We start from the raw sequence: 52056 nt of genomic DNA on the forward strand, positions 1-52056 counted from the left end.
AGCTTCTCTCTACCGCTCGACTTGCATGTGTTAGGCCTGCCGCCAGCGTTCAATCTGAGCCATGATCAAACTCTTCAGTTCAATACTGCTTGGGTTTTGAGAAAACCCTAAACTTAGCTCAGCAATCGTTGGTTACATCTTTGATTTCTCGCGGAGTAACTTGTGATGCTGATAATCTTGCGACTAGCAGTCTTACCTCACAAGCACCCACACGAATTGCTTGATTCAGTTGTTAAAGAGCGGGTGGCTGATCCTTTCGTCTCAACCGAGGCGCGCATTCTACAGCAGCCTCATTCTCCGTCAAGTGGTTTTTCTTACCGAGAGTGAAAATTTCTTTTCAATCTCAACCACTTGCGCTTTCGATCAACATCTAGCTTCTCGTCAGCGGGAGGCGAATTCTACAGCGTTTCAAACCGCTGTCAACCGCCTCTTTTACCGCTTTCGACCAACCTGACCGAACCCCTTCAGACCTAGCTACACCCCCCCTGAAGAGGAGGCGCATTCTACGCAGCTTTCGCTGCCTTGCAACCCCTCCTTTAAATCTAACTTCTTGTTTTATAAGAAGTTTAAGGAGCCGCATCCGCCTGAAGAGCTGCGCATTATAGGGACTACCCAACGAAGGTCAATCGATTGTTATGCTTTTGTTTCAATACCCGCGAATTCAAGGGCTACAGCCACACAGCTCCTACGCGCAGCCTGCAGAAACGACAAAACCGTTGAAGCTGACGCTTCAACGGTTTTGTCGCAACCATCACGCAAACGTGCCACCGATTACTCGGCCTTTAGCGTGATTCGCGCGAACGCTTTCTTGCCGGCCCGGCAGACGCGCACAGCACCTACCTTATATATATAGGAGCGATCCACCACCTCACCATCCACACGCACACCGCCGGAACCCAGAAGATCACGCGCCATCGCGGCGTTTTTCACCAAGCCGGCTTTATTAAGCAGCGCTGCAATCGGCATATTCTCAGACAGCTCGCCATCCCTCTGCCTTTGCCTCGATACGAGCCCACACCCTGAAGCACACCGTTGATCAAAGACCAAGGGATGCTGGAGTCACCGAGGAAAACAGAAAGGCCCTGCCAAGCCACAAGAACGACAGCATCACCAGCCACTAGCAAAACTTGGCAAGCTGATTGATGAAACCAACAAGATGTCGGCTACCGACTCACGTGGGCCGGGCTGACAAGACTGAGGAGGAAGGCAGGATGAAAGAAGTCCCGCAAAAGTCCCTGACACAAAAAAGCCTGTTCATCACTGACCAGGCTCTAATGCTTGAATTATATGGTCGGGACGGAGTGATTCGAACACTCGACCCCTAGCACCCCATGCTACAGCCTTTACAGCGCTAAGCTGTTGATAAATAACAAGAACAGCACCATCCAGCCGCCGCAAAAAACGAGACTATTTGTGCTTTTGCAAACCATGCCATGCTGGTTCCAGCGGTGGTTTTGCGCAGCCCCCCTAGCCTATCGCCAGAACAAGCTGCGACATTTTCTTTCAATTTCCTTGGGCGTCTAAGGGTGCCAGCGACAGCACGATTACTGGCGCTAACGGAGCTTTGACACCCTCCGACACCCTCACTTACCCTTCCAGTGGTACAGGAATTGGTACAACCTACGCCGGTGAGAGCCCCTAAAATCTGCCCCTAGGCGCCAAAATGAAATTCAGTGCGATTATTTTGTTAGCTGCAACTGCTGTATTGCTTGTCGGCTGCTCAGCCAAACCAATTCAGCTCAACGAGCATGTGGCCATTTATCAGCACGGCACAGCTCAGAGTCGTTATCTCGACGCACTGAACAAAGCGATCGTTCATTGTCAGAAATACAACAAGGTGGCGACGATGAGTTCGCAGACCTGCCCTGGACAGTGCATTTCTCAGTTTCGATGCGAATAGTCGAACTCCCCTAAACCGCCCTCACCGTCCACAGCTGATCCCACCTGGTGGTATAGCTCGGGCTCATCATCTCCCGCTTCATCCCCCAGTCAGGCGCTACCGGTACCCGGCCTGGCCTCAGCGTTCCGCGCCCCCACTTTGCGTTGATCTCATCGAGCACGCCCATCACCTGCTCTGCCACCACCGGCTGAGTCTCGGCAAACATATCGTCGGTGAACTCTCCGCGCTGGCGTAGATCAAGCAGCAGGATCTCGGCCTTGGCGTAGGCGAAACCTTTCCGGTACAGATGATCAAGGCCAGCAACGGCGGCCCGGGTGATCAGCCGCGTGTCGTCTGTCGGGTATGGCAGCTCGCAGATGATGCCCTTCGCATACTTCACCTCGTCCGGGTTGAACATGCCGGTTCTGATGCTGACCCTTACCCGCTTGGTCAGTGACTGCTGCGCACGCAGCTTCTCGCAGGCCCTGGCCGCGTAGGTGGCCACCGCCTCACGGATCGGCTCTATCTCGCGCAGGCGCTTACCAAAGGCACGGCTGCAGCATATCTCCTGCTTTGGCGGGGCCGCTTCTTCCAGAGCCAGGCATGAGGTGCCGCGCAACTCGCGGGCGGTCTTCTCGATCACCACACTGAACTGCTTACGCAGGGTCCAGGGGTCGGCCTGCGATAACTCCCAGGCCGTCTTGATGCTCATGCCCAGCAGGTGAGCTGTCATGCGTCGACCAACGCCCCACACCTCGCCAACCGGCGTTACCTTCAGCAGCTTGTCGCGCCGCTCAGGATCTCGGAGGTCCACCACCCCACCCGTCTGTCGCTGCCACTTCTTCGCCGCATAGTTCGCCAGCTTGGCCAGCGTCTTGGTATTGGCGATGCCCACTCCGGTGGGGATGCCAGTGCGCTGCAGCACCTGGCCGCGGATCTCCCGGCCAAGCGCTTCCATTGAGCCAGGTATACCGGTCAAATCGGCAAAAGCCTCATCGATGCTGTAAACCTCAAGCGCCGGCACCAGGCTTTCGATAACCGTCATCACGCGCTCGCTGATGTCGCCATACAGCGCGTAGTTGCTGGAGAACGGCATAATGCCCCAGCGGCGAACGTCGTTCTTGATCTCGAACCAGGGCGCGCCCATCTTCACATAGGGCTTGGCATCGGCCGATCGCGCTATAACGCAGCCGTCGTTGTTGCTCAGCACCACAATAGGAGTGCGCCGCAGGTCGGGCCTGAACACGCGCTCGCAGCTGGCGTAAAAGCTGTTGCAGTCGATCAGCGCAATGGTTGGCTCAAGCATGGGATCGGTGCCGGCGGATGTTGGCAGTTACCACCCCCCAGACCAACAGCTCATCCCCTTCCATGATGAAACGTGGCGGGTACTTGGGGTTCTCTGAGCACAACACGTACTGCAAACCCTGCCGCGTCAGGCGCTTCACGAAGGTTTCGCCGTTCAGCTCGGCAATGACGATATCGCCGTGCTGCGCAGGGATAGCCTTGCTCACCACCAGAATGTCGTCTTCATAGATGCCGGCGCCAATCATGCTGTCGCCGATCACCCGCACCAGGTAGGTGTGAGGCGCATCGATATCCAGCAGCTCATCCAGGGATAGCTTCTGATCGAGATGATCTTGCGCCGGGCTTGGAAACCCTGCAGGAATGCGGAAGGAAAAAAAGGGCAGCTCGGAAGTCGAGATGCCCAGAGGGCCGAGGATGGTTGCGTTGCCCATGTGATGTTGCCTAAATCAAATACTGTATATGAATACAGTATTCACCATTTGAGCAGCGGTCAAACGATAGCGACGGGAGGATGTATGTGCGGACGCTTTGTGCAGGCAGCGGCACCTGGTGCCTACGTGAAGCTACTCAGCCTGCAGGGCGAGCTTTTCGGAGTGGTCAGCGATATTCAAATCGAGCGATACAACGTGGCGCCGAGTACCGGCGTATGGGTGCTGACTAGCGAGGATGGCGGTGCCAGACCACAGACACTGCGCTGGGGATGGGAGCCACATTGGGCAAAAGGCGGAAAACCTCCGGCGATAAACGCCAGGGCGGAAACGCTATGGACCAGCAAGTTTTGGGCGGCGGCCAGGCATCACCGGCTGATAGTGCCTGCCGACGGCTGGTATGAATGGGTGGCAGCCGAGGGTAAGCAGCCCTACTTCCTCCATGCTGCCGACAAGGCACCGCTGTATTTTGCGGCTGTCGGCCTGTTCCCCACGCAGACCCGAGCTGAGCAGGATGATGACGGCTTTGCCATCGTGACCGGCGCGGCAGACGCTGGACTGCTGGACATCCACGACCGGCGCCCATTGGTTCTGCCACCAGCCGTTGCGGCTGAGTGGCTGGACAGCGCCACTCCAGCAGAGCGCATCGAAGAGATCGTGGCGCTCTGCGGCCTGGCAGCTGATGCCTTCGCCTGGCACCGCGTGGGCAAGCCCGTGGGGAATGTGAAGAACCAGGGCAAAGCCCTTATTGCAGCGATTGACTGACGCCCCAGCTACTTGCACGCCGCAAGATCTGGCCGCTGCTCGCACACATAGCCCTGCAGGTATGCCAGCTTGGCCCGGTCGCTGATCATTCCGCCCCGGATATTCCAAAAAGCTGATCCAGCTCGTTCACTGAGTTCGACGCTGGCTCCATTGCCCACGCTGCCGGCGCTGGCGGTATCGGACACGACGCGATCATTGGAGGCAACGATGACGTCGATGCGCAGCCGCTTGCGCTCAGCATCAGCGCCAGCATAAAGGCGCTGCAGGCGGTCATTCTCAGCTTGTGCATCGGTAAGCTCCTTGTGTTCTTTGGCATCGAGGGCGGCCAAGCGCAGCTCTAAGGCCTGCCGCTGTTCTTGTTGGGCCTGCAGCTGGCGGGCTGCTGCTCGAGCAATCTCACTCAGGGTCTGTTCATGGACTGCCGTCTGCTGCTCCTTGGCGGCAACAGCTTGAGCCGCATCAACTTGGGCGAGCGACACCCGCACCTGCTGCGCGCCGCCGACCAGCACCAGGGACAGAGCCCAGGCGCCGGCAAGCCACGCCCAGGACGGGACAAGCTTCAGCCAGGTCATGCCAGCACCTCGGTGGCCGTAGCCCACAGCTCAAGCCGATCGGGCTGGCCATTCAGGCCGCCATTGATGCGGCGGGTGATTTTCTCGAAGCGGCCGGCATCGGCCAGTTCATTCAAGCCGTGCTCTGCCCACCACCAGGCGGCAGCCATGGCGGCATGCTCGGGCTGCTCGAGCAGTTCGGGCTGTTGCTCCAGTGGCAGGCCGAGGCCGGCGCCGGCGGCGCGGTAGTTGGCGCGGCCAGTGATCTGGATCAGCGATCGACCGCGGTAACGCCAACCGTCGCCGGTATGCTCAGGGCCGTTTCCGTTGCGATCGGCATATGCATTGTTGGCGATGGCCTCGGGCTTGCGGGCGAGGCGCAGGGCCAAGGCGTTCGGCTTGCCATCCGGAGCGCGGTAACGACTTGGCCAAGTAGCGGCCAGGCCTTGAGCGCTGTAGTTCAGGTTCTCGACCAAGTGGCGCAGGTGGCCAGACTCATGCCCGACCTGGGCAATGAAGGCCGCGGCGCGCACCGGGCTATCAATCCGGAAGCGCGCCATCGACTGATTGAGTGCAGGAACAAAAACGCCCGCAACTGGGCGGGCGTTCGGCAGGATGCGCAGCAGCTGCGCCTCTGTGATGGGCATGCTTTTCTCCAGGCAACAAAAAGCCCGCACTAGGCGGGCTGGTTAAGGCGGCGGCGTGGTTACAGGGCTACGACTGGAGCAACCGCATCCGGGATACAGACGGGAAGCTCGATAATCTCAAACCCGAGAGGAACAGCGTTCACGCCATAGCTGTAGCCGATGTAACAACAAACGATGGCGAATATGGTGATGCACGGATAGAAGATAACGCGGGGGATGGTGAGTACCGAAGTCACAGGCAAGCTCCTTTTGCACAGGTGCCTAGCAGCTTAGCGCGGCCACCCGAATACTCCAGCGCTCAGTCATCCAGTTGCAAAACACGCCAGCCGTTGCCGGGTTGTAGATCGAAGGGCTTGGCAGGCTCAGCGCGCGGGCGCACCACTCTGAACAGAACGCCGCATGCTCGGTCGGGCGGTTACGGTTGAATACCTGGCTGGCAATCAGTGATGGCCAGCCGTAAACGTCGCTGTCAGTGGCCTCGAAGTAACGCACGATGGCATCGCCGTCTGCCCAGGGCAGCTTGATCAGATCCCAGTGATCCTCGCCCAGGCTGATTTCATCCTTGCCAGGCCCTACACGCTTACGGCGCACGCCCTTGTCCATCACTGAACTGGAATAGCACCAGCCATCCACCACCAGCTCGCAGTGGCTGTATTGGCTGCCCGTCCACCAGCGTATAGCGGCGTTGCCGAGCTGCCCTTTCCCTTTGTACAGCGCGAGTTGTACCGGCATCAGAAAAGCTCCTGCAGCTCTGCGGCATTGGTAGTCATGATTCGCAGGGCCTGCGCCTGCATCTCGGCGTAGAGGCTGCCCGGTATTGTGTAGTCCAGCACTGGATCGGCACCGGCTTTGATCTGGTTTTCATACTTCTGCCGAGTGCCGGTGAGGTATGAGCTGACCATCTCGAACTGCTGAGCCTTGGCCAAGGTGCGGCGCAGGTACTCAGCCCGATCAATGCCGCGCGTTAAGGCGGCCCGATCAATCCAGGGCGTGAGTGCATTATCGGGATCAGCCACCCAGGCCTTTGACTCTTTGTCCTGGGTCGGCCAGGTGTCCTTTTCCAGCTGCGGGTAGTCGGCCGTGATGGCGCGGGTGGCGGATTCGTAACGCTCGTTGTTAATTCTCAGCCTTTCGGCCTTATCAACAATACCCGGCAGGCGCCATTCCGAGCCATCCCAAGTCTCGCGCGCGTCTTCTGGCGCAGTCGCCACAGGAGTACCTCCTGCTGGAGGTGTGTGGACACCCAAATAGGTTGCAATCAGCTTACCGGCGTCATCGACATATGTAACAGCAGTCATGCGCGCCTCCAGAATGTAAACCGAACCTTCCAGGATGCCGGGGTTGTCCTGAAATTTGCTCCAGTACCAGGGCTGAGCAGTGAAACCCCGTAACTGCTACCGCACCGCACACGGATCTCGGCGGAGGTGTTTTTGGATACTTGAAAGCCAGCATTGGTGTAGCTGTCAGCACCCAGCAAGCAAGGCACCTCTTCGTCGACTGAGTATCCGCCCTGAGCCGTAAAGCACTTCAGCTCAGCATTCCAATCCTCAGCCTTTCCGCCCAGGGTGTTTGTGATGATTATTTCACCGCCCAGCGAAAACGACGCCCAGTCAGTGGTAAACGATACCCAGGCGCCGCTTAGTACATCGCCAGCCGGCAGCTGACGGGGCCGACCGCCTGCCATGACAACCGGCTTGCGGACGGTCATTACAGAACCACCGGCGCTTCTTCAACGGTAACCATCTCGGTAGCAGACTTTGCGATACCAAGGTACTGGCAAACCTTGTTGGCGTTGGCCACGTCAGCCGCATCCAGCGGAGTCGAGATCACGCCGCCTGCCGTGCCAAGCCAGTATTCAGCGCCCTCGGTCAAGCCGGTTTGATGCGAGTTGACGGTGTTGAGGCGCTTCACAGTGGCGTTCGCGGCGCTGCTAACAGCGGCCTCAACGTACCCAAAGGCAGCACGACCATTACTGTTGTCGGCTTTGCGGGCCTTCAGGGTGCCGGTGTCACTGAACAGGTTGACGTAATCGCCGGCGGACAAAGCCTCCGAGGTAACCGCCACCACCTGGTTGGCACCGATACCAGACGGCAACAGGCTTGTATCCAGCTTGCCGCTGCCATCCAGCGCAACGATCTTGCCGGCATCACCGGCGCCGGCCGAGGTCACGATTGCAGCGATTTGCTTCAGGCGGCCGCCTACGCGGGCCAGGAAAGATTGAGCCATGGTGTTTACTCCGGTAGTTCGATGGGTTGCTGCAGGTTGAGGGTGATGCGCGTGGCCGATACCGCCGCGCCGATTAGCACGTCGAAGCCGTCAGCCGGCGGGGTTTGAGTCAGCGCTCCGGCGGCGCCAAGCCATACAGGCCCAGGCGTCCAGCTCCAGCCGCTATCGTCGATAGGGCCAGAGCGCTGGATGTTGACTTGCTCGCCCGAGCTTGCAGCGGTCAGGGTCAGGCCGAGCAGCAGATCGATGTTGTCTTCGTCGCGGTAATCCAGGTAATGCACCTGGCCATCAAGCTCATATACCGCGCGCAGGGCGCTGAGCACTTCGCCGGCAGTGCGCTGGAAAGCTGAGCCGCCTGCCGGGCCGGGCTCACCTGCGCGCCCTGGCGGCCCCTGCTCCCCAGTAGCCACCAGCGTGACTGGCGCCAGCTCAGGCTCAACCACCAGCGCAAAGGCCTCCGCCGTTACCAGTACGCGGGGGCAGCTAGTCATAAGTGACCTCCCGGCTTACCACCACATCACCCTCGGCCCAGCGGGTCACGTCGCCATTGCTCATGGTCAGCTCAAGGTCATAGCGGCCTTGGGTCCAGGTGATGGCGGCGGTTTCTTCGGCGGTCAGTGTGATGATCAAGCGGCCTGGCGCGCCGATCACCAGCCGATCATTCTCGGTGGTCAACTCCAACAGCAGCGCGCCGCTGGCATCACGGATGAACATCCTGGCTGTACAGCCGGTGAGGTCGACGGCCGGCTGGTACACAAGCATGCCGCCTGTGGCGTTGCGGCCGGTGCCGTTAAAGGCGTTCAGCTCCAGGGTGTCCGCATCGACCACCTTTGCCAGGTGGAAGGGTTGGCGGGTCTTATCCCGGCTAAGTTCGCCCCAGCCGGTCACGCCTTCAATCCAAATGGGCCACTCGCCCGCCAGGTCATGGTTCTCAACGGTGAGAAGCAGTGGCGCGGTGGCCTGGATGGCGGTGATGGGCTTATAGCGGTACACCGGCTGCATCATGAGCAGCGGCTTTCGCAGGGTTGCACCCTGATTAATGCGCAGGTTTAGGCGGGCCGGCTGCATGGCTGGCTACTCCACTAAAAGGGGTGGTGCCGTCAGGCGGCGAAGGTGAACGTGATGGAGCGGCTTTGGCCGATAGAGGCGAACCAGTCGGTGGTTACGTCCTCCCAGGAGTAAAGGGTCACGGCGTCCTCGCCGGTACCGGAGTTGGTGGCAAACCCGTCAGCCACATCCAGCGTGCCAACGCCCTCCACGGTGATGCTAACGATGCTCTCAACAGGGAAGTGCCCGCTGAATATCAGCCCGAAGTAGGGCTCGCCAGGCGTGTCGAAGGTGGCGGCCTGCAACGTGAACACGCCCTCACCCGGAATGTTGAGCATGCCAGGCATCACGCTGCCGATGGCGCCTGACTGGTAGCCAGCAAGGTCGGTATCCCCGCCAACAGTCACAATCAGCTGCGCCGGTACCAGGGCCTCAAGTATCTCTAAGCGCTCAGTCAGCGCAGCAACCTGCACGGCCTGAGCTGTCTGCTGCGCAACCAGGGCGGCCAGCACGGCGGCCGTAATGCTGCAGTAAATCCAGCTGTCCTCGGGCCAATCTTGAGCGGAACTGCCCTCTTGCCCCCGCTGAAGCTCTGCAGAACCGCCGGTTACGGTGGCGCCGATGTACTCCCACTCCGTAGCGCTCGCGCCCAACCCGTCGCTCATGGTCAGCACGTACTGGCCATCTGGCAGATCCAGCGCCACCGAGGTAGCCGCCATCGCTAGCGCCATTTGCTGACGCCAGTTGTTAATGAAGTTCATGGATTTACCTCAGACGTAACTAATCAGTTGGCCGACTTCATCGGCGACGGAAACCGCATGGCTGATGGGGTCATATGCCACTGCGCGTGTTCGATCGAGCCCACGAGCGAGCAGCTCTGCATGGGGGAACACCAGCCCGATTTCGCGGACAACGGTGCCGCCATCGGCCAGCTCATCGAGTGTTGCCCGCTCTACGTCGAACTCAAATCGGTAGGCAACCGTAAAGGCAAAATCCAGCACGTCCGCATCACGCTCTGTGGTGCCGAGCGGGAAGCTGCTCAAGTAGGTCACCGCGCCATTGCCAAGCACATTGTCGGGAATGGTTGCGGTAGTCTCCGGCCAGGGCCCGCCCTTCTCGGCTGTTGCACCAGCGGGCGAGGTCGCGGCGGATGTGTCCACGCGCTCAGCGAACGCGAACATGCCAGCGCCCGCCCAGCGGCCAATGTAGCCAGCAGCCCAGCCCCACGCCCCTGCATAAGGCTCAAGCTCCGCTGTCAGCGAAGCGCTATAGCTGCGCCGGTTGGTCACATGAAAGGCCTCAACCCCACCGCGACGCACGGTGATCGTGCTTTCGACAGACTCACTCATGGTGCGCGAGACCTCTACGGATGGCGCATCGACCACCGTCCAGGGGTACTCATTAATGTGCACGTCATCGCCCGATGATGTAATCACGCCACCGGCCTCGCCAGACCACTCTGGCACCGACGCCGCGTAGTCATAGCGCGTATCGAAGGTCAGCGGCACCAGGGTGTCGGTGTCGTCGAATGCCATAGTGAGCACACGCCCGGTGCGACCGCAGCTGATGCTCACGTTCCCCTTTGCGTAGATATCAAGGCCAGCGCCTACCGGCGTCTCAACCAGCCCGGTAACCGTCACAGTTGCAGTGCCGCCACCATCCGGAAAGTAAGGGATATCCGGCCCCTCAGGGTAAACAGCCCCGGCCAGCTCAGCGGCCACCAGCAAGTTGTGGTAGGTGAAAAGGGATGCTGGGCTTGTGGTAGTAGGGTGCGTGGTATCCCACTCACCGCGCGCGCCTTCCTGGCTAAGCAGCACACTCAGGGCGGCGCTGGGCACACCTCCAACATCACTAATTGTGATCTCCAAAAAGCCGCTTGGCAGCGCATTGCCTGGGGTTGTCGGTACCAGCTGCAACACGCCACGCGTGCCCGTACTGTTTGCGGTTATCAACCGCACGAAGCGATTGCCGCCGGTCACTTGCGCGATGTCTGGGCACGTTAGCTCCAGCTCTACGGGCTCCATCGGCGCACCATCTAAGTAACCGAACGGCACCATGCGCAGCGTGAACGAGTAAGGGCTCCCCGATACAGCGTTCGGCAGCGACAGTGGCCGCGCCAGCCAGCGCTGGCCTAGGCTGTCGATGAATATCCAGCCATGCACCCGCTTGCCGAATATCGACAGCCAGCCTGCTCCCTCTTTTACCAGTGCGAAGTTCTGCCACACCCGCCCGGCAACGCGCTCAGCGGCCAGCACTTCCGGGCTCAGCGCAACGGGCCCAGCATCTGGGTGCCGTACGATCTGCAGGGTTCCCTCTGCAACTTCATAATCCGCTGGCAGCGGGAACTGAACGCCGTCTACTTCAACGAACGCCGAGACGATTGAGCCAGTCACTAGGCCGTGGATGGTGTGACCAAACAGCCCAAGTTCATCAAGCGGATGAAATTGATCTGAAATCACGGCTCCTCCGTTGGTGGCTGGGCGAAAAGCTGGACCACCTCAAACGTGTTCGCATCTGTCTGCACAATTTTCTTGATTGGTCGGCCACGGAATGAAAGCAGCCATTCAACACTCACCATTGGCTGCTCCGGCCAATACTCGCGCGCCGCGTAGTCCGTTTCGGTCAGTGGGCTGGCGATGCCTGTAGCCCCGCCTGGCTGAGTGCGTGGCGGCACGTAATTGCCGCGGCCCTTCTGCGGGCCTAAAGCACCGCGCGGCTCCAGGGTTGGCAATGTGCGGCGCTGCCGCTCAGGGCGAACCACGGCATTGATGTCGTCAACCTGCTGCTCACCGCGCCGGCGGGCAATCAGCCCCTGGCCGATGGCGCGGCGCTCGGCCTCGCCGGTGGGCTGGCGTGAGGCGTTAATGCCCGCGCCAGTGGCGCGGCGCTGCTCTTCTAGAGTCGGCATCACGTCAGCTCCAACAGATCATTAGGAATAACGACGCGGTACGTCGCTTCGATACTCGCCTGCTGCTCGTCGCGCTGGTCGGCCGGCACTTCGCCTGCGGTCACCTGGAAGCGCCGCGGGAATTGTTCGCTCATGCCATCGCCGACCGACCAGTTGCCAGAGAAGCCGTCGGCCTCGTCGTCGTAAACCTCACCACGGCCACCGATCTGCGTTGGCAGGCCACCAGGGGTTTCACCTGGCGGATCAGGCGGCGGGGTGATAATTCCGGGCGGCGGTGTCAGCGGGTCACTTACATCACCGCCGCCGCGCATCAATGCAATGCTTACACTGCAAATAGCAGCGCCGCCCTCATGGTCCAGCTTCCATTGCAACTGCTGGATCTTGCCCTGCGTCAAAACCCCCTGGTCTTCGGCGCGGGCTGTGTGCCGCAAGTCAATGCCATGCACCCAGCCGGCGGGCACATCCCAGGTCACTGTGGTGTCGCGATGCTCGCCAATGATGCTGGCGTTTGCCTGAGCCAGCAGCACCTGCAGGCCAAGCTCACGCCGGGCCTCATCGCGCAAATCCTCAAACCCATGAACGCCGTTATCTTCCGGGCGGCCAGGCACACCGCCACCGCCCTCCGAGCTCTGTACGGTATTGCCGATGCCGCCAACGGGATCAGCCGCGGTGCGTACGCCAAAAGGCGCAGACTCCCAGCGCTCAGCACGCTCACTCTCAACATCAATGGCTGCGCTATCACGCTGCACGGTTTCGCCGTAAGCGGCTATTGCCGCATCCGCGCGCACCTCAAGGGTGTACTTCTCCGTCACCGGCTGCACCCAGCGGCGCCCCACGTTCAGGGAAAAGCCCAGCAGCTGATCGGTAAAGCCATTCACCCAGCCAATAGGCGGATCGCACCAGATGCCACTTGGCAGGGTGTAGTAGAAGCTGCCGCCACCTAGCAGCTGCTGGCCGGCATTGGAGCAAGCGTCAACCACCATGCCAACGGTTGGCAGCTCAGTACTGTCAACGAACCAGGCGCAAAAGCCCCCCTCACCCGAAAGGCCGCCGGTCTCCGGGTGCATCCAGCCATAGCTCTGGTTCTGTTGCCATAGCCGGGAGAAGCGGTAGTCCGCCTCGATCACAACGCGGTTTGTCTGGCGCACGTCCTCACTGAAGCCGACCGTCACGCTGTCGTACACCGTAGTGTCGGCGCCGAACACATAATCAGCTGTGGCCTTGGTATACCAGCTGGTAATCCGTGGCACGCCGTAGGCATCGCACTCAAGAGAGGCCGTGCGGGTGCTCATGCGTTGTTGCGCATAATCCCAGTGGCTGATCCCCTCTAACGGGCCGAAAATATCCTCAGCCCACAACCCGCCGGTCAGTGCGGCCACTTGCGCGAGCGACATAGCCTCCACCACGTCCTGCAACTGATCGCTACAGGTGCACGCCAGCGTGCGGTCAGTTCGGTTCCATACCGGGTCTACAATGCGCCCGGTGAACAAGTGCGACTCACCCAGGTTGTCCAGGTAATCGATGCTCACCGAGCGCCTCCGCCACTCTAGCGGCAGTACCGGGCCAGATGGCAGGCATAGAGTGAACTGCGCAACCCGCGCAGCACCTTCCTCGGCGTCGACCGAAACCTCACCAGTGATCCGAACCGACCAGTCAACACCATCAACAACCACACGGGTGGTCCACACAATGGCGTTACTGCCACCTACAACAACCGGCTCCGGTGGCACATAGACGCCCGGCAGCGAGCCAAGCGGCGCGCCGCCCAGCAAATCTAGGCCCAGGAGCATTAGGCTTCCTCCCAGCTGAAAGACCAGCTGCATGGCCGAGAAGCGCCCGTGTGGTCGGCGCCCTTGTCTGGGTCTTCCGCGAAAACCCAGTAAGCAGGGAGCCAGAAAAATGAGTAAAGAGTTGCGCCGGCCACGGGCGTCGCAGTAGCTACACCGTCAACAAAATCGCAAGAAGTCCGATGCCATTTAGTACCGACCAATGCTTCAGCCCAAGGCTGGCAATCTGGCCGAGGTGTACTGCTAAGCGCTACTGACAGTTCTGGTACCGTGATGTTTTCCTGCTGAACACTCAGCAACTCAAGCGGCCCGTCATAATTAAGACCATCAAGACCTGGCGGCATAAAGCCTTGGCCGCTAATGGTTCCAGCCGCCTTGCCACTCCAGTGAGTCATCTGCACCAGTTTTCCGCGACTCATGCGGGCGCGAGCACTACCCCTCAACTTACTCAAAGAAAGAGCAGCAGTGCCGGAGTGCGGCACAATCGGCACCCCGCCGAGCGTCAGCATAGGAATAGACATTCAAGGCTCCAGATAAATCAAAGCCCGCATGGCGCGGGCTGACGGCTACTTGCGAGTTGCACCAAACTTCAGCCGCATCAACCGCAGGTTTGCCCCTTGGTCAGACGGAACAGCAACCGTAAGAGACTCACCGCCAGGAAGGCGGATATTCACATCGCCCAAGAATGCCCGCCCGGCAGCCGGACTTGCGCTAGCTGCAGCAGCGCTCATCCCGGCGCTTACATCGGGGATGTTAAGTCCAGCCATCCGCGCCATCAGGTTTTGCGATGCAGTTGCGGTCAGCACCTGCTCCCCGCCGGCGAAGTTCACAAGCTCTGGGCCGCGCTCGCCCACCCAGGCCATCCCGGGTGGGGCGGCGTTGGTGCCTTTAGCGAATCCGGGCGGTTGCGGCAGGTTTGGCACGAATACATAACCATCTGCGTCAGCCTCACCGGGCTGTGGCAGTGCGACCTTTGGGGTGATCACCATAGAATTGCTGATTTCAGCAGCAAGCGACTGCATCACGCCTTTGATGCGGGCTACCTCTTCGGGCGGCAACTCAACGCTGAGCTTTACGCCGCTCACCTCATCCAGAACAGTTTTCAGGCGCCTGGCATCTTCCTCAGCCTTGTTGAAGCTAGCCTGCGCTTTATCGACATTGATCTGATCCGCAGACTGCTCGATCTCTTGCAGCTCACGAATGAAGCCTTCAAATCCGTATGTATTTCCGCCAGCTGCGGCCAGCTGCCCCAGCACTTCCAGCGCGGCTTGGGCCTGCTTTTTAGCGCCCTCAATATCACCGCCGGCAAGGGCAGCGCGCGCACCAACCTTCAGCGTCTGGGCTTTTCCATAGGAGGGATCGCCGGCACCCACACGACCCAGATTAGCCAAGGCTTCGCTATAGCGTTTCTCGGTATCGAGCTGTGCCTTCTTGGCGTCCTCAAGCTGCTTTGCAGCCTCACGCTCTGCCTTTACTCTCTCGGACAAGGCGGCTTTCGCATCCTTGACCTGCTGCTTGAGCTGCGCGGCCATTGCATCGGTGGTTCGCTTAAGTACGCCAACCTGTTTTTCCTGTTCTACTGCGGCGGCGGCGGCAGCCTTCCCGGATTCAGACCACAGCTCATTAGACCTTTTTAGCGCACCTTCAACTTGGGCCGCGTATTCAGTAGCGGTGGCGGCCAGAATTGAGCGAGCCTCACTAAAGTCGCCCTTTGCGGCCGCCGCAGCTGCGGCGGCGGCTCCAGCAATCAAAGTTCCGGTAGTAGTGAATGTGACGCCAACGAGGATGGCAGCCGTGGCCAACGCCTTTAGCGCACCGCCCAACACATCAGCAAATATGCTTGATGCCTCTGTATTTTTGCTTACATCAACCAACAGCGTGCTCAATGACTCTAGTGACGGCAGCAGATCGGATGCAATGTTATTGCCGGCACCTGTTGTGATCTTTCCAAGCCGCGAAAGATTGTCGTTGAAGGCTTCAGCTTGGGCAGCAGTTTCCGTCGAGATAACCAAGCCAAAAGCCTCAGCCTCTTTGCGCAACTCCTCAAGCCCCGCAGAGCCGCCATTCAACAGCGGGATAAGCTTGGCGCCGGAGCGACCGAACAACTCCATCGCGATGGCCGACTTCTGAACGCCGTTTGGCATGGTCGCAAACGTGTCAGCAATTTCGGCCAATACCTGTTCGCTGCTTTTGACTTTTCCGCCGGCGTCAACAACCGAGATACCAAGTCGGTCGAACGCCTCAGCCTGTGCTTGGCCGCCATTGGCCGCCTCATCGATTGTTCGGTTTAGCTTCGAAAGCCCAGCGTCAAGCTCGCCCGTACCAACACCAGCAAGCTCGGCGGCATACTGAAGTGCGGTATATCCTTCGACCGCCAAACCCACCGCACTGGCAGATTTCGAGGCGGCGTCTGCGGCATCAATGCTGGTTTTAACGAAGGCCGCCAGAGCAGTTACGGAAAGCGCGCTGGCAATAAAGGCGCCTGCCGATTTAGCGCTGAGGCCAATTCTATTGAGCTGCTGATCGGCCTCAGTAAGGGCGGCACCAGCCTTGTTCTTGCCTTCGATGATCAGCTGGGTGGTAATTTTATTCGACATTAACCCAGCCCCTTCATGAGCTTCTGGAAGTCTTTCTTGGATGCTCGGGCAGCGCGCCCGGCTAGCGCGGCATCTCGCAACGCATCCTTCCTGCTGACCGCCACAGCCTCAATAAACGCCTCGACCTGCGGCAGGGTATAACCCTGGATATCAGCCCAGGCGTGGCCTGCAGAAATCAGTTGTTGCGTGATGCCTGCCCAGCTAGAACTTCCGCCAGTCCTACCAGGGCTTGGTCGAAAAAACTGGCGTTCACCCGCACCACATAAACCATCAACTCAACTGCCACGGCGGCCGGCAAGCGCCAGATCTGCCAAGCATTGAGGGTGGTTGCGCGACCAAGGATCGCCCGCAGGTTCTTGTTTTTGGATGCATACAGCAGCACCGCACCAGGGGTTGGGCTAGCCAGCGCCGCCATCAGCTCCGCTGAGGCTTTGCCAAACACTTCGAAGTGGCGCAGCTGCACTGGCTTTATCCCGACCGCGCGGCCATTCACATCAGCCACAACCGTGGCTGGGAACAGTATTTGAAGCTCTGACATGCCTTTCTCCAGGTAATAAAAAACCCGCCGAAGCGGGTTTTAATTTATTTCAATATTCTTGCAATCTTCCATCTGCATAAAGAACCTTCTTCAGGTCGAAGCTGAGCTTAATATTGCCATCTTCTGCAAATCTAAAATTCTTATGCCTATCAATAAATTTGTTGTACTTAATTGCACCTTTCCAAGAAAGGATTTTACCAGCCTGGACGGTTTCATTTACGGCTACATTGGAATCGATTATTGCATTGCCCAGAAGGTCTGTAAAATGAAGGACTCCGTCAAAAGCCCTAATATCTTCTTGGCTGTCATTTTTGAAATCTAGAACAATATCAATAGTGCCCTGACCATACTCACCTTCACTGTAGTCCTTTCTTATGAAGGCAGCGCTTACAACGCTAGGAGCCTTCGCTTTCTGCGCAAGCTTAACCGGCTCAGCTACACGCGCACCTGAGAATGCGCCAGCCAACCCTTTAAACGAATTCTGTAGTGCACTTTGAATTTCGTATTTTACGTGCTCTCGCCCAACAAAATATCCAACAACCAAGCCGAATACTAAAGCACCCACTACTTTCATATGAGGGTTACTGTTAAGCCAATCCGAAAACTTTACCTTTGAAACTTCGCCGCCAATTGGATGTTCGGCATTTGCCTTATACTTCAAATTGTCAGCAACCGGTTCCGGCCCAGATTTTTCGCGGGCGTTTGAGGAAGCATTTTCCAACCGCCGCTGGTTCGACAGCGCCTTATCATAATATACGCCGCAAGCCGGACACTTAGCCGGATCACCGAATTCAGATACAGATGCTTCATGATCACAAACTGGACATTGCATAAAGCATCCCTCCCCATTGATATGGGAAGGACTGTAGCCCAGCAAAGGTAGCGTTTGCCAGCCGACAGTCTAGCCCCCGCAAAGCAATCCCCGGAAACGACGAGGCCCGCATAAGCGGGCCTTGGTCGTCCTGGGCTGGGTTTATGCGGCGGACTTGTCTTCCACTTCCCATTGCCACATAGCAGCCTCACCGATGTCGGTGATGTTGGGATCAGCCAGCAGGCGGATCTGTACGGGGATAGTGCCAAACTCTGCACCCTGGTTCAGCGGGATACCGCCGTTGAGCGCGATGCGGCAGTAGAAGCACTGGATGCGACGGCGCTCGTTGTTGCCACCTTCGTTGATCTGGCTGAGCAGCACGCGGTAGTACTTCTGGCCAACGGTGAAGGGCTTGATCAGGTCGATGGTCGGATAGCTGTAACTGACCTTGATCGGCAGCATCAGCGCGCTCTCGGCCGCAATGTCCTCAGCCAGGCGCCCGCCGAGCAGGATGCGGATGCCACCTGGCGTGACAGAGAAATCGATGTTGCGTTGATAAGGCTCGGACACACCGTCTGCCGTAACCGCGGTTACCTCGAGCGGGATGTGCGCCAGCATGATGGTGCGGTCGATGTAAGCAGGATGCTCTTCTTCGACCACGTTGCCAGATGGCACCTTGGTGACAGAACCGTACATGGCGATCGCTGCAGCGGCAGGGTTGAATGCCACGGCCTCGCCGTTCAGCACGATCTCGCTGGTGGAGGTGAGGCTGTCCAGTGGCGGCAAGCCGATGCGGGTTGGATCGGGAATGGTGATCTCTTCCGTGGTCGGCTCGGCTGTTACGTTCTGCAGCTTGAACACTTCTTCGAAGTTCCAGCCCGGCCACAGGGCAACGCCCACGGGGCCACGAAAGAGTTGAGTGTGGAGCATCTGGTTCATGGGGTTCTCCTGGCCGGGGGCCGTCAGTTGTAGGTTTCGACGTAGGTCACGCCGATGGTGATGGTGATGCTGTGGGTGGTTTCGCCCTTCTGGGCAAAGCGCCAGGTGGCTTCGTCTTCGTCCTCAATGAGGCCTGGGAAGATGCGCTCATAAAGGTCTTGGCCAATGCCGAGCGCGCGCAACACATCAACGTGCACGGCATCCATGGCGCTGAGGGGCGAAGACTTGGAGAACACAACCTCTATCTCGAACTGCCGCACCCTGGTTGCCTGGCGATTGGCAAGGCCAGTGCGGGTATCGACCGAAGGACGGATCAGCGCGTATGGCTTTGGGGCGGTGTCCTGTACGGTTTCGTCCGGCTCATAGGCACGAACCAGATCCGTGCTGTAACCGTTCACTGGTTTTATTTGCTCAAGCCGAAGGCGCAGCGCGGCGGAAACATCGCTGGCTTTTATGGGGTATGGCATGGGGTCAACCTCAGCGCAGCTCTTTGCGCATGCGCCTTGCGAACTCTTGTTGCAGGTAGGTGTTCACCCAACGGATGGTCTGGGTGCCGGTTAAATTCTTGAACCAGTAGGCCGCACTCGGGCCCATTGCCAGGCGGCGATGCGCCCAGGCCATGGCGGGCGTCTGCCGGGCACGCTTGCTTCGGGTGTCCCAAGGCAGCCTTTGTGCGCTGCTGGGGTTGATGAATCCTGCGGCAATCTTGCGGCCTGCCGGGCCGCGCACCCAAAGCCTGGCGCGCGTTGCATCGATCGCGTCGTAACCCCAGGTGTTGTAGTTGAGCAGGGTTATGCCAGATGACGAGGGGATGATGCGGCTGTTCATCCGCCGGGTATTGGCACGCTTTACCTTCATCGCTGCCCGCAGGCGCACTGGCTTAATGGCCCCACGCATGGGGTTGATGTAGCGCTCTGTTCTGGTTTTAGTCGCGGTGCTGTTAAGGGAGCCCCTTAACACCGGGTCAATTTTCTTGCCCTGCTCGGCCAGCTGACGGCTGGCGAGCTCGCCGCCGACAAATTGCACACTGGCCGTCAGGCCACCGGCGCTAGCCATAAGCCCCTCACGATTCCGTCATCAGACTGATCTGCGTAATCGATTACGTTGTAAAGAACGCCGCCCACTTCAATCTGGCTGCTGTCAGCCTGCGGGCGCCCTGCTTCTATCAGGGCCACCTCTGCGCGTGTTCGGTAGCTTGTGGCCTGCCCGAACTCGTCACGGTATGGCGCATCGTGAAGCAGGAACACACGGCAAGGCCGGGGCGGTTGGCCTTCGTGAATGGCGGCGGCGCACTCTCCTACAAATTCAGTGGCCGTGATGGCCAATTCAACGCGCTTGCCGGTGAAGTCTCTAACGCTGTCAATGTGGAATAGGCGCTCGGCGGTTGCTAAGTAGCGGCCCTGGCGCAATCGAGCATCCCACCATGCGCGTATCGCCACCTTGGCAGGGTTGCGTAGGCCCGTTGGGTAAGCCACATCGCCTGATTCTTTGGTTTGGATTTCGCACCACAGCCAGTCCAGCTGGCAGGGCTGCAGGTCGGTGCCCAGCTCCATTAGGGTGGCGGGCGTATCCAAGTGGCCCGCTTTCATATGCCCAGTCCAACGCGGTAGAAGTGCAGCATGTTCTCGGCTTTTTTGAAGTTGTTATCGCCGGTGTACATCTCTTCAGCCACTATCTTGATAGCCAGGGCTACGCTGCTGGGGATATCAACCTCTACATCTTCTGCATCCAGCCACGGGATTGGGCGGTCTATGAATTGCGTGGCGTAATCAATGGCGGCGTCGAGCTTTTCCTGCAGGTTTTCATCATCGGCGTCATGCCGGATATGCATATGCCGCTTCAGCTCGGCGAGTGTTGGTACTGGCATGGCAGACCTCAGCGGTAACGGCGGAAGGCGAAGCTGGTGATGCCATCGCGGCCCAGCTCGGACTCGCGCTTGTTGATCTCGACACAGCCAAAGCCCTGGCGGGCGAACCACGCGATCAGACCGCTTTGGGTCCAGTACCAGAGATGCTCGCCAGGCTTGTAGTGCTTACTGGTCAGGCAATCGCTGAGGCCGTAGTAGATCGGCATGGAGACAAAGACCCACTCACCAACCTGGCCCAACAGCTTCTCTGGCTCCGGGATGTGCTCGAGGCTGTCCCAGCAGCTGATGGCTTCAGTGCCATGGGCATAGATATCAAAGAAGCGATCGCCAGACTTCAACCAGGTCACTGCTTCGGCGTTCACGTCATAGCCCCAGCCATCCGCATCCAGCACGAAGCGACCACCGCCGATTCCAACATCTACAACGCCGCCTGCGTAATGGCGCTTGACCATAGCCACGCGGGCGGCAGTAAGGGCGGCGCCCATGGGGGTGGCGTCCAGCGCCTGGTACTTCTCGAAGTACGGACCGCTGTAGTCCATCGGTGGGCGCGGGTGGTAGCCCATGCCCAGCTCCTCAGACCACAGCAGGCAGTCGGTCAGCCCATTCGGCAAAGCGCTGGTCATAGTTGGCGATTCTCTTGTCACAGGTGTGTTGCCGCTCAGTGCAGCGGCAGAAGTTGTCCGGCACGGCGAAGGTCAGCCGGCTGGTGTCCATTGCTCGATCGGTAATAAGTTCCGGTGCGTTGTAGCCACCCTGCCCGCCGCAGACGATCCAGGCCGGGACGCGGGCGGCGATGCTGGCCGGGACAATCCAGCCGATGCCGCCGATTACTGCGGCAGACCCCTGAAGCAGTGCGAGCAGCTGCTCAACCGGGAGCTCTCCCGCGTGATAGCGCACGTCAGCAGCAGGCAGTGGATCAAGCGCCCACTCTTGCCCAGGCTGAAGGTCAGCGACTGAAACCAGCCGGTACCCGCGTCGGCGCATCTCGGAAGCTGCATTGGCGATGTATTCCGGTAGCGGGTTGCGCGTATCGGCACGCCACTCAGCACGGGCCGTGACTGGCCGCACGACTACATAGCGACCCTCAACCGGCGACGGGCCAAAGGCCGGCAAGTCCAGTGGCGCAGGCTGCACCCGGAAGCAGTTGCGCATCCCGTTGTAAATGCCGTTGCCGCCATATCGAATGGTGGTCGTGCTCTGCCCTGGCGGAACCCTTGCCCACTTGGCATGCCTGGCCATGTTCTTGGCCTGAGTACGCAGATCGGTGGCGGGCCGCACACAGCGGACGTGCGGCATGTCCTGGTACAGCTCAGGCCAGGGGGTTTCAAGAAACACTATGCCGGGCAGTTGACGCAGGAAGGCGCGTTGATAAATGCAATCGCCCAGGCCTTTCATTCCGCGAATCAACACAATTCCACCCTTCTCATGTTGCACGGCGCTGCCACTTTCCGGAGGCGGGCCGCCCCGCCCGCCCCAGTTGAGCACCACAGCGTCAGCTAAATACCGCGCCCCAAAGACGGCGCAGAAGGTCAGGTTTGCGCTTACTCGCAGACGTGGCCACCCAGCGCGCGACAACATGGGGGCGATTAAATGACAGTGCCCCGTTTAGCCAGGGGTCATGGCCAAGGGCAATAGTGCCTTCCGCCAACATCTTTTCTACTCGCCGCATCGCGGCTTTCTCTTCATCGGTAAAGGACTGGCTCATTTAAGGCTTGCTCCAGCGGCATGCGCGGGAAGCAGGTCAATGCTGTTTCCCGGGTGCAGTTGATGATTTCGATACTGGGATGGTCTTTGCGCAGCTGCTCGAACTGCGCAGGCCAGTCCGTTATGGCCCCGGCGTTGCCCAGCTTTGCCGGGTGATCGCCATGCCAATGGCGGCGGCCGCCGGTGTATTGCATGTCATAGCCCAGCAACAGCACACGCTTAGCACCGCGGGCGATGGCCAGCGCTACGGCGCCGGCGCCGGAGTTGCCGTATTCGCCAACTCCGGCCGGATGAGCGCCGTACTGGTTAAGCCGCATCGACAGAAGTTCACCGGAAAAGCCTTGGGCTTCTTGCCCGTATTGCTTCCACCAGGCCCTGTCGATTGCGAACAGAGCATCAGCCCATGCCGCCAGCCTGAACGTGGTGTTTACGCAAATTACTCGCCGCGCTTCTTCCGTGGCTTGGCCGCGCCAGGCGCGGACGCGCTCGCAGTCGTCTGCGATGAGGCTTGGGCCGCTGGCGATGCAGACGACGGTGTGCCAGGCCCAGGCTTTGGGGTTATTTCTTCCGGCTCAAGGATGGCGCAAAGGCCACGCGCCTCAAGCTGTTTTGCGTGCTGCAGCCCCACGGTATAAGCCGGGCTGCGCGCAGTGCGAATTCGGTCGCCGTCCTTGTAAGAGCGGAGCGGCTGGATTTGTACATCGGTCATGAGCACCTCAACAGCATGAGCCGGCGAACCGGCCCATGCTGGCAGCACAGGGTGGATTAGGTCGCAGTGAGCGAGCCAGTTACGAACGCCTCTTCGCGGTACACGGCAAATGCCAGGCGAGACTCGGCACGGACGGTGACCATGTTGTTTTCGAAGTCCTTGTCGTTCTCTGTGGAGATCAGGATCTCGACGTCCATGCGATCGAAGATCTGCGAGCCGAGCGCGAAAGCACCAACCAGGAAATCGTCTTGCGGCATGGCCTGGGTGGCTACCACTGGCCGACGCCACAGCATCGGCTGGGTATTACCTTGCGGCTGACCGATGAGGTAGTTGCCGTTGGCGTCCTTCAACAGCTCGATCATCGCCCAGTCGATCGGGTTGAGAACGATGCCGTCAGACGGGAACTCAGCCAACTCGGCCTGCAGCAGCGCCAGGCGCAGCCGGTCGATGCGTTGCTCGCCTGAGATAACCACGCCACCAGGCGCAGAATAGGCCTGGGCAAGCGGCACGATACCGGCCAGGTTGGCACCGGTGCCGTTACCGAAAAGCAATTGGCCTTCCTCAGCCAGCTTGAGGCCATAGTTGCCGCGCGCGTTGATAAAGCTTTGCAGTGCCGGGGCATCGTCCAGGATCTGGCGACTGGCCTTAAACAGATGCGCCAGGGTGCGAACTGGCGCGTTTTCCAAGCCGAAGGTCAGGTCCGAATACTGTTTGGCACCGCCCTCAGTGACGGGCCCGGCGCTGTTGGTGAATCCGGTTTCCTTAACGTATTCAACTGCGTTACTAGAGGTCTGGCCCGGGGCGATAAGATCGCGAATGGTCAAGCGGCGCTCTGGAATAGCCTGAATACCATAAAGGCGCTCGGCGACTACCAGATCGCCGCCGGAACCAGGCACCGAGGTGATAGCGGCGCGCGGTACCGCAATGCGGCGCGAACCGCGGAACGAAGAGTCGACGCCCTCCATTTCCTTGGAGGCTACTACCAACTCACCAACAGACTGAGGGCGATCGCCTTGATCGCGCGGACGACTGGCATTAACCAGCTTCTGCTCGGCTTCCTGCAGGCGTGCTTGCAGCTCGCCCTGTTTGGTGAGCATCTCGTCGACCTTGGCGCGGGTTTCACCGTGCATCTCGCCGGTGCGCTTGATTTCCTTCTCGGTCTGCTCGGCGTAGGTTTTCAGCTGGTCGCCGACGTCTTTGAGGTTGGACTGCACTTCCTTGTACTGGGCTTCGATATCGGCCTCACCGAGCTTACCCATCTGGGCGCGCATACCGACGTAACGGCTGTTGCCAGGCTGGATGAATGCGGTGGCAGCGGCGACTACTGCAACAGCGACCACAATGGATTGAATGCTGACGCCGATAGTAATCGGCACCAGAGCGGCGACAGCCAGGACGGCCATTATGAACAGCGGCGAAAGACGGAATTTCATGGCGTGAATCCTCATGCGGGAAAGGAGAGCTTTGGGAGTGGTTCCAGGTTCAGCTCGACAGCGCGAGGCGTATCGGTCGGGACAGCGCGAGGCGTGTCCCCGCCAGCAGCGCTCGGCGTGCTGGGCTTGAAGGTGGCGAACATTTCGCGGCGTTCAGTGCGGGACATGCCGGCTTTGGCCAGGGCCATATCCATGGCCTTGAGGGCGCTGGCTTGTTTGGCTTCTGGGTCAGGGCGCTCGACCACTTCTTCCGCAGTTAGCAGGCTGGTGGCCAGGCCAAGCTCTAAGGCTCGCTTGCCGCGAATGAAGGTTTCGTCGTCCATCAACTCAGCCATGTCTTCCACTGGCTGGCCGCTGGTTTCTGCGTAGAGGTCGGCCATGGCCGCGTCGAACTCTTGGAGGTCGTCGGCTACATCGCGCAGGTAATGGCGGTTGCCGGCGAGCCAGGTCCAGCAGTTGTGGATCATCAGGAAAGCGCTGCTCGCTACTTGGCGCTCTGCGCCGGCGAGGTAGATGACAGATGCTGCAGACGCGGCCAGGCCAAGAACTTTGGTGTTGACCTTTTGACTGTGCTCGCGCAGGCGGTTGTAGATGGCAATGCCTTCGAACATGTCGCCGCCCGGCGAGTTGATGTAGACGTCGACCGGTTTGTCGCCGATGGCGCGCAAGGCGGCATCAATACGCTTGAGGGTGACACCCTCGCCGAACCAGTCCTCACCAATGATTCCGTAAATGGTGATGGTGTCGGAGGTGTTTTCAACTGCGGCCTTGATGGCCGGGTTCCATTTCTCGAGCGCGCGCGGGCTCAGCTCGGAGCGAATGCTCCCAGCTTTGATGTTCAGCTGCATGGGTTACTCCTTGGACGGCTCGACGAGCCAGGCTTGCAGGGCGGCGCGGGCGGCTTGGCCGTCGCTGCTTTGCCCCAAGAGGTCTAGTGGTGTGAGGTTGGTTTGCACGGTAAGCACGTCGGCGTTGCCACCGCGGCGGGGCAGGTTCTCCCGCACACGGCAGTCGTCTCGGGTGTAAATGCCGTTCTGGGTCATGCTGCTGTAGAACGCTGATCGGGCCGCGCTATCTGCGCGCAATAGCCCCTCAAGGGCGAACTCGGCGTAATGGGTCATGCGGTCAACGGGGCTCATCAGCTGCTTGCCAACGCTCTTCTCGATACGCCGCAGCCAGGTGGTGAGCGAGAAAGTCAGGAAGCCGAGCACCTGCTGCTCAAGGCCGCTACCCCAGCTTGTGTTCTTCTCGGTGTGACCAACCATCCAGGGCGGCACGCGGAAGAAGCGGCACACCTCTTCAACGCTCCAGCCGCGCGTTTCCAGCAACTGAGCATCGGTCGGGTTGATGCCGATCGATTCCGGGGTTACACCCTCTTCCAACACAGGAGAACGCCCAGCATTCAGAGCGCCGGATACGGTCTCCACATACTGGCGAAACTCGTCACGCTGCTCCTTCTTGAGGACGCGATTCACCTTGAAGGCTACTGTCGGCATCATGCCGTTCTTAAAGGTGCCGTTCGCGGCATCTTCAGCGGACATGGCGGCACCGATAATGTCGGCGCCGTAGCAGATCGGGGATAGGCCTATGCGCCCATCAAGGCTGAAGGCCGGGATGTGCAACAGGTTTTCTGCAAGGATTTCCCGCTCGCCTTCATCCGGGTAGTTGTAGAAATAGCGCAGCACTGAGTTCTTAAATTCCAGACGCATGCGGCCTGGAAGAAGGAAGGTCAGCGCAATAACACGCCCTGCAGACCGGTGCTGTTCTGCATAGGCGTTACCACGTAGCAGCATACTGGCGACCATAGCCTCCCAGAACTGGACTGGGCTCATGTGCTCGTTTGGTGATATGGCCAGCACGGTGTACAGCGGGTGATTTGTATCCGCCACTCGGCCGCCATCCGGCAGGCGTCGGTAAACACCGAGCGGGAGCGTGGCGATGGTTTCAGCGATCAAGCGGACACAAGCCCATACCGCGGACACACGCATGGCGGTATCAACCGTCACACTTTTGCCCGAGCTCGACTGACTGCCGAACAGCTGGCTCCAGAAACCGCCATCAGTAAGGCGGATGGTTTTACCCATCCAGTCACTCAGGCTGGCGCTTGGTTGGTGCGCCGCAGAGTTCAGGGCCTGCAATAAGGACTTAGCCACCCGTCATACCCCGCCGAATAAAACCCGCGATGCAGAACATGGAGGCAGCCCCCGCCAGCAGCGCATAGCCCGTACCGGCGAGCAGCCAGACGCCAGCGCACAGCAGACCGAAACCAACCAGGCCAGCCAGGATGAAGCAGGTAAGTGCGCTCATGCGATCATCGGGTTCCGTATTGCATTCATGAAGTCGTCCTCATCGTCCTTCTCTTCGGATTCAAGCGATGAGACGCCGATGGCCATCAGTAGCGCGGCCATGTCATCGATCTTGTCGGCGCTTCGCTTCTTGTCTGGCGCCATATTCAGGTTGTCGTCTCTCCTGGCGATCAGGTTTGAGGCGCACCAGTTCAGTATCTGGTCGCCGCCATGAGCCAGCGCGCCGGAGATGTAGGCGCGCTCTAGCGCCTGCATTGCAGGGTGGTAGGAGCGCGGCCCCTGGATGAACTCGATCATTGGCAGCTCAGCGGCAACCAGGCGGTTTACCAGGTCACTGGCGTTCCACCGGTCATAGGCAATGAGTTGGACGTTGAAGTCCTGGCAAACCGCCCGGACGTCAGCCTCGATGACCGCGTAGTCCGTTACGTTGCCTTCGGTTTGCTTGAGCAGCCCGGCTTCTACCCAGGACTGATAAGGAACCGTGCCCCTCTCTGTGCGGTAGGCGACCGCGCTCTCCGGTGCCCATCGCCAGCCGTAGGTGTAATAAGTGCCATCGACAAGCCAGACCAGGCGGAATGAGCAGAGGTCAGCGGTGCTGGCCAGGTCGAGCCCACCCCAGCAGGGGTATGCACGCAGCCAGTCGAGATCAACTTCTCCACCACAGGCCTGCCACTTGTTCAGATCAACCCAACCATCAGCAGTTGAGGCTGGGCGGTTGAGGCGTTTGATTCGAAACTCGGCGAGCTTCGATGGCATCTGCTTGGCTTCGATGGCCTCCTTGCGGATGGCGGCCATCAGATGCGGGTTCACATCCATCAGCGGGTTGGCTTTTATCCAGCACCGCTCATCAAATTCATCGTCTGGCTTTATGCCTTGCGACTTGTCTTCATCATCGACCGCGTAGAACACCACCAGGAAGTGATCGGCCGTTGTGCCGAACAGCCCTGCCAGCAGCTTCTTGGCGAACATCCTGATCTCGGCCCATGGCCCAGGGTTTGTGTAGCCCTCGGTCGTGGTGTAGAGCCAGAGCGGGTTACTGCGGGCGCCGGCGGCGGATGTCAGAACGTTGAGCAGATCGGCCGTCTTGTGCGCGTGTATCTCGTCCAACCCCACGTGTGAGGGGTTCAAGCCGTCCTGTGTGGATGCCTTTGCATGGATCGGCTTGAAGGTTGCGCCAGTCTCAGCCCGACTGATGGCCTTGGCCCAGGTCTCCAGGCCGAAGGCCTCGCGCAGATCGGCAGTCTTCTCCACCATCCGCTTGGCGGTATTGAAGATGATCGACGCCTGCGGGAACGTGGTAGCTGCGCTGATTACCTGGGCGCCCTCTTCCGGCTCGCAGCATTCGCAATACAGCAGGATGCCCGAGGCAAGCGTGGACTTGGCGTTCTTCCGTGCAACAGCAAACAAAGCCGATGTGTAACGACGCGGGCGGAAATCGCCATAGCCGTCAATGTGCGTCGCGTCGCGCTTGCGGAACCCGAAGAGCTGCACGGTGAAGAACACGTGCGATGGATGCATCACAATCGTCGGAGTTACCCACTTACCTTCAACGTGCGGCAGCTTCTCGATGAAGTCGCATGGGTCGTTGGCGTGCCACTCATCAAAGATGAATGGACAGGATTTCTTCTTGGCGCGCTTGAGGTCATCAAGGAAACGGCGAGCAGCCTGGCGAATTAGTTTGCCGTGCTTCTTGCGACCTCTATCGGCTACAGCGGCCTTGGCATAGTCGACGGCGATCTTGACGTAATCACGATGACCCTCGAGAGAAGAAGCCATGGAATACATCCCAAGTTGCCAGAAGATCGTTTATTGCCCTTGAAATTTGGGCCTTTTTCTCCGGCGAACTTTTCATAAGTCGAGCGCGGTCATACCGATAGCGAGCCCTGATGATTTGTTTGTCCGCATATCCCTGGGCCCATACAGGAAACCCAGCCTTTGCCGCTGACTTGAGTTTCCGGCGCGTGATGCGCTCGGCCTCACAAAAGGCAACCATGATTAACCTCAACTACGGCGGGTTCCGTTGTTTGCAAACTTGTTGCCCTTCGGCTTCTCGCCGCTGCTCGATACTTTGCGGCGGCTGGCTGGGGTCATACCGAATTCGGAGAAGAGCGCCTTCAGCGCTCCGTCTTCCGAGGCAGTCAGCTCCATGCCGGCCTTGGCCTTCTGCCGAAATCTCTGCCAGGCAAAGCACAGCTGTTCCAGCGAATACAGATCCACGACCTGCAGCACTCGAGCGCTGACCAACTGGCGGCCGAGGTTTCGCCACATCTCAACCCCGTCAGGGTTCAGGTGCTGGGGAGCCTCGGGGAAATCCTCAACCAGATCATATTCAGGCGCGTCCGGAACCTCGCGATCCGGGCGATCAGTACCAGCCAGAACCTTGAGGTGCGGAGCCGTCGGCTTCCGTCCTCTGCTCATTACGCATCCTCAAAAAACCATTTTCTAATTTTGACGGTGCGAAAATTTGGCTCCCCCCGTCGTTCGGGGATTGAATTTGCCCAGACTTTTGACCCACCCCCACCCCACCGCTTGCGGAGCCTGCTAACCAGGCCCGTCAAGCGCGATTGGAGGTCAGCCCAACCTTCTCCCCAACCCTGTTGTGGCATGGCCGGCAGAGGGCGCGCAGGTTGTCCCACTCCAACGACAATTCGGGATGGGTCTTGCGTGCTTTTATATGGTCAGTGATGTCGCTGGCGGCGGAATCGCACTCTTCACAAACCGGATGACACTTGCGGTAGTAGGCCGCGAGCTTCTTCCAACGCTCTGTCTTGTAGAAGGCATCAGAATCATCGCGGCGCGAGTTGTAATCCTTGTGGGCAGCCTTCTGCTGAACCTCACGGCGGGCATCTGCCAGCGCCTTGTGCTTAGTGCATCGATGCGAACCGGCTACAGACGGCTTACCACACGCAGCCTCAGAGCACATGCGCGGCGGCCTAACCGGCATCAGCTGCCGGCCTTGCGGCGCTCCTGCCCCGACCACGCTGATGGATCACGCAGCACGCTTGAAAGATTGCCGCCGCAGCGGACTGTAGCAACCGTGAAGACGGCGAGAACCACAACCAGCGGCCACTCATAAGCCTGCACAGATAGCTTGCCCTGGGCTATGAATAGGACCATCGCGCCCGCGCAACCCATCAAGATGGTGGCAACCACCGAGACGCCGCGGCGAAATCGAGCGCCGCCTCGGCGGTAGGTGAACAACCGAACAAATAGGGCAGCACTCAGCGCCATGGTGAACTGAGTCAGGATGACGCTAATCATGTGCACCCCCTGGCGAACCAAGCCCACCGCGGCGGATAGCTGCGAGAGAAATAGTCACCACCAGAAGTGATGCACCGAAAGCGGCAGGGCCTGGGAATGCAAACGGACGCATACCCCATAGCTCGAACTCGCCAACAGCTGGTGACAGCAAATAGCCCATCACGAACGAAGTGAGGAAGAACAAGGTCCGCTGCCAGACAGGCAGCTCGCGCGTGGTTGTGAAGTACAGCAGCGCTCCGAACAACGCACCTACAGCGGCTTCAGCGTTGATACCAGCCAACAGGCCAGCGAAACCGGCGCCAACCGCGCCCACGACCACAATAGAAGTGGTGCTCGGCTCAGCCATCGGCGTTCTCCATCGAATAAAAAAGCCCGCGTGTGACGGCGGGCAAAGCTGTCGGTCAACAGCTGAGGGATCAGAAACGAAAAAGCCCCGGCACAATGGCCAGGGCTTTTGAGGCAATCTGATGTTCACGCACCAGACCGCAGATTGGCAAAACATACGGCCACTCGGCCACACTGTCAAGCAGAGACCGATTCGATCAGGCCTCTTTCCTCGAGCACTGGCGTAGCCGCACAGAAGGCTGCATTCACCTGATCCTCCAGCCAGCGCTTGGCGTCTTGCCGCCAGCGGCGAAGAGTGCGCTCTGGCGTTCCATCATTGTCCCAGGTGTGCAGCTGATAGAACGCCTCAGGCAGACGGCGAGGGATCGCCCAGGCCGTCACGCACTTCATGCGAAACAGATGATGTGCAGGGCAAACGATGCGCGGAACCAGCCAGTGGATAGCCTGCGCGACCTCAACCTCATTAATACTGTACTTAGCCGCCAGCACCTGCCAGGCCAGATCTGGCAGCTCACGGTGCAATGCGGCGCGCGTCATGCTGTCCTGGGTCAGCCGTTCACTCTCAGTCAACCCATCACCTACGCCGCGGGCCTCTGGGAACCCAGCCTGATACTGTCGTTGCCACTCAGCCTTCTTGGTGCCGTCGATGGTCTCGATGCTCATCACTCGCGCGATGACGTGGCCAACATCTCTATAAACGCCCATGGCTATCCCCTAATCGCCAGTGAGGTGCGCGCCGTTCACGCCCCTCTTGTTGTTGCCCTGGTAGTCCGCTGCTGGCCCTGTGACAGGCACCAAGCCAGCGGCCTCCAGTTGTTCTCTTTGCTGCTCAACCTGGCGGTTCGCCCGGTTCAGCCTTACTCGAAGCTGTTGCACCATCTGCTCAAGGCTCAGTGCCTGATTGGTTGCGCGATCGATCAGCCCAGCACCGTTGCAGCCAGCGCAGGTCAGCACGTGGAAGATGCCTGGCGTCACGCCCTTGCCCTGGCATATCTCGCAACGCACCAACGGGATCACCGCAACCATGCGCCCCATCAGAATTCCTCGACCAGCCATCCGGTGTTGCGCTTGCCACGCTGTACACCGAAGAACTTGAACGGGTACATGCTGGCGGCCACCTTGGTCTTCACCCGGGCGTCATCCGTCCAGAAGCCCTTCACCTCATGCACCTCCAACACGCTCTCGGCATTCATCACAAAGAAGTCGGCGGTGTAGAAGGTGTTGTCAGCCAGGCGCAGCTTCACGCCCTCGAAGCGGTACCACTGGATCTCGCCGGCATGCAGGCGCTGCTTCAGCAGCAGGTCATAGGCAGCCTCGGTCTTATTCATGGCGCCTTGCTTGAGGCGGCCGAGAGCCTGCAGCTGCTTCACGGCGGCAGTCATCAGCTAAGGCTCCGATCGCTGCTGACCGGCAACGCCAGCTTCACCTCAATGGCACCAAGAAGCAGATCGCGATGGCGAGTTACCTCTGCAAGCTCAAGCCGAGTCGCCTGGTGTTCATCGTGAGCGCACATGTAGCACTGAGGCAGAGGGGAGCCCTCCTTGTCAGCCCAGTTATCAAACTGCTCGAACCGAAGGCCGTGTTTGGTGCACTCCAAAGTCGTTTTTCTGCTCATCTTCATCCTCTACAATTGAAAACTCAGGAATCGTCGCCAGCGCCCGTAGGCTCTGGGGTTTCTGGATTTGGTGAGGATGCAGGAGCGGCCATATCCAAGCCGTGCGCGAGGCTGAAACCACACTCATCAAGGCGGGCATGCCAGCGCTCCAACGCCTCTCGGCACCGCTCCATCACGTCACGGGTCAGGTAGGTTTCCGACACCTTGCCCAAGCTGTGATTAATCAGCCGCTCACCGATGAAGAAGTCGACGCCAAGGTCAGCCAGGCAATCGCGCATCAGCTTGCGCAGGTCATGGCTGGACCACTTGCCGGCCGATACCGACCGGAACATGGCACTGGCCGTTGTTGGCGACAGGCGAGCACCACCGCGCACCGGGAACACCCAATCGATCTGCGCCCGAGCATCCGGCAGCGCCTGGCGATAGCGCGCCAACAAGGCCAGCACCTGAGGGGTAAGCGGCAGGATGTGCTGGCGGCGGGACTTGCAATTCAACTCAGGCAGCACCCACACCCGCTCTACCAGCGAAATGTGCGACCACTGCGCCTGCAGCGTCTCGCCAATGCGCGTGCCATGGGCCAGCATCAGCAAGGGCAACAGGCCATTCACCGGGTCGCGGTTAAAGTTCTCAGCCAGCTGCTGCACCAGGGCTGGCAGATCAACCCGAGACAAGCTGGCCGGCTTACTGCCAATGGCGCCGCGGTGAAAGCTTTTGAAGGTCAGCGAGGCCATCGGGTTGGCCTTGATGCGCCCGGTTTTTTCAGCCAGCAAAAAGGCCTGACGCAGCGCCTGGAATGCCTTCTGCTGAGTCCCTGCCTTCTTGCCGTCTTGCGTCATCGGCCAAACCAGCTTGTCATCCAGCACACGGCGATCAAGCTTGGTGATGAGCACCTTACCCAAGGCCGGAACGATGTTCTTCTTCACCATCGAGCGCGTGCTGCGCTTGTAGCTGTCTGATGTTTCGCGGTTGCTCTCAACCCGCTCCAGCCACCAAAGCAGCACATCGCCTGCAGTGCGCATCTCGCCGCCCTTCCCGGCCATCAGTTGCCACCTACCGACTTGCTGGCCTGGATATCGGCGCTGATCAGACGCGGCACGTCATCGCCGGCATCCGTGTAGGCAAAGGGCGCGGCATCGCCAGGGCGGGTGATCATGAACCTCTCAGCTGGTGGCTTGGTTTTCGCAACGGTGTAGCCGCCATCAGTCAGCCAGCACCCAGGGATTGGCTCGCGTCGACTATCCAGCTTTGGTTTCCAGCGGATTGGCTCACCCATCAATCAAAGCTCCACCCCGTACCTGCAAAACCCTCACGCCGCGCTCGATCCGTACCGGGTCACGCCCGGTGATGCTCCAGCCGGCAGCCAACAACTCATCGATACGCTGCCGCAATGCAGGACGCTGGCGCGGCACCCGATGCTGCTGGCGGTTCCACTCAAGCCGGCGCATCTCCAGCTCAAACTCTTCGGCTTGGCTCAACACTCGACCCCGCGTACTCATGAACGACCAGCTCCAACCCGCTGTTTCATTGCGGCCAGCGCAGCTCTGCCAACCTCTGGCGTGCTCGGCCCGGCGTGCTCGGGCAATGCAGCAACCGGCACCGGCGCCAGCACTTCACCGCGGCCAACCTTCTTGCACTGGTCCAGGTACTTTTCCTCGAAGCGCTTCAAGCCAAGCGCACGGTCAAGCCGCTGCAGGCTGTACCAGCCGGCGGCGACTGATGCGTGGTAAACGGCTGGGTGCGACCACTTGCAGTGGCCAACCTGGGAAGGGTGGGTATTGCGCAGCGCTTGCTTGTAGGCGCGCTCAACATCCGGCAGCCCGAAGGCCTCCGGCGCAAAGCACCAGCGCACGAAAGCACCCACCGAGGGGACATAGCCTGGGCCAGACTGGGCGCGAGCCATCCGCACGCCATAGCTGATCTGCGACACATCACGAATGCCAGCCACCATGAACTCGGCGATCCACTCCCGCTTCGCCGCATCACACTCCGCGTCCGTTGGCCACGAAGTGCGCCAGGCACCACAAGCGCCCTTCAGACGCAGGAACAGATCCTCGACCACTGCGCGAGTGGCGGGGTCAATCTTCACCCGAGTACCAGCGTTCGGCGCCGCTGCAATGTGCGCCGCAGGCTTGGCAGCAAGGCTTTTAGCCACATCAGCGGCCGACACTAGATCCTTCACAGAATCACCTCCTGCTCAGCCCAGTCAGCCCTGTCGCCCTGCCTGGGAGGGAATGGCCGCACGTTGCCGCTAGCGTTCTGCGTCTGATCGCGCTTAACCCACTTGACTAGAAGGCTTACCCAGGTCGCATGGGTTTCAACGCGACCGCTTGGCGTGTAGTGGCAGGTGAACAGGCCGATAGCGTCATCGGTGAACGCGTCCAGCTTGATGCCGGCTGCGAACGCATAGGCTTTGAGTTGATCAGGGTCCGGCTTCCAGCTCAGGTGCATTTCGCTCGGCGCCGACGGGTTACCCTGGCCATCGCCAGAGGAACCACTCGCGCCTGTAGAGTTGTGTTGATCTTCTCTTCTCTTATCTTCTCTAGGTAACGCATCACTAACGCTGCCGGCGTTACTTTTAGCGTTAGCAGCAGTACCGCGCGCCTTGTGGGAAGCAGCGCGCTTTGCCCCTAGAAGCCGCTTCTTAGCGGTCTCGCCGTTGTGGCGGCCGAAGTTTGGCAGAGCGATCCAGTGCCCTTCCTCACCATCAACCTCAACCATCCACCCGACATAAATCATCGAATCGCAGAAGCCGGTAACACCAACCAAACGATCCAGTAACCTTTTGCTAACGCTCGGAGCGTTACCATCTTCGGTGTGCTGATCGAACCAACCCCAAACGCGAAGCAGCTTGCCCACTACGGCATCAGGGTCGATGCCAGCCAAGTCAGCCAGCTGGCAAACCTCGGGCTTGTCCAGGGTGATCAGCTCGAACTTGATCCAATCCCCGGCCATTATTGAGCCCTCCCCAGATTCTCAGCCAGCTGGGCCAGGCCTTTAGGAGTTACGCGCACCTGTGAGGCCAGGCGCTGAGCACCATCATCTTCAGTGCCCAGCACGGTCACCTTGTGCTCCAGCACCCCCTGCTGCAGCCTTGGATCAAAGCCCAGCCAGTGCGCAGAGCCAGCGCGGCGATATATCCATCGGTTGTCCTGCAGCCACTGCAATAAGCACTTACGCTGAACGCCTAGGTGCTTTGCGGCGTCGGTCAAACACAGCGTGCCGCGTGAATCCGCAATACGCGCCAACGCCTCCACCTTCGGCGCTTGCTCATTCAGCACCAACTGCAGGTGTGTGTTCTGCTCCGCCAGATCGGCAGCAAGGCGCAGGGCCTCCGGCAGGGTCTGCGGCACACTTGGGCTGGCGGCTTGCTGCTCCAGGGCCTGCCAGCGGTCAACCAGCGCAGCGGTGAACTCTGGGCACAGCTGCGCAACCACCACAAAGCTGTCGCGCTTTGTCACCTGATACACCTTGGTAACAACCAAGCGCCCCGACCCGTCTCGGTAGGACTCATCCCCCACTGGGGGTTGAGTGATAACCGACCGATCAACCAGGCGGTCAATGGACTGCTTAACCTTGTCGTGTCTCGAGCCAACCAGCTCCGCGATTTCGCGGGAGGTCATCGTGTGACGCGCCACGGTTTGCGCAATCTGAAAACGTGGCGCGCCGTTGGTGGTATTGCTTGAGTGAGTGTCTATGTGCATATAATTGGCCTCACATGTTGTTGCTGTTGAAGAAGCCACCCTGCCAGGTGGCTTTTTTGTGCCCGCGATTTGGCATCGCTACAAAGGTCGGAACCTCGCTGCTACGCTGGGAAGCTCTGACCCAACTCAGCGAACCAGGAGGTTCCGATGACCGTCGAACTTACGGAGGAGCTGCTCAGCTCCGTCATGCAGCACATCAAGGCCAACCCGCGCACAACCGCAATCTGCAACCTGGAAGGCGACAGAGAGCAGAACCTGTTAGCGGTTCGAGAGCTGCGGCGGCGGGGCTTAATCAAAGGGGTGTTCCTTGACGACTCAAGTCGGCCTGGGGATCGGCTGGGGGCGTTTCTTCACGATGCGGCCCGGCTGGAGCCTCTATAAGGTTGTCGCCAGGTGGGCAAGCCAACTCGGTTTGCCCGTTTAGGCGCGCAAGGCACCACGCAAGCTCCTTCATCTCCTGGCTCAGGTCGTTGCGCGGCTCAAGCATGCGCAAGCCATGCACGGCCTCGTTCATAGCAAGGCCGCTGCTCACCAGCGCCAGCACATGCCGCACGCGGGTGAGGACGGCCGACACATCACCTACAACCTCTTTGGCAATACCTGAGGGGGCCGGGTTGCGGAACGGCGGCTTTTGCGGCCGAGGTGGTGCTGGGTGACCTGTAACCATGTTGCGTTCCTTTGGCGTTGGTACTGGATAAATCACCACTGGTATTGCGCGACTGCTCCAGGGCTCTCTGCATCGTTAACCTGTCACTACTCGATCACTGACAGGGGCTAACCCATGCAACCGACCGTTGAATCACTCCAGGGCGAACTGCTGGCCCTTCGTTGTCATCTGGGAGCGCTGGAAGAAATGCTTCCCCTCCCCGATCAGCTCCGCTTTAGGGCGAAGCTCGAAACCTGTTCACTGTTGCTACGCCCTCAAAACCCTGGAGATCGGCAAGCCGCGTTCGACCGCGCAACGAATTCGTTGGCGGCTAAGCGGCGGACTTCTTCGGCACCGCTTGAGACGGGAACGGGCGCAGTTCTTCAGCCGTGAAAGTGCCGTCATCGTTCTCGGTGACGAACACTGCTCGCCCGACCCGCAAGGCCTTGCTGATCGCGCCCTGCGTGCAGCCGAGGAGAAGCGCGCATTCTTCTTGAGTGCGCGCTTCTACAAATTTGGTGAGTGGGGTGCGTTTCATGGGGCGCTCCGGTTTCTTTGTCTCGCAAAGTATTACTCGCGGTCTTGATTTAATCAAGACCAGCGGTCTTAGAAAGATTAATACCGGAAGTCATACGCTCAAGTGATGAATAAACCACCAAAAAAGCGCGAGCTGTCTGAAGAAGAAAGGCGCGAGTGCGCGGCGCTGAATGCCATCTACAAGGCAAAAAAGAAGACGCTTGGGGTCACTCAGGAACTTATTGCTATTGAGGGCCTGAAGGCGAGCTCGCAAAGCGCCGCTAGCCATTACCTGACTGGAAGAAACGCCCTAAACACCGAAGCAGCGGCTGTCTTTTCCCAGTACCTCCAGGTTCCCATCCGAGATTTCAGCCCTCGACTCGCGAAAGACATCGCGTTGATGGCCAAGAGTGTTGTGACTCCATCTGGGCCTGAAGGGGTTTCGGAACAGTCTGGCGGATATACCTCGGAGTCCCCCGTTCGCGAAAACTCCAAACAAGCATCAATTCCTCCGGTTGCCAGGTTCATCATTTGGGCCGCAAACCAAGGCCGGCTCAGCGCTGAAGACCTGTCCGAGATTTATAGAACAGCAAGCTACCTCGCCAGCAAGAATGCCGCCCCAGGTGGGGCTGTGGATTTGCCGGATCATCTGGACGGGCTAGCTGAGGCCGCAGTACGCGCGGCTGAACAAGGCGGAAACCCAGAAGACCTACTGAAAATGGTAGGGCATGGCCTCAACAGGGCCCAGCCAAAGGAAGGCCAACTCAAAGATGGCAAACGAAAAGCCAGCAGTTCTTGATATTCCGCTTGGTGCGTTCCTGCAGGGTGAAGCGGTCGATGACCCTGATGTAAAGGGTCAGCACCCACTGTTTTATGGCACTGTCAGCGGCCTTAAAGGCTTCAAGCGCGATGTGCATGCCTACGTCAAAGTGCTGCCAGCTGAAAGGCTGTTCGCGGAAACAATGAGCGCTACCATCGGCCGTTACTTCGGCCTGCCCATACCTTTTACCGCGCTTGTAGTGGCTCGCGGTGCTGCCGTTGGCCGTGGTAGCGGCAAGTGCGTGGCACTCGCAAGCGTCGACACCAACGCAGTGCCGATCAGCAGAATTATCAGCTTCGACAGGGTCTCACAGCTGCTCAACACCTGGTCAGGCCTGCATGCGGCGATTGTCTATGACGAACTGGTTGCAAACCCTGACCGCAACCTCCGCAATATGCTTGTCGGTGCCGATGGTGCTATCTGGTTAATTGATCATGAGGAGGCCCTGGCGGAACCTGTTGCAATGGCAGGGTTCAACATCCGTAACCACTTGCTGCAAATGGTCATTACAGAGGTCTCAGAGTTCGAGCGGCACCAAGCCGGCAAAAAGCTCAAAGGCAAGGCTGCACCCATATACAGCATGGACTTTGCGGCGCACGCGCAAGCAAGCCAACCAGGTTACTGCCAGGTTTCTGCTGAACATGTGAGCCGTGTTGTGGCGTTCCTTGAGGCCCGCGTCCATCATATGAGCAAGCTTGTGGATACCGCACTTGGCATCAAACAACAGACTATGGCGATATGATCGAGACGCTTCCCGACCTTTCTGGCTTCCCGCCGCTGCCCGAATTTGAAGCGCAGTGGGCGCCCGTGTATCTGGAGCCAATTGTGCAATCCGGTGAGCGGCTAACCATCGCGGTTGTTGCCCGCTCCGGTTCGGAAGTAACCGGATGCCTGACCATCAGTGAGAAGGCTCTCAAGTGCCTGTACGGCGAGTCTGCACACGGAATGCGCCAAATGATGAGCCTGGCCCTGGAGCGCTCAATTGAATACGCTCGCGGTGGCTTTGCAGGTCAATTTTCTGCTGGCATGCACGGCGTACAGATTGGTCGCATCCGCGAAGGGCTTGGTGAAAACATGCACCACATCCTGCAGCAGGCCTGCAGCCTTACCGCCAGCCTTTCTTCAATTCATGCAGATGTCCTGCAGGATGAGCCAGAAGAAGACGCCAAGGCGATCGAGCACACCCTGGCGCGTTTGCGCGATGACATCCAAGGCAGAGTGCTTGGCATACTCCCCTCCCTCCGGGACCGCTTTAACCTTCCACTAAACACACATGGCGTAGAGGGCGCGCGCGGGCATGTGTTCTTTGCAGGCAATAAAATGGCCGCCAATATTGCCCGCATGAAGCCATCGCAGCAGATAAGCCGCCACGTCGACGGGGCCAAGAGTCGCCTGTGGGACCTTCACTTCATCAAAAGCAAGATGGCTGATGCTCCCCAAAGCAAGTGCACGCTGTTCATCTGGACGCCCTCCTCGCTTGATCGTTTCGACCGCGCATTGATCAACGACTATGAGCAGCACCTCGATGATCTTCAGCGCCAGAGCAAGGTCGACGGGATTGAGCCGCGTGTGTTCTACAACCCCGAAGAGGCCGCAGCGGCCATCATTGATTACGAGCGCGCTGCCTAGGTTCCGCCACTCCCGCGCCACGTTTTCGCATTTCTCAAAACGTGGCGCGTGATTTCTTGCGATAATACTTCCCCGTACCCATAATGATTATGTCACCAGCGAAAGCTGGCAGGAGTCTGGGTCCCTTCGGGTTGACCCAGCAATACCTACTAAATCGCAATGACCAGGAGGGTAGATATGAACCGACTAATTAAAGATGAGTACGACGGCATCTAAGACCGTTCTACACCCGACAAGAAGGAGGCGAAAGCCTCCTTCTTTTTGCCCAGAATAATGGAATTTATTGCCATGGAATCCGACCTGTTCAAGTTTTTTTCGAGCACCTTCGTCAACAGCATCATCCTGCTTGGCGGGGTCATTGCTACGCTTTGGGCTATACGCAGCGCGCGTATCGCCACGCTTACCACCATCGACAACAATCGCGTCATTGCTCAACAAACAGAAACAGCCTTGTTAATGTTCCACTCCAGGGCAGACGACATGCTGCGCGCGGGCTACAAGACCATCCGCGAGCTGCACGACTGCAACGGTGACAACATCGTCGCCTACGCCACTGATGCAACCAAACGCGCTTCAGACAAAAATGAGCAAATCCGCTATGTGCTCAACCATTGGGAGCGCATTGCTGTCTGCGTGTCACACAAGATCTATTGTGAAGACATCCTGAAAGACAGCATGTACACCACCGTAGTGAATGTTTTCGAGCAGGCGGATCCCTTTATCCGCGCCCTGCGCAAAATCGCGGGCACCGAAACCATCTACCAAGACCTTGAAACCATGGTAAAGCGCTGGAAGGACAAGCCACTCCAGAAACGCTAGCCCCACTGCACATAAGAAGCCCGCCATTGAGCGGGTTTTTTCATGCCCTCCTAGATTTTATTACCGCAGGTCTTGATTATTAATATGACCGCTGCTAATTTAATCCCAAGCCAAGCAGCACAGGCCAGGCCGAAAAGCCGCCACTCTTTAACAACCGAATGCACCACTCAGTCCCGACAGGTCCGGAGCAATCCGACAGCCTGAGCGATGGTGGCTAAACCGACTGATACGCCAGTGAATCTGGCCCACGCCCGGCTCTGGTTACCGCGCCAGTTCGACCTGCTGACGTTTCTGGAGTCAGCAGCCACCGCACTGCAATGCCAGCACTCCCTGCCGGAGCCAAGATGAGGCGCTCCGCCGGCACAGTGCAAAGCGTTGAGAAGGAATGCCTCCCGGGTGGCGAATAACCCAGCACAGACAGCCAGAAGAACCACCCCGCAATGCCAGTAGCAACGCGGCGCAGCATCAAGAAGTTTTCGCTGATGCAGCCTGGCAACAGGCTGCATTGGGAAAGCAACAGGAGATGAACATGGACAACACCATCGAGGCAGCAGGCTGGCGCGGCCGGCTCAACGCAGGGCTCGCCCCGCGCCAGCTCGAAGCGCTGATCTACGCATGTGCCGACATGACCAGCAAAGAGATTGCGCGGCTTATGGGCATCAGCCCAAAGACCGTGCAACAGCGCCTGGATGATGCCCGCTTCAAGCTGGGCAGGCAGCGCACTGTGCGCGGCCTTTGCCTTGAAGCCATGAAGCGCGGAATCGTCGCCCCGCTGGCGGTGATCATCCTGCTCAACTGTTGCGCCATGCAGCAAATGCCAAGCGTTCGCAGGCCACCCACCGCTCCAAGGGTGGCGCATGCGCGCATCAACCGCCGCGGCGAATACGAGTTCTGCGGCTGATCCACCCCGCAAAACAGTTGTAAAGCATCGCTTTACAACTCAACCCAGCACCAGCAACCAAAGGACGCACCATGAAGACCAAAGCACTTCTGCTCGCCCTGCTCATCAGCGTGTCATCGCTGGCCAGCGCAGCACCCAGCACCCTCAACTTCTGCACCGGCGGCGAAGGTGGCTTCTACCAGGACCTTGGCAAAGCCATCGGCACCAGCATCACCAAGAACACCGACATCCATCTCAACGTGCTCACCACCGGCGGCAGCGTCGAGAATGCCGAGCTGATGAAGGACGGCGACTGCGACATTGCCATCATGCAAGCCGACGCCGCGGTCACCAAGCCGCTGCCCACTGACGTGAAGATCGTCGACGGGCACATGGAGCAGGTCTACTGGCTCCACGGCCCCAGCGGCATCGAAGACTTCGGCAAGATGGAAGACGACGCGGTTGCCAAGAAGTACGCCTTCGCGGCCGTGGCCGGCTCCGGTGCCCTGGTCACCGTACGCAACTGGATCGAGACCGACGACGACTACAAAGGCGCTGTCATCGTCGAGTTTGACGACTGGTACGCCGCAGCCGAGGCGGTGGCGCAAGGCTACGTAAAGAAGGCAGGCGTCACGGTGGAGATCGCCGGCATGCTCTACATCGGCCGACCTGGCAAGATTACGAGCGACATTACCGAAGACTTTGGGACTCAGATTCTGATTGGCGAGGTCAACGACAGCTCGTTTGCCAACGCCAAGGACGCCAACGGCAACCCGCTGTACACCGCCTGCTCGGTTGACTCCAAGCTGGCCAGCGGCCTCAAGACGTCCACCTTCGGCAGCCCGGACACCTACTGCCTGCGCGCCCAGATCGTCTACAACAACGACTGGCACCAGGGCGACAAGAAGCTTCGCCGCGGCGTAGACAAGGGCATCAACAGCATCGTCAAAGCGGTGCGCTGACCATGCTCCGCTTCGCCCTGGTAATCGTGCTGGCGGGCTTCCTGCTCGCCAGCTCCACCCTGCTGCACATCCTCTCCACCACCTACATCTTCGGCGTGCTCTCGGGCCTGCTGCTGGGTGCTGCACTGTGGATGAAGTGGCGGCGCAAGCCAAGGAGCAGCCAATGAGCGCCAATGAAGACATGAAGATCAAGCGCACCGGCAAGGTGACCATCACCAAGCACGGCATCGAAGTGGAAGGCTTCGACGTGCATAACGCCATGTGCCGAGAGGTGGCAGTCATTGCAGCGGCCTGGGCTATTGGCGAGCTGCAGCGCGAGATGACTAAAACCATCCTCGCGCCAGGCGGCGGGAAGATCAGCGTCGACTAGCGCGGACAGCATCACTGAGCAGCCTTGGCGACAGGGCTGCTTGGGATGAGAACCGAATAGAGGAGCAATCTGAGATGACCACGATTATCAGCGACGCCTTCACAAGCGGTGCCGAGGTGAGCATGGCGATGCATAAGGAGGCTGGTGAGCTGTTCGTTTTTCACTGCCCCGCAGGACAGGGTTGCAAAGTCAGCAAATGGCCGCTGGATAGCCATCACATGCCCATTGCCTTGGCTCATTACGAACAATGTTGCGAGGCAGAGCGTGAGAGCGGCGGCCAGCCGGCCTGAATGAATCCCGCAACACGACCGGGACGCCGCCGGGCAACGCATGAAGCAGCGTCCGGTGATAAACAGGCTGGCCACCTGGGCAGTTCGGCCAATGAACAATACCGATAACACTGGAGAAGAGCATGAGCCGACCAAAACCACCATCCGCCAAGCAGCTGCAGGCAGCCGTCGACAAATGGAACAACGCCAACCCAGTTGGCACGGTTGTTTCGTTCGAGTCGATTATCGGTGAAGGCGAAACCCACCGCGGTGCTTCTGTTTCGGAGGCGCAAGTCTTGAGTGGGCACACCGCAGTGATCTGGCTTGAAGGCAAAAGCGGCTGCGTATGCCTCGAGCATTGCACCCCGGTTGCAGCGTAAGAACATGGCGAAAGCCAGACGGAAATTGCCGCTTAACGGGCCTACGGCAATGTAAATAATCAGTGCCCCCGTCAGTGAGTTGGAAGGCTCACCCGATCACCTGGCAACAGGTCGCATCGGCCAATGATTGAGGCGTTGGCAAGTGCCACGCAACGCTTGGAGCAGCAAAGCCCCGCAATTCTCCTGGGCCGGTTGATGCAAGACGGCCAATACCAGAAACGAGCGGGCGGGAAGCAAGCACGGGTAACGCCGTGGTGCTTCGATCATTGGCCGATGCGCAATATCGCGCATCACAACCTAGTTGGATTTGTCGATCACGCTAGGCTCGGCTCGCCGGGAGGCGACACGTAACCGCTGACGCAACACACCCAGGCCGCCGCCAGTAGCGGGCCTGGGCACCCTTCCCCCGTACCCATAAGCAGCCAACCCAGCACGCAGCCTTGCGGAAGTCTGGCGTGTTGGTGCGGCTGACTTATGGGTATGACCAACCGAGAGGCCACATCATGAACGCGATTCAGCGAGCCAAAGCCAGCATCCAAGCCCTTGCCGGCCTGATGCGCGGCACCAACAACGCACGCACCACCTTCAACGTGAAGCGCCTGCCGCTGGCCAAGCCTCGGGCAACCCGGCTCTACGTCATCGGCAACATGGTGCAGGTGCGCGACCAAGACACCGACCGCGTGCTTGGTTGGCGTGAGAACTACATGGAAGCCGAGCAGCTTGGCCGTGACCTGGTGGCCGGCAAGCCGATCACCCCAACCCTTCCAGCCGGTGCAGCGTAATGGCCCGCGGCGTAAACAAGGTGATCCTGGTTGGCACCTGCGGCCAAGACCCAGAAACCCGCTACATGCCGAGCGGCAACGCGGTCACCAACCTGAGCCTGGCCACCAGCGAGCAGTGGACGGACAAGCAGACCGGTCAGAAGGTCGAGAAGACCGAATGGCACCGCGTCTCGCTGTTCGGCAAGGTCGCCGAGATTGCTGGCGAGTACCTGCGCAAAGGCTCCCAGGTCTACATCGAGGGAAAGCTGCAAACCCGCGAGTGGGAGAAGGACGGCATCAAGCGCTACACCACCGAAATCATCGTCGATATGCAGGGCCGCATGCAGCTGCTCGGCGGCAAGCCTGACAACGCCCAAACAGCTCGGCATCCAGCGCCTCGGCCACAGCAGGCGCCACAGCCAAGCGCACAGCCAGCGACCGACTTCGACAGCTTCGACGACGACATACCCTTTTAGCGCGGAGATACCAGCATGCCATTCATGACTACAGCCGAGCTGCAGCAGCACCATCGAAACCTGCTCAGCAACATCGCCCTTCTTGATAAAGCCTCGCCTGATTGGAGCCATCTTGACCGTGAGCGTGGCGAGGCCACCAAGCGGAACATCAAGCAGGAAATCGTGCGGGTTGAAGCCGAGCTGCACATGGCTGGCGCTCGCGCCAAGTCCGCCTGATCGGAGGCGTGATGGCACTCACCCAACAGCAGCGCGACGCCAACACCAAGGCCAACCGCGAGAAGACCGGCGACGAAGAGCTACGCCACCGCGTGCGGCCAGGCACCAAAGCCTGCCTTGAGCGCAACAAGGCTAGAGCCGGCATCACCGAGACAAGCGAGCTGCTGCAGGTCGTGCTGCTCAACATGGAAGGCCTCGATGATCAGGCCTTCGCCGCATTGACCACGCCACCGCGCCACACTTTCGAGATAAGCGAAAACGTGGCGCGCGATCTGTACCAGCAGGGCGCACGCCGAGCCGCCAAGCTCGACGCCGACGACCTGCCGTAACTCACCCACCCAAGCCCAGCGCCAGCAGCGCAACGGGCTGCTATTGCCTGGAGAAAGCTATGCAGAACGTACTTTATGCCGGCCTGCGCAACCCGGCCCGCGACCAACAGATCTTCGCAGCCCTTGAGGGCAAAGAGCCTGGCGAGGTAGCTGAGCTGCTGGGCATATCACCGAGCACTGTTCGCCGCGCTGCCAAACGCTTTGCGGTGCTCAGCACCTTCAATCTCCGGCTCACAGGGGGGGGTAAGGACATCTCAATTGGGCCGGTTGCCGCCAAGTCATTCCGGCGGGCAGCCCTCGGCGCATACCGCCACTTCTGCGGCACCTTCCGCAGCCTAGAGCTGAATCAGTGGGCCGTAACGGATGGCACCACAACCATCAGCATCCAAGACCTGCGCGACCTCGACTCGGGTGTTGCCTCGGTCACTGAAGACGATCAGGAATCAGACGCATGACATCAATGAAGAAGCCAGCGCCGTTCGACTTCCACACCCAGTACGGCCTGCCGCTGGCCGAAATCGATGACGAGATAAACGTCGACCTGTTCGCCGGCGGCGGCGGCGCCAGCACCGGCCTTGAGATGGGCCTGGGCCGGCCAGTGCACATCGCCATCAACCACAACCCTGCGGCCATCAGCATGCATGAGGCCAACCACCCGGGCGCGCTGCACCTGCAGACGGACGTGTGGGCGGTTGACCCGGTTCAGGTGCTGGCTGGGCGGCGCATTGGCTGGTTCCACGCTTCGCCGGATTGCACTCACCACAGCCAGGCGGCCGGCGGGCAGCCGCGCAAGAAGGAAGTGCGGGACCTGTCCTGGGTCGTGGTCAAGTGGGCAGGCATCGGTCAGCCGCGCATCATCAGCCTGGAGAACGTGAAGCAGATCCGCCAGTGGGGCCCGCTGATCGCCAAGCGCTGCAAGAAGACAGGCCGCGTGATGAAGCTGGACGGCACTGTTGCAGCACCAGGTGAGCGCATCCCGCGCGGTGAGCAGTTCCTGGTGCCTGACCCGAAACGCAAAGGCACCACCTGGCATAAGTTCCTCAGCTGCCTGCGGGCACTGGGCTACACCGTCGAGCACAACATCCTGAAAGCCTGCGACTTCGGCGCGCCAACCAGCCGCGAGCGCCTGTTTCTGGTGGCGCGGCGTGACGGCAAGCCGATCGTATGGCCACAGCCAACCCATGCAGCCAAGCCTGTAAAGGGCCAGAAGCCATACCGCACCGCGGCCGAGTGCATCGACTTCAGCCTGCCAACCCAGAGCATCTTCGACCGCAAGAAGCCATTGGCCGAGGCCACACAACGGCGCATTGCCAAGGGCATCAAGCGCGAGGTGCTGCAGAAGGCCAAGCCCTTCATCGTGCCGATCGCCAACTGGTCACGCGATGCGATGCATCAAGTAGATCAGCCGCTGAACACCGTCACTGCATGGCCGCGCGGCGGGTCGTTTGCGCTGGCCACCCCGCAGCTGGTCAAGTTCCGATTCGGGGAGGGTGGCCTACCGCTCGACAAGCCGCTGCCAACAATCACTTCTGGCGGAAACTGCAAGCGCCCGGCAGGTGCGGCCCATGCCATGGGCATTGCCACGTGCTTTCTTGAACAGGCGAACGGTGGCTTTAACACTATGCACTCGCGCGGCATGGATCAGACCGTCTCGACCTTAACCAACAGCTGCAGCCAGCAGCGGCTGGTGACAGCCAACCTGGTGCACCTGCGCGGCAACTGTGATGCACGGGATGTGGAAGACCCACTGCACACCGTCAGCGCCGGCGGCACGCACCATGCGCTGTGCACGGCCTTCCTTTCGCGCCAGTTCGGGGCGAGTGTTGGCCAGGCCGTGGATGAGCCGTCGCCCACCATCACCGCCGGCGGTGGCGGCAAGTCGGCACTGGTCACGGCGCATTTAACCGCCATGGCAGAAAACGTGATCAGCGTTGATCCAGAGGAACCACTGCCGACTGTTCTTGCGGGCGGCACCCGGTTTGGCCTGGTCGAGCTGAAGCTTTCGCCGGATGCTGAAGAGGGAGCGCTGCGCTGTGCAGCCTTCCTGATGAAGTACCACGGCATCGGCGAGAACGTGATCGGCATGGATGAGCCAGTCAGCACCGTGACGACCAAGGATCGCTTGGCGCTGGTGACGGTCTGGATCGGAGGCGACCCCTACGTCATCGTGGATATATGCCTGCGCATGCTGCAGCCGCATGAGCTGTACGCCGCGCAGGGCTTCCCGCCCAGCTACATCATCACCCACGGGCACGATGGTCGGATCTTCACGAAGTCGGAGCAGGTGTTCATGTGCGGCAACAGCGTCAGCCCGCCGCCAATGGCCGCCATCGCGGCAGCCAACGACACCTGGTCACCGCGACAAGCCCTGGCCGCATAAATCACCACCCTACCCGCCCACTCCCTGCCTGATGCTCGGGAGGGAGGGTGGTGGCGGGATTATGGCAGAAGGCCCTAAGTCCAGTTCGATTCATCCTTGTTTCTTACCATCTTGTAAGAGGTGAAAGCAGGTCGAACCTTATACGTTTCAACGAACCCCACCAGGTCGCCTAAACAATCATTGAGTTCGCGCCTGGCGATCTTCGACTGGTAGCCAACCGCAATCTCTTTGAGCTCAATGTCATTATCAAACCCCTTAAAGTAAAGTCCGGTATCAATATCTTTGGCGCCAAGGTTTCCGAAAACCCTGGACTCTTTTTCATACGACCAATGATCGTACTTAGTTAAAAAGGTTTGCCAAGCCGGAGAGCCTTGGCCTGCCAACCAAGACTCAGCCTCATATTCGAATTTCATTCTTTCGGATGTGTAAACGACATCCTCAACCATCTCTTCTGGCACATCAAACCCGAGGCATATACCGGTATGCCTATCTGCGTAATGGGCCCACTGAACAGGACTTGACATCTCTTTACTGAAACAAAGGATGCCAGTCTTCTGGGCAGCGTAATCCTTGAAACTCTGCAATTTACGTCGCACTTCCTTGTCACCTGAATTATGACAAAGGAGCTCAAACGGGTCGTTCAGCGCATCAAAGGTTGAAACCTTAATTCGACGTTTTTTGAGATTCAGCAATCCGAACTCCGAATTGCAGAAATGAAACAAGCGCCGCTTTCGCATAAGTTCTAATTCCTCAAGGTCCCATGCCGGGCCTGAACAAATACCCCACTTCCAACATTCACGCCAGCCGAGCGGTTCAGCCACTGGCTTGCCCGCGGATCTTCGAGGCGTTGAAAGCCGCAGCGTGAGTTAAATCAGGCCTCTCTTTTTGTCGAGTTCATAGAGGGCTTGGCCATCTCCAGCATCCAGTGCGGAGTAGTACTCGGGGTCCTTGAGTCGAGCCAGCTGATCCTGTGCTTCCAGGCACTCGGAGTCGACCCGATCAAAGCGTTTCTGCAACTCAGCAAGATCATCTTTGTAATGATCTCGCTCTTCAGTGACGTCGCGAAGTTCCTGTCGAACCTTCGGAAGGCGAACGAACGAATCGTAGAAAGCCTGCCCTGCAAACAGAGCCGTGATCAGCCACCAGTTCCACCATTCCATGCTCACCTCCAGTTATCAGCCACCACCCTGCCTGATGCTTGGGCGGGAGGTCGCTGTGGTTTCGGCAACGCTAACAAGAAGGTGAGCGATGGAAACTATCTTCATCCAGTTCCAGTGATTCGCTCAGATCGATTATAGGAACTCGTCCAATAACTTCTTGTGCAATAGCTTCGGGGATATGTTGCATTTTTAGCGAAAGAACATCCCCTGCTTGGGGCTCATCCACTATTGCAATCACGCCAAGGTCTCCGATTCCATACTTGCTGCGCATATCTATAATTAAAGCTGCCGAATCAAGCACAGCTGATCTGCGGAAATCTAGTAGCCATGCTGTCAAGCGATGAAAGCATACGCTCCAATCTTGCAAATAAGGGAACAAATGCAACTCTTCAGGCCCTGTAGTCAGGTCGTTCTTGACTAGGCTCTGCCATCTACCATAACTATCAAGCAACTCAACACTCTTGTACTTCAATACGATTTGAACGCCGTCCACTCCAGATTCGCTCCCTATAGAATAGTGGAGTGGTGGCATACCGACATGCTGGCAGTAGTTACGTAAATTCGACATAAAGCGATAAGCGCGTGACGCGTCATAGACCTCTGATTGCTTAGCCTTCCAACTTTTTAGCTCATCCGAATTTGGGCCATAACGACGAGTTAGAGCAGCATCCCCATGATCAAGAAACGAGCGGAACATGCTTGTTAGATTTAGAGTAAGCCGCGAGATTGAAAGAGGGATCATCCTCGCGTCATGACTATTAATCGAGCCAGAATCTAAGTAATTTTTACCAATTCCTAGTATTGAGCGCAGCAAATCCTCCATATTCAGTTGAACTGAATAATAAAGATTAACGCACTCGCTATAAAACCTTATATCCCTGAAACAGAATTGGTATTTTTCAAAGTCGGCATCTGATATGCGATGGTTAATACTAACATTTGTCAACTCTTCCCCTGTGTCAGGATTTATTTTCCCCTCCATCAGAGCCAGGCAATGCCTTCCTTCAAACCCTTCCGGAACTTCCTGTTGCATAGCTCTTTCCCTTGATTTGCCTGTAACTAAGCTTCAGAAACTAACCCACAAGCCACCTTTCACGCCACTGGCGAGGTATTCCCAATGAAAATGGCACGCGCAAGCGAGCAGGACCTGGAGTGCGCCAACCAGGTGGCGAGCTGCCTTGATCAACTCATCGACGGCTATATACCGGAGTGCATGACCACTGGAGACGACTTCGAATGGCTTGATGTGGACGACGCCGAGCAGTGCCAAGGAGTGCTGCTCAAGCTGATCGAGATAGCCAAGGCCGGCAGCATGAGCCGCGCCACCTTCGGCATGGCGGTGCTGCTCGATCCGCGCAACAAGATCCTTGACCCTGCCGACGATTGCCTGGCCCTGCACCCGACACTGGCCGGCCTGCTGAACAACTTGGCTCCGACGCCATGAGACTCGCTACTGCCGCGCACCCTACCTTTACTGCTCCCTTTTAGTCATCGGCACCCCATGAGCCATACAACTCCTCCCCCGAAGGGCGCGGAGCCGCCACCTCAGCAGCGGCCTCAAGCTCACGCTGAACAACTCGAAAATAGTCGTTGGCTCGCGCCGCAAGAGAACCCCAACGAGCAACATAATGCTTGCGAGCCGAAGCGCCGACATCTGACCAACTCTGTCGAGCGCGAAGTCCTTCTGCCTCACGAGCCAATGTATCAACCACACCGATGGCCATCGCCAGCCTGTTTGCGGTGTTGCCAGGTAGCGGCTCCAATGCCTGAATGGTAGAAACTCCGATGCCCTCCAGCATCTGCCCCATGTCAGTCAAGTGACTTAGGAAATCGTGCTTCGTCCAGTCGCGGTTATCTTCATAGAAGGCAAGCATGGCCATGTGGTGATGCGTCTTGTCAGCCATGTGGCGCACTGTTTCCAGCAACCTGGCCGCAACTAGCCCCGCTCGCTGGCGATCGCTCCGTGCTCTCTGTCGTTCTGCCTGAGAAGCCAGGCCAAGTGCCACGAAAACCGCCAGCACCGTACCGACCGCTGATAGTGCATCCCAGTCCACCATTTAAAGCTCCTTCATTGCGCTTAGCCGCTTCGCTTGAACCTACCCCACAACCCACCTTTCACGCCACTGGCGAGGGATAACCATGGACAACCAATTTGGCCTCGATGCCGACTACTTCATCAAGCTGTGCAAGCGCGAGTTCAGTCCCAGCGTAATTCTCAACCAGCGGCCGGAGGACTTGGCGCGAGCATTTGCCAGAGCAGCACGCACGGCATGTGCGGGCGTATTGCGTGAGGACGAGTTCAACTGGGAGCACCTGCGCAGCACTGGCCAGATCACGGCCGGCGAAAAGATCCGATTCACGGTTAGCGGCGAAACGACAACGACGCGGGTGAAGGAAGTCCTCAACCCCGGCACTGATACCGAAGAGGTCATATACAACCAGAAGAAGAACTACTTCTTCATCACGAAGATGGCGCTGGACGGTAGCAGCACGCACAAGAGCGTGCAGGTGCGCATCAGGCGGCTGTCGCAATGACCGCCAAGACCTACTGCCGAACCACCCGCCTGCCTGTAGCCAAGTGCGGCTGCCTTCGCTGCACGCCCATCACGCCGGAGTAACCCACCATGAAAAGCCTCTTCTGGCGCTTCCTCGCGAAGCTGCTGGCACGGCCAGCTATTGCCACTTGGTTGATCACCCGGGCGCAGCGAACGCCCTACTTCCACATCATGTCCGCCGATGGTCAGGACATGTACATGGGCCGCTGGTGGCTGTTCAACCCATACGATCGCGACACCTACAACCCAGGCTACTGGTGGTGCCCGTGGTCGGTGCGCATTCACCACATCATGCGGCCGGACAACGACCGGGATCTGCACGACCACCCCTGGAACGCTCGCACCATCATCCTGCGCGGCAGTTACACCGAACAGCGCCTGATTGATCACGACGACCCGGTGCTCGATCAGCTGAGACTGCCACCCAATGCGCAGGCAACCGAGTACATCGGCCGCAGGCCAGGCTGTACCGCAACCCTGCGCTTCGGCGAATACCACCGCATCGACTCAGTAAGCGCCGGCGGCGTGTTCACCCTCTTTATCAGCGGCCCCAAGCAAGGCACCTGGGGCTTTCTGGTTGATGGCGTGAAAGTGCCCTGGCGCAAATATCTGGGCCTTGATCAGGAGGCTGCGTGATGGACGGCATGACTGAGAGCGCCCAAGTACAGCGCATCAACAGGCAGCTTGAACGCTGGCTGCACAAGCCCACCGGCCGGCGTGGTTGCGTGATCTTCGAAGTGGCAGGCACCTGCGAATTGCAGGGTATCGACGGGCGCAGTTTCTACGCCAAGCGGGAAGACCTGAACAACACCGAAACTTGGGAGCGCCTGCCATGAGCGATCAACCCTACGATCGACCCGGTTTCGACGCTCTCTGGTTGACGTTTGGCCTTTCTCGGTCAGCGTTCGCCGTCCTGCCCCGCGTGATGATGCACGACATGCCAGACGCCTGGCAGGCGGATATGGCCAGGCTGCTAAATGAATGGGAAGCGACCTGGGTCAATCAGCCGAACATCAGTTCAAGGGTTCAGATCGTGGACGCTGACGGGCGGTTTATGAAAACCCCAGGCTGGCTGCTGAACTACCGCCACCCCGACCGCGAACAGCTGGCCGCAATGCGTTCGCCGAAGAACGCCGCACTGGCGGGCGCTGGGGGTGAGTGATGGGCGGTCGAAAAGTTCTGATTGTTGGCGGTACCGATATCAGCAGGCACGTCACTCTGGCGCTTCTGCACCTATCAGTCACGGCGGTTGAAGCACGCCAAGCCGTATGGGAAGGAAACGCGCTACTTCTGCCTGAATCAGGCGACCCATTCACCCCGCGTCCGCGCAGCAAGGGCGAGAAAGCCCGCAACCGCAAGCACCGCAAGTAACCCCTAACCCCGATCAAACCCCAATCAACTGTGCCGGCTTGAGCCGGTGGAGAGGTATTCGCTATGTCTGAAGGAATCAGCATTCAGCTGCAGCAAGACGGTCTCACGTTCAACGCATTGCGAGCTGCGAACGCTGAGCGCATTGGCT

The 52056-nt window shown here is 59.1% G+C and carries 73 protein-coding genes, 1 rRNA gene and 2 pseudogenes (1 of these 76 only partly in view); 26 read left to right on the forward strand and 50 right to left on the reverse strand.

Translation table 11 applies throughout. From position 1 onward, the window contains the following. Together AACY25_RS00005 and AACY25_RS00010 are read right to left on the reverse strand one after the other, a co-directional pair. Positions 1-81, reverse strand: a 16S ribosomal RNA gene (locus tag AACY25_RS00005); the annotation flags it as partial. 690 nt (positions 82-771) lie between these two features. Next, positions 772-981 (reverse strand): annotated as a pseudogene (locus AACY25_RS00010) (S4 domain-containing protein); the annotation flags it as partial. Positions 982-986: 5 nt separating this feature from the next. Between AACY25_RS00010 and AACY25_RS00015 the strand changes: the two are divergent. Both AACY25_RS00015 and AACY25_RS00020 read left to right on the forward strand, forming a co-directional pair. Continuing rightward, a pseudogene (locus AACY25_RS00015) lies at positions 987-1215 on the forward strand (tyrosine-type recombinase/integrase); the annotation flags it as partial. Between the two features lie 448 nt (positions 1216-1663). Further along, the gene (locus tag AACY25_RS00020) at positions 1664-1900 is read left to right on the forward strand and encodes a hypothetical protein (RefSeq protein ID WP_339521703.1); all 237 of its coding nucleotides are present in this window, start codon (positions 1664-1666) and stop codon (positions 1898-1900) included. A 10-nt stretch (positions 1901-1910) separates the two neighbouring features. Here AACY25_RS00020 and umuC read toward each other — a convergent pair whose 3' ends face one another. Beyond that, the gene (umuC, locus tag AACY25_RS00025; RefSeq protein WP_339521704.1) at positions 1911-3185 is read right to left on the reverse strand and encodes a translesion error-prone DNA polymerase V subunit UmuC; all 1275 of its coding nucleotides are present in this window, start codon (positions 3183-3185) and stop codon (positions 1911-1913) included. Beyond that, positions 3178-3615, reverse strand: coding sequence for a LexA family protein (locus tag AACY25_RS00030; protein ID WP_339521706.1), 438 nt, complete (start codon positions 3613-3615; stop codon positions 3178-3180). Before AACY25_RS00030 ends, umuC begins: the two co-directional genes overlap by 8 nt. 84 nt (positions 3616-3699) lie before the next feature. Between AACY25_RS00030 and AACY25_RS00035 the strand changes: the two genes are divergently transcribed. Next, positions 3700-4377 carry an SOS response-associated peptidase gene (locus tag AACY25_RS00035; protein WP_339523769.1) on the forward strand — a complete coding sequence of 226 codons (678 nt, stop codon included), beginning with the start codon at positions 3700-3702 and terminating at the stop codon, positions 4375-4377. Positions 4378-4385: 8 nt separating this feature from the next. Here the strand turns inward: AACY25_RS00035 and AACY25_RS00040 are convergent, their stop codons facing one another. The 41 genes from AACY25_RS00040 to AACY25_RS00235 all read right to left on the reverse strand — a co-directional run bounded on the left by AACY25_RS00040 (position 4386) and on the right by AACY25_RS00235 (position 35369). Further along, complete coding sequence (locus tag AACY25_RS00040) at positions 4386-4949, reverse strand: lysis system i-spanin subunit Rz (RefSeq protein WP_339521708.1); 564 nt, start codon at positions 4947-4949, stop codon at positions 4386-4388. Next, the gene (locus AACY25_RS00045) at positions 4946-5575 is read right to left on the reverse strand and encodes a glycoside hydrolase family 19 protein (protein WP_339521709.1); all 630 of its coding nucleotides are present in this window, start codon (positions 5573-5575) and stop codon (positions 4946-4948) included. The genes AACY25_RS00040 and AACY25_RS00045 overlap by 4 nt, the downstream gene beginning before the upstream one ends. 59 nt (positions 5576-5634) lie before the next feature. Further along, positions 5635-5811, reverse strand: coding sequence for a hypothetical protein (locus tag AACY25_RS00050; protein WP_339521711.1), 177 nt, complete (start codon positions 5809-5811; stop codon positions 5635-5637). A gap of 25 nt (positions 5812-5836) precedes the next feature. Continuing rightward, a complete protein-coding gene (locus AACY25_RS00055; RefSeq protein ID WP_339521713.1) occupies positions 5837-6307 on the reverse strand; it encodes a hypothetical protein in 471 nt (156 codons plus the stop codon). Continuing rightward, entirely contained in the window at positions 6307-6873 is a 567-nt protein-coding gene (locus tag AACY25_RS00060; protein WP_339521715.1) for a hypothetical protein, read from the reverse strand. Before AACY25_RS00060 ends, AACY25_RS00055 begins: the two co-directional genes overlap by 1 nt. Before the next feature lie 409 nt (positions 6874-7282). Continuing rightward, positions 7283-7801, reverse strand: coding sequence for a hypothetical protein (locus tag AACY25_RS00065; RefSeq protein ID WP_339521717.1), 519 nt, complete (start codon positions 7799-7801; stop codon positions 7283-7285). A gap of 5 nt (positions 7802-7806) precedes the next feature. Continuing rightward, a complete protein-coding gene (locus tag AACY25_RS00070) occupies positions 7807-8292 on the reverse strand; it encodes a hypothetical protein (protein WP_339521718.1) in 486 nt (161 codons plus the stop codon). Then, positions 8285-8869, reverse strand: a complete 585-nt coding sequence (locus AACY25_RS00075; protein ID WP_339521719.1) for a hypothetical protein — start codon at positions 8867-8869, stop codon at positions 8285-8287. The genes AACY25_RS00070 and AACY25_RS00075 overlap by 8 nt, the downstream gene beginning before the upstream one ends. A gap of 32 nt (positions 8870-8901) precedes the next feature. After that, complete coding sequence (locus tag AACY25_RS00080) at positions 8902-9609, reverse strand: hypothetical protein (RefSeq protein ID WP_339521721.1); 708 nt, start codon at positions 9607-9609, stop codon at positions 8902-8904. A 9-nt stretch (positions 9610-9618) separates the two neighbouring features. Then, positions 9619-11307, reverse strand: a complete 1689-nt coding sequence (locus AACY25_RS00085) for a hypothetical protein (protein ID WP_339521722.1) — start codon at positions 11305-11307, stop codon at positions 9619-9621. After that, complete coding sequence (locus tag AACY25_RS00090; RefSeq protein ID WP_339521723.1) at positions 11304-11756, reverse strand: hypothetical protein; 453 nt, start codon at positions 11754-11756, stop codon at positions 11304-11306. The genes AACY25_RS00085 and AACY25_RS00090 overlap by 4 nt, the downstream gene beginning before the upstream one ends. Beyond that, positions 11756-13546: a hypothetical protein gene (locus AACY25_RS00095; RefSeq protein WP_339521724.1), complete on the reverse strand. Its 1791-nt coding sequence runs from the start codon at positions 13544-13546 to the stop codon at positions 11756-11758. The genes AACY25_RS00090 and AACY25_RS00095 overlap by 1 nt, the downstream gene beginning before the upstream one ends. Continuing rightward, positions 13546-14064: a hypothetical protein gene (locus tag AACY25_RS00100; RefSeq protein ID WP_339521726.1), complete on the reverse strand. Its 519-nt coding sequence runs from the start codon at positions 14062-14064 to the stop codon at positions 13546-13548. Before AACY25_RS00100 ends, AACY25_RS00095 begins: the two co-directional genes overlap by 1 nt. A gap of 45 nt (positions 14065-14109) precedes the next feature. Then, positions 14110-16140 (reverse strand): hypothetical protein, encoded by a 2031-nt coding sequence (locus tag AACY25_RS00105; RefSeq protein ID WP_339521728.1) that lies wholly within the window; start codon positions 16138-16140, stop codon positions 14110-14112. A 175-nt stretch (positions 16141-16315) separates the two neighbouring features. Beyond that, a complete protein-coding gene (locus AACY25_RS00110) occupies positions 16316-16678 on the reverse strand; it encodes a hypothetical protein (RefSeq protein WP_339521729.1) in 363 nt (120 codons plus the stop codon). Between the two features lie 49 nt (positions 16679-16727). Next, a complete protein-coding gene (locus AACY25_RS00115; RefSeq protein WP_339521730.1) occupies positions 16728-17510 on the reverse strand; it encodes a hypothetical protein in 783 nt (260 codons plus the stop codon). A 141-nt stretch (positions 17511-17651) separates the two neighbouring features. Then, positions 17652-18428, reverse strand: coding sequence for a hypothetical protein (locus AACY25_RS00120; RefSeq protein ID WP_339521731.1), 777 nt, complete (start codon positions 18426-18428; stop codon positions 17652-17654). 23 nt (positions 18429-18451) lie between these two features. Beyond that, positions 18452-18895 carry a hypothetical protein gene (locus AACY25_RS00125; protein WP_339521732.1) on the reverse strand — a complete coding sequence of 148 codons (444 nt, stop codon included), beginning with the start codon at positions 18893-18895 and terminating at the stop codon, positions 18452-18454. 10 nt (positions 18896-18905) lie between these two features. Next, positions 18906-19484 carry a hypothetical protein gene (locus AACY25_RS00130; protein ID WP_339521733.1) on the reverse strand — a complete coding sequence of 193 codons (579 nt, stop codon included), beginning with the start codon at positions 19482-19484 and terminating at the stop codon, positions 18906-18908. Next, complete coding sequence (locus tag AACY25_RS00135) at positions 19463-20017, reverse strand: hypothetical protein (protein WP_339521735.1); 555 nt, start codon at positions 20015-20017, stop codon at positions 19463-19465. Before AACY25_RS00135 ends, AACY25_RS00130 begins: the two co-directional genes overlap by 22 nt. Then, on the reverse strand, positions 20014-20295 hold the full coding sequence (locus AACY25_RS00140; protein WP_339521736.1) for a head-tail connector protein: 282 nt from the start codon (positions 20293-20295) through the stop codon (positions 20014-20016). Before AACY25_RS00140 ends, AACY25_RS00135 begins: the two co-directional genes overlap by 4 nt. Before the next feature lie 8 nt (positions 20296-20303). Beyond that, the gene (locus AACY25_RS00145; RefSeq protein ID WP_339521737.1) at positions 20304-20918 is read right to left on the reverse strand and encodes a methyltransferase domain-containing protein; all 615 of its coding nucleotides are present in this window, start codon (positions 20916-20918) and stop codon (positions 20304-20306) included. Then, positions 20869-21729 (reverse strand): hypothetical protein, encoded by an 861-nt coding sequence (locus AACY25_RS00150; protein WP_339521739.1) that lies wholly within the window; start codon positions 21727-21729, stop codon positions 20869-20871. Before AACY25_RS00150 ends, AACY25_RS00145 begins: the two co-directional genes overlap by 50 nt. Positions 21730-21977: 248 nt before the next feature. Further along, the gene (locus AACY25_RS00155; protein ID WP_339521741.1) at positions 21978-22316 is read right to left on the reverse strand and encodes a hypothetical protein; all 339 of its coding nucleotides are present in this window, start codon (positions 22314-22316) and stop codon (positions 21978-21980) included. 448 nt (positions 22317-22764) lie between these two features. After that, entirely contained in the window at positions 22765-23967 is a 1203-nt protein-coding gene (locus AACY25_RS00160) for a phage major capsid protein (RefSeq protein WP_339523770.1), read from the reverse strand. A gap of 185 nt (positions 23968-24152) precedes the next feature. Beyond that, positions 24153-24989, reverse strand: a complete 837-nt coding sequence (locus AACY25_RS00165; RefSeq protein ID WP_339521743.1) for a head maturation protease, ClpP-related — start codon at positions 24987-24989, stop codon at positions 24153-24155. Positions 24990-24992: 3 nt separating this feature from the next. Beyond that, on the reverse strand, positions 24993-26294 hold the full coding sequence (locus tag AACY25_RS00170) for a phage portal protein (RefSeq protein WP_339521744.1): 1302 nt from the start codon (positions 26292-26294) through the stop codon (positions 24993-24995). Continuing rightward, on the reverse strand, positions 26287-26448 hold the full coding sequence (locus tag AACY25_RS00175; RefSeq protein ID WP_339521745.1) for a hypothetical protein: 162 nt from the start codon (positions 26446-26448) through the stop codon (positions 26287-26289). The genes AACY25_RS00170 and AACY25_RS00175 overlap by 8 nt, the downstream gene beginning before the upstream one ends. Continuing rightward, on the reverse strand, positions 26445-28223 hold the full coding sequence (locus AACY25_RS00180) for a terminase large subunit (RefSeq protein ID WP_339521746.1): 1779 nt from the start codon (positions 28221-28223) through the stop codon (positions 26445-26447). Before AACY25_RS00180 ends, AACY25_RS00175 begins: the two co-directional genes overlap by 4 nt. A gap of 225 nt (positions 28224-28448) precedes the next feature. Further along, on the reverse strand, positions 28449-28865 hold the full coding sequence (locus AACY25_RS00185; RefSeq protein ID WP_339521747.1) for a hypothetical protein: 417 nt from the start codon (positions 28863-28865) through the stop codon (positions 28449-28451). 136 nt (positions 28866-29001) lie between these two features. Next, a complete protein-coding gene (locus tag AACY25_RS20870; RefSeq protein ID WP_445262103.1) occupies positions 29002-29391 on the reverse strand; it encodes an HNH endonuclease in 390 nt (129 codons plus the stop codon). Next, positions 29391-29708: a phage holin family protein gene (locus tag AACY25_RS00190; RefSeq protein ID WP_339521748.1), complete on the reverse strand. Its 318-nt coding sequence runs from the start codon at positions 29706-29708 to the stop codon at positions 29391-29393. Before AACY25_RS00190 ends, AACY25_RS20870 begins: the two co-directional genes overlap by 1 nt. Next, positions 29701-30054, reverse strand: a complete 354-nt coding sequence (locus AACY25_RS00195) for a putative holin (RefSeq protein WP_339521750.1) — start codon at positions 30052-30054, stop codon at positions 29701-29703. Before AACY25_RS00195 ends, AACY25_RS00190 begins: the two co-directional genes overlap by 8 nt. A 176-nt stretch (positions 30055-30230) precedes the next feature. Next, complete coding sequence (locus AACY25_RS00200; RefSeq protein WP_339521752.1) at positions 30231-30758, reverse strand: hypothetical protein; 528 nt, start codon at positions 30756-30758, stop codon at positions 30231-30233. A gap of 9 nt (positions 30759-30767) precedes the next feature. Further along, positions 30768-31088 carry a hypothetical protein gene (locus AACY25_RS00205; RefSeq protein WP_339521754.1) on the reverse strand — a complete coding sequence of 107 codons (321 nt, stop codon included), beginning with the start codon at positions 31086-31088 and terminating at the stop codon, positions 30768-30770. Then, positions 31088-31435 carry a DUF1064 domain-containing protein gene (locus AACY25_RS00210; RefSeq protein ID WP_339521755.1) on the reverse strand — a complete coding sequence of 116 codons (348 nt, stop codon included), beginning with the start codon at positions 31433-31435 and terminating at the stop codon, positions 31088-31090. Before AACY25_RS00210 ends, AACY25_RS00205 begins: the two co-directional genes overlap by 1 nt. A gap of 256 nt (positions 31436-31691) precedes the next feature. After that, positions 31692-32708, reverse strand: a complete 1017-nt coding sequence (locus AACY25_RS00215) for a tyrosine-type recombinase/integrase (protein ID WP_339521757.1) — start codon at positions 32706-32708, stop codon at positions 31692-31694. Between the two features lie 225 nt (positions 32709-32933). Continuing rightward, positions 32934-33164, reverse strand: a complete 231-nt coding sequence (locus tag AACY25_RS00220; RefSeq protein WP_339521759.1) for a hypothetical protein — start codon at positions 33162-33164, stop codon at positions 32934-32936. Next, entirely contained in the window at positions 33161-33835 is a 675-nt protein-coding gene (locus tag AACY25_RS00225) for a replication protein P (protein WP_445262123.1), read from the reverse strand. The genes AACY25_RS00220 and AACY25_RS00225 overlap by 4 nt, the downstream gene beginning before the upstream one ends. An 8-nt stretch (positions 33836-33843) precedes the next feature. After that, complete coding sequence (locus AACY25_RS00230; RefSeq protein WP_339521764.1) at positions 33844-34620, reverse strand: DnaT-like ssDNA-binding domain-containing protein; 777 nt, start codon at positions 34618-34620, stop codon at positions 33844-33846. Beyond that, entirely contained in the window at positions 34620-35369 is a 750-nt protein-coding gene (locus AACY25_RS00235) for a phage antirepressor KilAC domain-containing protein (protein ID WP_339521766.1), read from the reverse strand. The genes AACY25_RS00230 and AACY25_RS00235 overlap by 1 nt, the downstream gene beginning before the upstream one ends. A 147-nt stretch (positions 35370-35516) precedes the next feature. On the opposite strand from AACY25_RS00235, the gene AACY25_RS00240 reads away from it, so the two are divergent. Further along, positions 35517-35750: a hypothetical protein gene (locus AACY25_RS00240; RefSeq protein WP_339521769.1), complete on the forward strand. Its 234-nt coding sequence runs from the start codon at positions 35517-35519 to the stop codon at positions 35748-35750. 596 nt (positions 35751-36346) lie between these two features. Here AACY25_RS00240 and AACY25_RS00245 read toward each other — a convergent pair. Further along, positions 36347-36553, reverse strand: a complete 207-nt coding sequence (locus AACY25_RS00245) for a Cro/CI family transcriptional regulator (protein WP_339521771.1) — start codon at positions 36551-36553, stop codon at positions 36347-36349. A gap of 105 nt (positions 36554-36658) precedes the next feature. Between AACY25_RS00245 and AACY25_RS00250 the strand changes: the two genes are divergently transcribed. The 16 genes from AACY25_RS00250 (at position 36659) to AACY25_RS00325 (ending at position 46822) form a co-directional block, all read left to right on the forward strand. Further along, on the forward strand, positions 36659-37330 hold the full coding sequence (locus AACY25_RS00250; protein ID WP_339521773.1) for a hypothetical protein: 672 nt from the start codon (positions 36659-36661) through the stop codon (positions 37328-37330). Next, positions 37302-38093 (forward strand): hypothetical protein, encoded by a 792-nt coding sequence (locus tag AACY25_RS00255; RefSeq protein ID WP_339521775.1) that lies wholly within the window; start codon positions 37302-37304, stop codon positions 38091-38093. The genes AACY25_RS00250 and AACY25_RS00255 overlap by 29 nt, the downstream gene beginning before the upstream one ends. Further along, positions 38090-38980: a hypothetical protein gene (locus AACY25_RS00260; protein WP_339521777.1), complete on the forward strand. Its 891-nt coding sequence runs from the start codon at positions 38090-38092 to the stop codon at positions 38978-38980. Before AACY25_RS00255 ends, AACY25_RS00260 begins: the two co-directional genes overlap by 4 nt. A 288-nt stretch (positions 38981-39268) precedes the next feature. Next, the gene (locus AACY25_RS00265) at positions 39269-39799 is read left to right on the forward strand and encodes a DUF4760 domain-containing protein (RefSeq protein ID WP_339521780.1); all 531 of its coding nucleotides are present in this window, start codon (positions 39269-39271) and stop codon (positions 39797-39799) included. 529 nt (positions 39800-40328) lie between these two features. Continuing rightward, complete coding sequence (locus tag AACY25_RS00270; RefSeq protein ID WP_339521782.1) at positions 40329-40700, forward strand: sigma factor-like helix-turn-helix DNA-binding protein; 372 nt, start codon at positions 40329-40331, stop codon at positions 40698-40700. Positions 40701-40771: 71 nt separating this feature from the next. After that, positions 40772-41641: a TAXI family TRAP transporter solute-binding subunit gene (locus tag AACY25_RS00275; protein ID WP_339521784.1), complete on the forward strand. Its 870-nt coding sequence runs from the start codon at positions 40772-40774 to the stop codon at positions 41639-41641. A gap of 2 nt (positions 41642-41643) precedes the next feature. Beyond that, positions 41644-41808, forward strand: coding sequence for a hypothetical protein (locus AACY25_RS00280; RefSeq protein WP_339521786.1), 165 nt, complete (start codon positions 41644-41646; stop codon positions 41806-41808). Continuing rightward, positions 41805-42011: a hypothetical protein gene (locus AACY25_RS00285; RefSeq protein ID WP_339521788.1), complete on the forward strand. Its 207-nt coding sequence runs from the start codon at positions 41805-41807 to the stop codon at positions 42009-42011. The genes AACY25_RS00280 and AACY25_RS00285 overlap by 4 nt, the downstream gene beginning before the upstream one ends. A 74-nt stretch (positions 42012-42085) precedes the next feature. Further along, positions 42086-42301, forward strand: coding sequence for a hypothetical protein (locus AACY25_RS00290; RefSeq protein WP_339521790.1), 216 nt, complete (start codon positions 42086-42088; stop codon positions 42299-42301). Positions 42302-42423: 122 nt separating this feature from the next. Next, the gene (locus tag AACY25_RS00295; protein ID WP_339521792.1) at positions 42424-42660 is read left to right on the forward strand and encodes a hypothetical protein; all 237 of its coding nucleotides are present in this window, start codon (positions 42424-42426) and stop codon (positions 42658-42660) included. 503 nt (positions 42661-43163) lie between these two features. Further along, positions 43164-43442: a hypothetical protein gene (locus AACY25_RS00300; protein ID WP_339521794.1), complete on the forward strand. Its 279-nt coding sequence runs from the start codon at positions 43164-43166 to the stop codon at positions 43440-43442. Beyond that, positions 43442-43897, forward strand: coding sequence for a single-stranded DNA-binding protein (locus tag AACY25_RS00305; protein WP_339521796.1), 456 nt, complete (start codon positions 43442-43444; stop codon positions 43895-43897). Before AACY25_RS00300 ends, AACY25_RS00305 begins: the two co-directional genes overlap by 1 nt. Before the next feature lie 15 nt (positions 43898-43912). Then, on the forward strand, positions 43913-44113 hold the full coding sequence (locus tag AACY25_RS00310; RefSeq protein ID WP_339521798.1) for a hypothetical protein: 201 nt from the start codon (positions 43913-43915) through the stop codon (positions 44111-44113). Positions 44114-44124: 11 nt separating this feature from the next. Continuing rightward, positions 44125-44442, forward strand: coding sequence for a hypothetical protein (locus AACY25_RS00315; RefSeq protein ID WP_339521800.1), 318 nt, complete (start codon positions 44125-44127; stop codon positions 44440-44442). A 59-nt stretch (positions 44443-44501) separates the two neighbouring features. Then, positions 44502-44897: a sigma-70 region 4 domain-containing protein gene (locus AACY25_RS00320; protein WP_339521802.1), complete on the forward strand. Its 396-nt coding sequence runs from the start codon at positions 44502-44504 to the stop codon at positions 44895-44897. Beyond that, positions 44894-46822, forward strand: coding sequence for a DNA cytosine methyltransferase (locus AACY25_RS00325; RefSeq protein ID WP_339521804.1), 1929 nt, complete (start codon positions 44894-44896; stop codon positions 46820-46822). Before AACY25_RS00320 ends, AACY25_RS00325 begins: the two co-directional genes overlap by 4 nt. 74 nt (positions 46823-46896) lie before the next feature. On the opposite strand, the gene AACY25_RS00330 is transcribed toward AACY25_RS00325, so the two are convergent. From AACY25_RS00330 to AACY25_RS00340, 3 genes are all read right to left on the reverse strand, one after another. After that, on the reverse strand, positions 46897-47643 hold the full coding sequence (locus AACY25_RS00330) for a DUF2971 domain-containing protein (RefSeq protein WP_339521806.1): 747 nt from the start codon (positions 47641-47643) through the stop codon (positions 46897-46899). 45 nt (positions 47644-47688) lie between these two features. Beyond that, positions 47689-47982 carry a hypothetical protein gene (locus AACY25_RS00335; RefSeq protein ID WP_339521808.1) on the reverse strand — a complete coding sequence of 98 codons (294 nt, stop codon included), beginning with the start codon at positions 47980-47982 and terminating at the stop codon, positions 47689-47691. A 70-nt stretch (positions 47983-48052) separates the two neighbouring features. After that, positions 48053-49015 carry a hypothetical protein gene (locus tag AACY25_RS00340; RefSeq protein ID WP_339521810.1) on the reverse strand — a complete coding sequence of 321 codons (963 nt, stop codon included), beginning with the start codon at positions 49013-49015 and terminating at the stop codon, positions 48053-48055. A gap of 84 nt (positions 49016-49099) precedes the next feature. Here AACY25_RS00340 and AACY25_RS00345 point away from each other — a divergent pair, with 84 nt between their 5' ends. Beyond that, entirely contained in the window at positions 49100-49426 is a 327-nt protein-coding gene (locus AACY25_RS00345) for a hypothetical protein (RefSeq protein WP_339521812.1), read from the forward strand. A 40-nt stretch (positions 49427-49466) separates the two neighbouring features. On the opposite strand, the gene AACY25_RS00350 is transcribed toward AACY25_RS00345, so the two are convergent. Continuing rightward, entirely contained in the window at positions 49467-50039 is a 573-nt protein-coding gene (locus tag AACY25_RS00350; protein WP_339521814.1) for a hypothetical protein, read from the reverse strand. An 82-nt stretch (positions 50040-50121) separates the two neighbouring features. Here AACY25_RS00350 and AACY25_RS00355 point away from each other — a divergent pair, with 82 nt between their 5' ends. The 5 genes from AACY25_RS00355 to AACY25_RS00375 form a co-directional block, all read left to right on the forward strand. Continuing rightward, positions 50122-50517: a hypothetical protein gene (locus AACY25_RS00355; protein WP_339521816.1), complete on the forward strand. Its 396-nt coding sequence runs from the start codon at positions 50122-50124 to the stop codon at positions 50515-50517. A gap of 89 nt (positions 50518-50606) precedes the next feature. Next, positions 50607-51173, forward strand: a complete 567-nt coding sequence (locus AACY25_RS00360; RefSeq protein ID WP_339521818.1) for a hypothetical protein — start codon at positions 50607-50609, stop codon at positions 51171-51173. Beyond that, a complete protein-coding gene (locus tag AACY25_RS00365) occupies positions 51173-51373 on the forward strand; it encodes a hypothetical protein (RefSeq protein WP_339521820.1) in 201 nt (66 codons plus the stop codon). The genes AACY25_RS00360 and AACY25_RS00365 overlap by 1 nt, the downstream gene beginning before the upstream one ends. After that, positions 51370-51699, forward strand: a complete 330-nt coding sequence (locus AACY25_RS00370) for a hypothetical protein (RefSeq protein WP_339521822.1) — start codon at positions 51370-51372, stop codon at positions 51697-51699. The genes AACY25_RS00365 and AACY25_RS00370 overlap by 4 nt, the downstream gene beginning before the upstream one ends. A 272-nt stretch (positions 51700-51971) precedes the next feature. After that, on the forward strand, positions 51972-52056 hold the start of the coding sequence (locus AACY25_RS00375) for a MazG-like family protein (protein ID WP_339521824.1). Its footprint extends 545 nt past the window's final position; only the first 85 of its 630 coding nucleotides appear in the window; it begins with the start codon at positions 51972-51974; its stop codon lies off the right edge, out of view.

The organism is Pseudomonas sp. EA_35y_Pfl2_R111 (genome assembly GCF_963970955.1).
Lineage (GTDB): Bacteria > Pseudomonadota > Gammaproteobacteria > Pseudomonadales > Pseudomonadaceae > Aquipseudomonas.

Excerpts from the sequence above, each read along its gene's own strand:
- AACY25_RS00370 (WP_339521822.1), top strand. The coding sequence starts at position 51,370 with ATGAGCGATCAACCCTACGATCGACCCGGTTTCGACGCTCTCTGGTTG.
- AACY25_RS00335 (WP_339521808.1), bottom strand. The coding sequence starts at position 47,982 with ATGGAATGGTGGAACTGGTGGCTGATCACGGCTCTGTTTGCAGGGCAG.
- AACY25_RS00135 (WP_339521735.1), bottom strand. The coding sequence starts at position 20,017 with ATGAAAGCGGGCCACTTGGATACGCCCGCCACCCTAATGGAGCTGGGC.
- AACY25_RS00070 (WP_339521718.1), bottom strand. The coding sequence starts at position 8,292 with ATGACTAGCTGCCCCCGCGTACTGGTAACGGCGGAGGCCTTTGCGCTG.
- AACY25_RS00340 (WP_339521810.1), bottom strand. The coding sequence starts at position 49,015 with ATGCAACAGGAAGTTCCGGAAGGGTTTGAAGGAAGGCATTGCCTGGCT.
- AACY25_RS00065 (WP_339521717.1), bottom strand. The coding sequence starts at position 7,801 with ATGGCTCAATCTTTCCTGGCCCGCGTAGGCGGCCGCCTGAAGCAAATC.
- AACY25_RS00090 (WP_339521723.1), bottom strand. The coding sequence starts at position 11,756 with ATGCCGACTCTAGAAGAGCAGCGCCGCGCCACTGGCGCGGGCATTAAC.
- AACY25_RS00020 (WP_339521703.1), top strand. The coding sequence starts at position 1,664 with ATGAAATTCAGTGCGATTATTTTGTTAGCTGCAACTGCTGTATTGCTT.
- AACY25_RS00180 (WP_339521746.1), bottom strand. The coding sequence starts at position 28,223 with ATGGCTTCTTCTCTCGAGGGTCATCGTGATTACGTCAAGATCGCCGTC.
- AACY25_RS00255 (WP_339521775.1), top strand. The coding sequence starts at position 37,302 with ATGGCAAACGAAAAGCCAGCAGTTCTTGATATTCCGCTTGGTGCGTTC.
- AACY25_RS00140 (WP_339521736.1), bottom strand. The coding sequence starts at position 20,295 with ATGCCAGTACCAACACTCGCCGAGCTGAAGCGGCATATGCATATCCGG.
- AACY25_RS00220 (WP_339521759.1), bottom strand. The coding sequence starts at position 33,164 with ATGAGTACGCGGGGTCGAGTGTTGAGCCAAGCCGAAGAGTTTGAGCTG.
- AACY25_RS00285 (WP_339521788.1), top strand. The coding sequence starts at position 41,805 with ATGAGCGCCAATGAAGACATGAAGATCAAGCGCACCGGCAAGGTGACC.
- AACY25_RS00105 (WP_339521728.1), bottom strand. The coding sequence starts at position 16,140 with ATGTCGAATAAAATTACCACCCAGCTGATCATCGAAGGCAAGAACAAG.
- AACY25_RS00165 (WP_339521743.1), bottom strand. The coding sequence starts at position 24,989 with ATGCAGCTGAACATCAAAGCTGGGAGCATTCGCTCCGAGCTGAGCCCG.
- AACY25_RS00275 (WP_339521784.1), top strand. The coding sequence starts at position 40,772 with ATGAAGACCAAAGCACTTCTGCTCGCCCTGCTCATCAGCGTGTCATCG.
- AACY25_RS00310 (WP_339521798.1), top strand. The coding sequence starts at position 43,913 with ATGCCATTCATGACTACAGCCGAGCTGCAGCAGCACCATCGAAACCTG.
- AACY25_RS00205 (WP_339521754.1), bottom strand. The coding sequence starts at position 31,088 with ATGGGGCGCATGGTTGCGGTGATCCCGTTGGTGCGTTGCGAGATATGC.
- AACY25_RS00265 (WP_339521780.1), top strand. The coding sequence starts at position 39,269 with ATGGAATCCGACCTGTTCAAGTTTTTTTCGAGCACCTTCGTCAACAGC.
- AACY25_RS00350 (WP_339521814.1), bottom strand. The coding sequence starts at position 50,039 with ATGGTGGACTGGGATGCACTATCAGCGGTCGGTACGGTGCTGGCGGTT.
- AACY25_RS00290 (WP_339521790.1), top strand. The coding sequence starts at position 42,086 with ATGACCACGATTATCAGCGACGCCTTCACAAGCGGTGCCGAGGTGAGC.
- AACY25_RS00325 (WP_339521804.1), top strand. The coding sequence starts at position 44,894 with ATGACATCAATGAAGAAGCCAGCGCCGTTCGACTTCCACACCCAGTAC.
- AACY25_RS20870 (WP_445262103.1), bottom strand. The coding sequence starts at position 29,391 with ATGCCGGTTAGGCCGCCGCGCATGTGCTCTGAGGCTGCGTGTGGTAAG.
- AACY25_RS00260 (WP_339521777.1), top strand. The coding sequence starts at position 38,090 with ATGATCGAGACGCTTCCCGACCTTTCTGGCTTCCCGCCGCTGCCCGAA.
- AACY25_RS00240 (WP_339521769.1), top strand. The coding sequence starts at position 35,517 with ATGACCGTCGAACTTACGGAGGAGCTGCTCAGCTCCGTCATGCAGCAC.
- AACY25_RS00345 (WP_339521812.1), top strand. The coding sequence starts at position 49,100 with ATGAAAATGGCACGCGCAAGCGAGCAGGACCTGGAGTGCGCCAACCAG.
- AACY25_RS00230 (WP_339521764.1), bottom strand. The coding sequence starts at position 34,620 with ATGGCCGGGGATTGGATCAAGTTCGAGCTGATCACCCTGGACAAGCCC.
- AACY25_RS00280 (WP_339521786.1), top strand. The coding sequence starts at position 41,644 with ATGCTCCGCTTCGCCCTGGTAATCGTGCTGGCGGGCTTCCTGCTCGCC.
- AACY25_RS00315 (WP_339521800.1), top strand. The coding sequence starts at position 44,125 with ATGGCACTCACCCAACAGCAGCGCGACGCCAACACCAAGGCCAACCGC.
- AACY25_RS00055 (WP_339521713.1), bottom strand. The coding sequence starts at position 6,307 with ATGCCGGTACAACTCGCGCTGTACAAAGGGAAAGGGCAGCTCGGCAAC.
- AACY25_RS00320 (WP_339521802.1), top strand. The coding sequence starts at position 44,502 with ATGCAGAACGTACTTTATGCCGGCCTGCGCAACCCGGCCCGCGACCAA.
- AACY25_RS00160 (WP_339523770.1), bottom strand. The coding sequence starts at position 23,967 with ATGGGTAAGCTCGGTGAGGCCGATATCGAAGCCCAGTACAAGGAAGTG.
- AACY25_RS00060 (WP_339521715.1), bottom strand. The coding sequence starts at position 6,873 with ATGACTGCTGTTACATATGTCGATGACGCCGGTAAGCTGATTGCAACC.
- AACY25_RS00365 (WP_339521820.1), top strand. The coding sequence starts at position 51,173 with ATGGACGGCATGACTGAGAGCGCCCAAGTACAGCGCATCAACAGGCAG.
- AACY25_RS00110 (WP_339521729.1), bottom strand. The coding sequence starts at position 16,678 with ATGTCAGAGCTTCAAATACTGTTCCCAGCCACGGTTGTGGCTGATGTG.
- AACY25_RS00355 (WP_339521816.1), top strand. The coding sequence starts at position 50,122 with ATGGACAACCAATTTGGCCTCGATGCCGACTACTTCATCAAGCTGTGC.
- AACY25_RS00115 (WP_339521730.1), bottom strand. The coding sequence starts at position 17,510 with ATGCAATGTCCAGTTTGTGATCATGAAGCATCTGTATCTGAATTCGGT.
- AACY25_RS00295 (WP_339521792.1), top strand. The coding sequence starts at position 42,424 with ATGAGCCGACCAAAACCACCATCCGCCAAGCAGCTGCAGGCAGCCGTC.
- AACY25_RS00210 (WP_339521755.1), bottom strand. The coding sequence starts at position 31,435 with ATGACTGCCGCCGTGAAGCAGCTGCAGGCTCTCGGCCGCCTCAAGCAA.
- umuC (WP_339521704.1), bottom strand. The coding sequence starts at position 3,185 with ATGCTTGAGCCAACCATTGCGCTGATCGACTGCAACAGCTTTTACGCC.
- AACY25_RS00125 (WP_339521732.1), bottom strand. The coding sequence starts at position 18,895 with ATGCCATACCCCATAAAAGCCAGCGATGTTTCCGCCGCGCTGCGCCTT.
- AACY25_RS00190 (WP_339521748.1), bottom strand. The coding sequence starts at position 29,708 with ATGATTAGCGTCATCCTGACTCAGTTCACCATGGCGCTGAGTGCTGCC.
- AACY25_RS00200 (WP_339521752.1), bottom strand. The coding sequence starts at position 30,758 with ATGGGCGTTTATAGAGATGTTGGCCACGTCATCGCGCGAGTGATGAGC.
- AACY25_RS00270 (WP_339521782.1), top strand. The coding sequence starts at position 40,329 with ATGGACAACACCATCGAGGCAGCAGGCTGGCGCGGCCGGCTCAACGCA.
- AACY25_RS00075 (WP_339521719.1), bottom strand. The coding sequence starts at position 8,869 with ATGCAGCCGGCCCGCCTAAACCTGCGCATTAATCAGGGTGCAACCCTG.
- AACY25_RS00245 (WP_339521771.1), bottom strand. The coding sequence starts at position 36,553 with ATGAAACGCACCCCACTCACCAAATTTGTAGAAGCGCGCACTCAAGAA.
- AACY25_RS00215 (WP_339521757.1), bottom strand. The coding sequence starts at position 32,708 with ATGGCCGGGAAGGGCGGCGAGATGCGCACTGCAGGCGATGTGCTGCTT.
- AACY25_RS00305 (WP_339521796.1), top strand. The coding sequence starts at position 43,442 with ATGGCCCGCGGCGTAAACAAGGTGATCCTGGTTGGCACCTGCGGCCAA.
- AACY25_RS00100 (WP_339521726.1), bottom strand. The coding sequence starts at position 14,064 with ATGTCTATTCCTATGCTGACGCTCGGCGGGGTGCCGATTGTGCCGCAC.
- AACY25_RS00145 (WP_339521737.1), bottom strand. The coding sequence starts at position 20,918 with ATGACCAGCGCTTTGCCGAATGGGCTGACCGACTGCCTGCTGTGGTCT.
- AACY25_RS00250 (WP_339521773.1), top strand. The coding sequence starts at position 36,659 with ATGAATAAACCACCAAAAAAGCGCGAGCTGTCTGAAGAAGAAAGGCGC.
- AACY25_RS00040 (WP_339521708.1), bottom strand. The coding sequence starts at position 4,949 with ATGACCTGGCTGAAGCTTGTCCCGTCCTGGGCGTGGCTTGCCGGCGCC.
- AACY25_RS00095 (WP_339521724.1), bottom strand. The coding sequence starts at position 13,546 with ATGCTCCTGGGCCTAGATTTGCTGGGCGGCGCGCCGCTTGGCTCGCTG.
- AACY25_RS00185 (WP_339521747.1), bottom strand. The coding sequence starts at position 28,865 with ATGAGCAGAGGACGGAAGCCGACGGCTCCGCACCTCAAGGTTCTGGCT.
- AACY25_RS00155 (WP_339521741.1), bottom strand. The coding sequence starts at position 22,316 with ATGCGGCTTAACCAGTACGGCGCTCATCCGGCCGGAGTTGGCGAATAC.
- AACY25_RS00195 (WP_339521750.1), bottom strand. The coding sequence starts at position 30,054 with ATGGCTGAGCCGAGCACCACTTCTATTGTGGTCGTGGGCGCGGTTGGC.
- AACY25_RS00030 (WP_339521706.1), bottom strand. The coding sequence starts at position 3,615 with ATGGGCAACGCAACCATCCTCGGCCCTCTGGGCATCTCGACTTCCGAG.
- AACY25_RS00080 (WP_339521721.1), bottom strand. The coding sequence starts at position 9,609 with ATGAACTTCATTAACAACTGGCGTCAGCAAATGGCGCTAGCGATGGCG.
- AACY25_RS00175 (WP_339521745.1), bottom strand. The coding sequence starts at position 26,448 with ATGAGCGCACTTACCTGCTTCATCCTGGCTGGCCTGGTTGGTTTCGGT.
- AACY25_RS00360 (WP_339521818.1), top strand. The coding sequence starts at position 50,607 with ATGAAAAGCCTCTTCTGGCGCTTCCTCGCGAAGCTGCTGGCACGGCCA.
- AACY25_RS00120 (WP_339521731.1), bottom strand. The coding sequence starts at position 18,428 with ATGAACCAGATGCTCCACACTCAACTCTTTCGTGGCCCCGTGGGCGTT.
- AACY25_RS00035 (WP_339523769.1), top strand. The coding sequence starts at position 3,700 with ATGTGCGGACGCTTTGTGCAGGCAGCGGCACCTGGTGCCTACGTGAAG.
- AACY25_RS00045 (WP_339521709.1), bottom strand. The coding sequence starts at position 5,575 with ATGCCCATCACAGAGGCGCAGCTGCTGCGCATCCTGCCGAACGCCCGC.
- AACY25_RS00300 (WP_339521794.1), top strand. The coding sequence starts at position 43,164 with ATGAACGCGATTCAGCGAGCCAAAGCCAGCATCCAAGCCCTTGCCGGC.
- AACY25_RS00235 (WP_339521766.1), bottom strand. The coding sequence starts at position 35,369 with ATGCACATAGACACTCACTCAAGCAATACCACCAACGGCGCGCCACGT.
- AACY25_RS00130 (WP_339521733.1), bottom strand. The coding sequence starts at position 19,484 with ATGGCTAGCGCCGGTGGCCTGACGGCCAGTGTGCAATTTGTCGGCGGC.